The following is a 57,671-nucleotide window of genomic DNA, read 5'->3' as shown; positions in this document are numbered from 1 at the left end:
CATTCGAACCGCTTGCAGGATCGATTACGCGTCCACCGCGCAGAAGAATGGCGCTCATGCGTTTGTCTCCCCCAGCAGCGCGCGATGCAGCAGCGCCATGCGCACAGCAAGACCATGCGTCACCTGCTCTTCAATCGCCGACTGCGGCCCATCTGCCGCGGCAGAATCAATTTCCAATCCACGCACCATGGGGCCGGGATGCATCACCAAAACCTTCGGCGCATGCGCGCGCAGACGCTGTTCGTTCAACTGATATCCCGCGATGTACTCAGCGGAATCAATGTCCAATCCTGCAAGACGCTCGCGCTGAATGCGCAGCATCATTGCCACATCGGCTTGCTGCAATGCCTTTTCAAAATCGCGCTCAATCTCAACGCCATGCGATAGATCCAACGCTTCCTTTGGGCACAGTTCCGGCGGCCCGCAGAAGATCACGCGTGCGCCCAGCTTGGGCAGCAGAATCGCATTCGAACGCGCCACGCGCGAATGACGGATATCGCCTGTGATGACGACGGTCTTTCCTGTCATCGTCGTTGACGTAAGTTGCTGCGACAAGCCAAGCCGCACCAACATCGTGCGCAGATCCAGCAGTGCCTGAGAAGGATGCTCGTGCATGCCGTCGCCCGCATTCAACACAGGCAAACCTGTGGAACGTGCGAGGACTTCCGGTGCGCCGGAATAATTCGAACGCAGAATGATGCACTCCGCGCCCAACGCACGCAGCGTCACACCAGTGTCGTGCAGGCTTTCGCCCTTTTCGATGGACGATGATTTATCGCTCACAAGCGTGGTCATAGCACCCAGCGATTTCGCGGCCAACTCAAAGCTGGTGCGCGTACGCGTGGATGACTCGTAAAACAACAGGGCTACCTTGCGTCCATCCAGATGTTTCATACGCTCGCGATGCGGTTCCGCAACCAGCCGGTTCGTCAGCGCCAGCAGGCGAGTAATGCCATCGAGTGAAATGTCATGAATAGAGGTAAGTGAGCCAGGATGGGACGCTGTCGGGTTGGCAGCTGCAGTGCTCATGGGTTCTTTGCGATGTTAGCAGCCCAAAGCCCAGAGTGTCCTCTTCTGGCGCAGCTTTGCGACAAAGACGGGACAACTTATATCGCGCATGCGAATCTTTGCGAAATCCTCATCGGCACACAACATCCTGCAGTGGCAACACGGTGTCTAAACGGTCTGTGTCGGCGGTGCACAATGTTCGCCCGCAGGACGAGAACGAAGGAGTACAGAAAAAATGAAGACCAACATGACCAGGTTTGCAGGTGTGGTTCTGACATGCGCGATGGCCCTGCCCGCAGCATCGGCTTTTGCTCAGCACTACGATGATCACCGCGATGATCATGGGCATCCTCCTCCGCCGCCCCACGGATATGTTCGCCACGATAACTGGCACAAGGGATATCGCATGCCGCCCAATGACTGGAATCGCGGCCGCCGCGTCGACTACCGCAGCTACCACTTGTCTGCACCGCCGCGTGGCTACGAGTGGCGCGAAGTGGATGGCAACTACGTGATGGCAGCAGTGGCAACCGGCATCATCGCATCCGCGATCGTGGCTTCGACCGCTCATTAGTTCTGACAGCAAGACAAGTAAAGGGTGAGTGGCCTCTGTGCCACTCACCCTTTGTGCTGATGTCGGTTGTGTTTTCCTGAATGTATGCGTCTTCGCCAGATTTTCAGCCTGCTGCCCTTCGTATGCAGCGTCGCAGCACTCTCGCAACAGCCGGTTTTGCGCCCGAAAGTTGTCATCGTCAGTTACTTCGAAGTGGGCAACGATACCGGCGACCGTCCCGGTGAGTTGCAGCTGTGGGTAGAACGCGATCACCTGGATCGGGTGATTGAAGTCCCCGGGATGACGCGCGCCGTCCGTGCAAACGCTGACGGAACAGAGATTGCTGTCGCCGTCGGGCCCGGCAACATCAAGCCCGGTGTGAATCTGATGGCCCTGGGTAGCGATCCCCGCTTCGATCTGCGTCAGGCGCACTGGCTCTTGAATGGCATTGCAGGCATCTCACCCGCTGACGGCACCATTGGCGACGCCGTGTGGACAGACTTCATCATCAACGGCGATTTGGCGAAGGAAATTGATCCGCGTGAATCACCCAAGGATTGGCCGGATGGTTTCCTTTCGCTCGACGGTGTCACGCAGTCCGACCCCAAGGGTGGCGCGAATTGGGAAGATGATGTCCGCACATGGAAGGGCGCGGACGCGCACGTGAACCGGCGCGGCAACGTGATTCGCATGAACACGGCGCTCATGCAGTGGGCGTTTACGCTGACACGTGACGCAAAGCTTCCGGAAGACGACGCCATGCGTAAACTGCGGCTTCAATACAAGGGGTTCGCAGGCACAGCGCGCAGCCCCAAAGTGATTATCGGCGCGAACATGGCCACAGAAATCTTCTGGCACGGCGCAAAGATGGATGCGTGGGCGCATCGCTGGGTGGAGTTTGAGACAGACGGCGTGGCGCACCTGGGCACGACCGCGATGAACGACACCGGCTCGATGCTGGCGCTATGGTCGCTGACGCAGCAAGGCAAAGCGGACTGGAATCGCGCACTGTTACTGCGTACCGCCAGCAACTTTGACATGCCCGCTCCGGGTGTGACAGCAGCGGAAAATCTGGCCAGCGAAAAGCACGGCGCATACACCGGTTATCTGCCGGCACTCGAAGCCGCCTACACCATAGGTCATCGAGTCGTTGCCGAATGGATGAAGATGTAAGTGTCTGCAGACACAATTGAATGTGATTAACTCTGGCTTTGAACAAATTGCGATTGCTGCCAGATAGACTCCGCTAACCTGCGTGCTGCTTCTGAGCGATTTCCTGCACCTTCAAGTTAGCCTTTACCAGCGCAGCGTAGGCTTCGCGTATGAGCGGATTATTACCCGGAACATGCAGTAAGCCATGTGGCGTCAGCACCGAATAACCGCCATCGCTGCCCTTACTGCCGATTACCATAATTACTTCTTCAATTTCCTTGATGTTCGCCATAAGCTACCTCCCATTTCGCGGGGATAGTAGCACATCGCGAAATTGCGGAAATACTGGTAATTCGAGATATGTTCGACCATCCACGTCTTATGTCGGCTGATAGCTCCCGGTCGCGAAGGTATCCACGCCACTCACTTTCGCAGCGTCAATAACCTATAAAGAACCTGAACATTTACGTGGCGCCGTTCAACACCTGTTCGTAATAGCGCTCGTACATGGGAATGATCCGGCTGGTGCAGAACTTGTCCTGCGCCGTCTTGCGGGCGGCTGCCGCCATCGCCTGCTGGCGCGGTTCGTCTGCCAGGATCTCAATCGCCCCTGCGGCCATCGCTTTCACATCGCCAACGGCAAAGAGCAATCCATTTACGCCGTCTTCCACCAGTTCCGGCACTCCGCCTACGCGTGTGGCAATGCACGGCACGCGGCACGCCATACCCTCCAGCGCAGCCAGGCCGAAGCTTTCCATCTCTGACGGCATCAGCATCAGATCGCCCAGCAACAACAGGTCCTGCACGCTGTCCTGCTTGCCTAGAAAGTGAATGCGATCCTGGATGCCGTAACGCAGCGCCAGCGATTCCGCGATGCTGCGGTCTGGTCCGTCGCCAATCAGCATCAGCCTCGAAGGCACTTCGCGCGCCACGCGCGCAAAGACTTCCACGACATCGCCGACACGTTTTACGCGACGGAAGTTTGAAAGATGAATGAGTATCTTCTCGTCCGCTTTCGCATAACGAGGACGCAGAGCGCGCCGCTTTTCATCGTCCGGCTTGTAGACATCGCAATTTACAAAATTGCGAATGACCTCAATCTCCTTCTGCACGCCAAAAGACCGCACCGTGGTCTCTTTCAGGTCCGCAGAGATCGAGGTGACACCATCACTTTCTTCAATGCCGAATTTCGTAATGGGAAGATAGCCGGGGTCCTGCCCGACGAGCGTAATGTCTGTGCCGTGCAGCGTAGTGATAAACGGCAAGCGGATGCCGCGTGCCGCCAGCATCTGCCGCGCCAGCAGCGCGCTTACGCTGTGCGGAATGGCGTAGTGAACATGCAGCAGATCCAGCCCGTAAAACTCCGCCACTTCTGCCATGCGGCTCGCAAGCGCAAGGTCATACGGGGGATATTGAAACAAGGGATAGCTGGTGACTGCCACCTCGTGGAAGAAGATGCCTTCCTCACGACCCGTCAAACGAAACGGCTGTTGATACGTGATGAAGTGCACCTGGTGGCCGCGCGCCGCCAGTTCAATACCCAGCTCCGTGGCAACGACGCCACTGCCGCCATACGTGGGATAGCAGGTGATGCCGATCTTCATCGTGCACCGTCGCTGCCACATGCCGTTGCTAAAAACGTCGCTGTCATCTCTGTCATAAGAACAAACCCGCTTGTCCCCGGGCAAATTGTCCTCATCTGATTCATGCGACCGCGCTCCAGATGCAGAAGAGGGCATGACGATGTATGCCATGCCCTCTTTCCATGCTTCTTTTCCAAACGCGATTCTTAACGAACGTTAGCAACATCCTGTTCGGTGGCTTTGAATACCGGCGTTTCTTTGTATTCGCTGAAAAGCAATTCATAGATCAATCCACCGACCAAACCGCCGATCAGTGGAGCCACCCAGAAGAGCCACACCTGCTGTAACGCCCATCCGCCTACAAATACCGCCGGTCCAAGGCTGCGTGCCGGGTTGACCGAGGTGTTCGTTACCGGAATGGAGATGAGGTGAATCAGCGTTAGTCCCAAACCAATGGCAAGCGGCGCAAAGCCGTTGGGAACGCGCTTATCCGTGGAACCCATGATGATGAGCAGGAAGAACGCTGTCAGCACAATCTCAATCACCATGCAGGCCATCAGCGAATATCCGCCAGGAGAATGGAGACCATAACCATTGGAAGCGAAGCCACCTTCCAGGCTGAAGCCAGCCTTGCCGCTGGCAATGACATAAAGCACGCCCGCAGCTGCGACCGCGCCAATCACCTGTGCCACCCAGTACGGAATGACATCCTTCGCCGGAAAGCGCTTGCCCGCACACAGGCCCAGGGTGACAGCCGGATTGAAATGGCCGCCGGAAATATGGCCCAGCGTATAGGCCATGGTGAGAACGGTGAGGCCGAAAGCCAGCGCCACTCCTGCAAAACCGATGCCCAGCGACGGAAACGCAGCCGCCAGCACCGCGCTGCCACATCCACCAAACACCAGCCAGAAAGTACCGAAGAACTCTGCAATACAGCGTTTGCCAAGGGGCATGAAAAGTCTCCTCCTGAGAGAATCCCGATCCGCTAAAGAGCCAGAGCCGGGACGAAGACTTTCTACGCCCGCACGGTGAATTTTGCATCTGTATTTTTTGACAGAAAGGAAAAACCGGCCAAATGACCGGTCTCCGTCTTTCGTTTTGCTACGAGTTAGTCCAGACGCTCCACCAGCAACACCTGGTCGTTGCCGTCGACCTCGCGCAGCTTCACTTCGATGATTTCTTTCGAGGAAGTGGGCACAACACGACCGATAAACTGCGCTTCAATGGGCAATTCGCGGTGACCGCGATCAATCAGCACCAGCAGACGCACCGAGCGCGGGCGTCCGTGATCAAACAACGCATCCAGCGCGGCGCGGATGGTGCGGCCCGTGTACAGAACGTCGTCCAGCAGGACGATGTCGCGGCCTTCAATATCGAAACCGATGTCGCCCTTCTCCACGATGGGCTTGTTACCCGCCGTGGATAAGTCATCACGATAGAAGGAGATATCCAGCACGCCAGTCTGTACCGGTTGCTTCTCAATACCTTCAATGATCTTTGCGATGCGCTGGGCCAGCGGGATGCCGCGGCGCTTGATACCAACCAGCCCAAGGTTGCTGCTTCCCTCCTGCTTTTCCACGATCTGATGGGCCAGGCGCACCAGAGTACGGTCAATCTCAGAGGCCGACATTAGTCGCCCCTTCTCGCGGATGTTGGGCTTGGAGGTAGTGGTTTCGGGCGTGGTGATTGCGTCGCTCATCGTGCCGTGATGATAGAAGGAGGCGAAGCGCGGGGCAAGCGGCGCCCTGTATCAGACTGCCTGCCTCTACTGCGTGAGGCGCTGACGACGCGAGCGCAACAGCGCCCCTGCCAGCCAGCCGCAGACCGTTCCTGTAATCACCAGGAGCAGAATGCTGAAGACATGGCCCATCAGGAATGATCCCGCAAGAAACTCCGGCGAACGAATAAATCCGATCAGTTCCGGCGGCTGCGGACCAGCTTCCTGCATACGCACCATCATGGAATCGAAACCCTGCTGCAGGGCGCTATCGAGGGTGGTGGAATGGTAGTGATAGCGCAGGGTAAACCCGACCGCTCCCGTAAGAAATGCGATCCAGGCACCCACCATGAGGCCCAGCGTGGCGCCAAGCCGGCCGCCAATGATCGGCGAGATTTCGCGTCGCGGACGGCTGCGGTGATAGAGCGTCACAGCGGCCACGGTCAGCAGCGGCATGGCCAGCAACGACAAACCGCCAGCAGATCCGGTGGCAACAGTGCCAGGCAGCAGGCTGGGTGCGATGGCTCCCACGGCAGACACCAGAGCGACCATGCGAAGGCCTGTTCCCCAATCCAATCGAGGATGATCCAGCCGTTTTTCCGGCTCGCCTTCGGCGGGCGACGGCACGACAGCCACCATCGCCTCAGAAGATACGCGCAGTTGTGGCAGGCCGCAGACAGCGCAGAACGCCGCCGTATCACCATCGACTATCGGTAACGCAGCTCCGCAGCGCGCACAGTGTTCCGTCATATACCAAGGCTATCGCGTTTCAAGATGCCCTGACCGCTGGCCGCGAACTTAGTTCGCCTGCTTGGCGTCGTCACTATCCGTAGGCAGTTCCAGCGCGACCAGGCCAAACTTTGTGCCGCCGTCCTTTGCCTCAAAGCCAACGATGTGCTGCCGCGACTTCGACCCGGCTTTTAGCTCCGTCTCGTTGGCATCGAGCTTGATCTTGTTCTTCTGGTCGTTGCTCACCGAAATGTGATTGTCGTTGTCGCAAGTTAGCCCCTGGGCCGTATGCGAGGCTGAACCATTGACCGGATTCTTGCCCTGACATTCGATCACGTCACCGTACTGCCCCAGCGCCTTCTGATAAAAGGCGCGCACCTTATCCGGGCTGTCCGTGGAGGTGTATCCCTGGGCCAACACACGCAGGTGGAACGGACCGAAATTCATATTCACGTCCGCGGAGCTTTCATCGTTGTCCTTCTTCTTCTCGGGTACAGCACCGGGATAAACGGGAAGGCCCAGTTTCGCGGAGACAGCCGCATTGTCGGTCTTTACCGACATGCCACCGAGCGGCGTCTGGATATCGACATTGCTTTCCTTGCCGTTCGCATCCTTTTTGGTCTGAATAAAGCAGCCAGCCAGCGGAAGAAGAAGCGCAGTTGCGGCAATCAGGCGTACACGTGCATGCATGACAGATCCTCCTCGCCACCGGAAAACACACATGTAGCGATGTGGAGAGAATACGGCGGTTTTTCACTGCCGGTTCCCTGTGAATTTTGTCCACAGAAAAATTGCACCACTTTCTTGACAATCTTGATATCTTACCCCAATATTTAGTGTGGCTGGTGAAGTCCATCCCATCCGTAGCGTTGGCATAGTAGGTTCGGGGTCTTTTCGTCAGGGAGACGGCCCCAGGAGGCAAACCGACGCGGCGATTGGAATTTCGACTGCCCGCTGTTCCTGTCCATGAGCGAGGCCCCGCCCAATGCGGGGCCTTTTTTTTCCCCCTTTTCCCCCATGAAAAGGGGAACCACGGCCGTTCCCTGCCGTAAAAAAGCCACGCAAACCGCATCCGCGAGAGCTACACTGACCCCAAACGCGGCACTCGGAGCAGACATTTTTGGCATCTCTTCAGACAACGCGAACGGACACGAAGCGGAAGCCGAAATCCGTAGCGACCCTGCAGATTCCGGACAAACTCTACTTCCGCATTGGCGAAGTCTCCAAGCTGCTGGATCTGCCGCCGTATGTGCTGCGTTTCTGGGAGACGGAGTTTCCGCAATTGAAACCCGGCAAGGGCGGCACAGGACAGCGCCTTTATCGTCGCCGCGATGTGGAAACGCTCGCCGAAATCCGCCGCCTGCTTTACGACGAGGGCTACACCATCCCCGGCGCGCGGCAGGCGTTGAAGTCCGAGGCGAAGCGCCCCGAACCGGAGCCAGTGGTCGAAGCCCCGGTTATAAAGAAAGCTGATGCGGAAGACACCACCGCGTTACGGCTGCGCAAACTGCGTTCTGATCTGAATGAGATTGCCTCGTTGCTGGACCGGCCCACCGCAGGGCAGCGCAGGACACATGCTGCTCCGCATCGCGGACTCTCTGTTGCGCCGCGTCGTCGTCCTGTATTGGAGATGCCGCCTTCGCTCTTCGCCCAGCCAGGCGATTCCGGCGGCGAATAGCGGCTGAATCCGGCAAATACGGGTGCGAAAGCAACCTCGTGTGCGCTAACCTCAATAGCGACAGCCGGGCACAGAAACGCCACGGAACTCACACGAAAGAAGATCTCGCCCGATGGCCTTTGTTGCCGCCTCATCGTCCGGCTCAAATCATTTCCGCCGTACCCAGACCGATTACCGCGCGATGACCATCGCGACCACCCTGTTTTTCATGTGGGGCTTCCTCACCTGCATGAACGACATCCTGATTCCGCACCTGAAGAGCATCTTCTCGCTCTCCATTGCGCAGTCTGCGCTGATCCAGACGGCGTTCTTCGGTTCTTATTTCGTATTCGCCCTCCCAGCCGGCAAGCTGGTGGAATATCGCGGCTATAAGTACACGATGGTCACCGGCCTGGGCGTGGCGGCTGTGGGTGCGATTCTGTTCATCCCGGCAGCGCGGCTCGCGTCGTACCCCTTGTTCCTGGGTGCGCTGGTGATTCTTGCCGCGGGAATTACTGCACTGCAGGTTTCGGCGAATCCGTTTGTCGCCAGCATCGGCCCGGAAGAAACAGCTTCCAGCCGATTGAACCTGTCGCAGGCACTTAACTCCTTCGGCACCTTCATTGCGCCCATCATCGGTCGCTACACGATTCTTGCGGGTGTGGGTGCTGCCGCAGCCGTCACCATCGCCAAGTTCACACCCGACGAACTGGCGGCATACCGCGCGCAGCAGGCGTCCACCATTACGACGCCGTACCTGGTGATCACCGGCATCCTGGTTCTGCTGGCCGTCCTGCTGTACACCGTGCGGCTCGACAACAAGGAACACCTCACCGTTGACCTGCGCCCCATCGCGGGCTTTGGCCCCGGCATCTGGAACCAAACATGGCTGTGGCTGGGCGCGCTGGGCATCTTCCTGTACGTTGGCGCTGAGGTTTCCATCGGCAGCTTCCTGATCAACTACTTTGGCGAGCCCAACATCGGTGGCCTCACCGAAGTGGCAGCCGCCAAGTACGTTTCTTACTACTGGCTGGGAGCCATGATTGGCCGCTTCATCGGTTCCGCCATTCTGCAAAAGGTGCGCACCGGTACCCTGCTGGGTATCTTCGCGCTGGTGGCGTTTGTACTGGTGATCACCAGCGTGTTCTCCGGCGGCCACGTTGCCATGTACACCATTCTTTCGGTGGGCCTGTTCAACTCCATCATGTTCCCCAGCATCTTCACGCTGGGCCTGGCCGGGCTGGGCGAACTGACTAGCAAGGGCAGCAGCCTGATGGTGCAGGCGATTGTGGGCGGCGCGATTATCCCCTACGTTTACGGCCACTTCGCCGATCACGTGGGCTACCAGAAGGCCTTCCTGATTCCCGCAGCCTGCTACGTCTACATTGCGATCTACGGCTTTGCCACCACGCGCCGCCAGATCCACACCGACCCGCTGGCGAATCTGCGCATCGACCCGGTATAAAGAACCGCAATCAACAACAGAAAGGGAGCAGCCGAATCGCTGCTCCCTTTCTCTTTGCACTGATGAAATTATTGCTGCGGAGGCGGAGGAGGTGCATCGCCATTGCCGCCATTCCGACGACCTCCCGGAGGTCCGCCGGCACGCTGTTCCTGCACACGCAGATCGGTCGGCACAAAGACACCGCCCTTCACCGAACCAAGGCCAATCACGCTATCGCCCACCTTCACATCCGCCAGCGTGATGGACTCTCCCTCGGCATTCGGAGCAGGGCGATTGGCACCGTTACCACCGCCATTTCTGCCGCCCTGTCCCATACCGCCGCCACCAGGTCCCATACCGCCGCCACCAGGTCCCATGCCGCCGCCCATGCCCATCATGCCGGTATTCAATCCGGCAGCCTGCAGCGCGGCGGGATCCATGCGACCGCCCTTGCGTAGGCTGGTCGTCTCATCCAACGAAATCGTCTGCGACACCTTATCCGTGCGCATGATGGTCAGCTTCGTTTCGTCAATCGCGGTGATGCGGCCCACGATGTACGTTTTGCCCAGGTTCGCCTTCGCCTTTGCGACGTCTGCAGCGGGCACATCCATCACCATCATGGCGTGGAGTTCGTGCTTGTCAGCATCAGGCATGCCCATGCTCATCACTTCATCGCCGGGTTGAATGCCGGAGATAGCCAGTGTCTCGCGACCGCGCATCACGCGGGTGTTTTCCGTGGTGATGATGGTCCAGGTCGTTCCTGCGTCATCCTTTACGACAATGTTCGATCCGCTGACCGACGCCACCGTACCGCGCGTTGCACCGCCGCGACGGCCACCCTGCCCACCGAGACCGCCCGTTCCTCGGCGCATTCCCTGTCCCTGCGCATCCTGCTGCGGCTGTTGATCGCCGCCACTGGTGGCGTTCTGCCCAAAGGCGAGCGTGGACAACGTGAGGGCAGAACACAGTACCGCAGACTTCCAGAGCGTTTTCATGACGAACATCCTCTCGCATGTACAGACGCGATGACCACACGAAAGACGCGGTCAGGCGCGAAAATGCATCGTGGGCGCAGCGGCATAGAATGTGTGGCTGGAGTACTTCATGAAACTGTTCCTTTCGGCTGCCCTGGCGGCCCTGCTCACGACATCGGTCCCACTCGCTGCTCCCGCACAGCAGCGCGGCGTGAACGCCACCGCCATCGACAAGACGGCCAAACCCGGCGACGACTTTTACAAGTACGCCAACGGCACCTATCTCGCGAAGCTCAGCATCCCCGCCGATCGCAGTTCCGTCAGCACATTCTCCATGCTGGACGACCGCGCACAGAAACTCGTCGCCGCCATCGTCACCAATCCAGAGCTACAGCACGCTCCCGCGGGCTCTGATGGCCGAAAGATCGCTGACCTCTATCGCTCGTACATGGACGAAGCCGCCATTGAAGCGCACGGCCGCGCCGCGCTCGACGCGCAGTTGAAACCCATTCTGGCCATTAAGGATCGACACGAACTCGCCATTCAGCTTGGCCGTTCGCTGCGCAATGACGTGGACGCGTTGAACAACACGAACTATCACACGGCAAATCTGTTCGGCCTGTGGGTGGCGCCCGGTTTCAACGACCCCGACCATTACGCACCGTACCTGCTACAGGGCGGCCTGGGTCTGAGCAGCCGTGACTACTACCTGAGCGATGCACCGCGCATGAAACAAGTGCGTGAGGCGTACGGCAAACATCTCGCTTCGGTCTTCCATCTGTTGGGCTACGAAAATGCCGACGCGCGTGCCACCGCGGTGCTCGCTCTGGAAACTGCAATTGCGCAGAAGCAGGTGTCGCTCGCCGACAGCGAAAATATTGAACATGCCAACAATCCGTGGACACTGGAAGACTTTGAAAAGAAAGCGCCCGGACTGGATTGGAAAACCTACTTCGCCGCCGCGGGGCTGGGACATCAGAAGACGTTCATCGTTTGGCAGCCAACCGCGTTCACTGCGGAAAGTGATCTCGTGAAATCGCAGCCCGTCGCTGTGTGGAAAGACTTCCTCATCGCGCACATCGTCACGGCTTACGGTTCCACCATCTCGAAAGCATTTGCCGATGAGCGATTCGAATATGTGAAAACCATCACCGGCACACCATCGCAACGCCCGCGGCAGCAGCGCGCAGTCATGCTGGTGGACGACATTCTTGGCGATGCCATCGGCAAGATATACGCAGCAAAATACTTCACGCCGGAAGAAAAAGCGCGGGTGCAGGTGATGGTCACGAACCTGATGACGGCCTTCCGCACGCGACTGGAAACGCTGACATGGATGGCGCCCGCCACACGCAAAGAAGCCATCGTGAAACTCGATGCGTTGCAAGTGAGCATTGGCTACACAGAAAAGTGGCGCAGCTACGCCGCACTCGAAATCAAGCCGGATGATCTCTTTGGCAACGTGTGGCGCGCAGGCCGCTTCGAGTATGAGTACGCGCTCTCGCAGATCGACAAACCAACAGATCGCAAAGAATGGACGATGACGCCGCAAACGGTGAACGCGGTAAATCTTCCGCTGGACAACGCACTCAATTTCCCTGCGGCGATTCTGCAGCCACCATTCTTTGATCCTGCACGCACCGACGGCGCAAACTATGGCGCGATTGGCGCTGTGATTGGCCACGAAATTTCACACACCTTTGACAGTGAAGGCGCCGCCTTTGACAGCAAGGGTCGTGTGCGCAACTGGTGGACCGAGGCTGATCTGAAACACTTCAATGACTCCACTGAAGCACTGGCGAAACAGTATGACGCTTATGCTCCCTTCCCCGATCTGCACATCAACGGCAAGCAGACGCTGGGCGAAAACATTGCAGACGTCGCCGGATTGCAGGCCGCATACGACGCGTATCGTGCATCGCTGAAGGGTAAATCTGCACCAGTGGTCGATGGTCTTACGGGGGATCAGCAGTTCTTCATCGCCTTTGCACAGAACTACGCAGGGCTGGAACGCGAAAACGTATTGCGTGCGCAAGTGCTTGGCGATCCGCATTCGCCGGGCATGTATCGCGCAGCTACCGTACGCAATCTTGACGCGTGGTACGACGCATTTGGTGTGAAACCCGGCGATGCGCTCTATCTGAAACCAGAGGATCGTATCCACATCTGGTAATTATTTTTGACCGCACTGCAACAGAGGACGCTGCATGGCAGCGTCCTCTTTCTTCTGGTGCAGATAAACTAACAGGAACAATGAGATTAAAGCGCATCCTGCAATTGCTGGTGACGGCCTTCCTGGGTCAGGGATTAACCGTGCTGATGCAGCTGTTAGTTCCCCCCTTCTTCCTGAAGTTTTATGGACAAGGCGTGGAAGTCTACGGCGAATGGATCGCGCTGAGTGCCAGCGTGAACTACCTGGGCACGCTCAATTACGGCGTGCAGACCTACGCCAACAACCAGATGACCATCCTGTTCACGCGCGGCGACATTCCCGGCGCGAAGGCGATTCAGGCGAGCGCGTTTCGCCTTCTGTTGCTGGTGTTGCTGGTGTTCATGGTCGGTGGTTTGGTTGTCTTCGTCATTCCCGTGGCGCACATGCTGAAGCTGAGCCATGTTGGTCCGCAGGCCGCGGCACTCACCATGTATCTGCTGATCCTGCAGATCGGTCTGAACATGTTCTTCAGCCTGCTGACGAATAGCTACATGGCAGTGGGTCGTCTGCATCGTGGAAACTACATTTCCAGCGCGCAGCGTTTTCTTTGGATCATTAGCATGGCAGTGGGTGTGGCCATGCGTAGTTCGTTCCCGGTGCTGGCCGCACTGCAGCTTGCCACACTGCTGATCTTCACGGTCTATGCGCTGTTTGATTTGCGCCACACAGAACGCGTGCTAGTCCCCTCATTGAGCGATGGCTCGTGGCCAGAAGTAGGCCGCATGTTGAAGCCCAGTTGGCACTTTGGACTAATCGCCATGGCAGGGTTTCTCACCTGGCAGGGTCCGGTCATTGTGATTCAGCGCGTGCTTGGCCCTGCGATGGTCACGCTGTTTTCACTGGTGCGAGTGGTCTTCCAGATGTCGCGCCAGATTCTTTCCATGGCATCGAACGTCATCGGGCAGGACATCACCATGCTCGTCGGTAAATCCGACTGGGGCGAACTGCGGCGTCTTTACGATCTGTCAGAACGCGTGGTGCTGTTCCTGATTCCCGTGGTCAGCATCGGCAGTCTATTGATGTGTCCGCTCCTGTTTCATCTGTGGCTGCACGACCGCATCGACTATCACCCGTATCTCTGCATTGAGATGGCAATCGTTTCTGCCGTGTTGGGGTTGAAGGAACACAAGACACAGTTCCAGTCCTCAAGCAACGAGCACGAGAAGCTGTCGACACGCATCTTCATTGGCTACGCCATCATGCTCGCGATCTCGGTATTCACGATGCGTTCGTGGGGTGTGGCGGGATTCATTGTGACGTGGCTGGTGTGGGAGATTCTGCAGACCGCGTATGTGGTCTACCTGAATCACAAACTCTTCCCCGATGACGCGATGATCGACAACAGTCTGCTGCGCCGCTTCATCATCTTCATCATCGCGGCATTTGCGCTCACATCGTTCCCTGCAATCGCAGCCGCACACTGGACGCTACCTGTCTCCACCGGCGTCGCGCTTGCATCTACGCTGCTACTCGCTGTTGCGGCTTATGCAACCTTCCGCATGGATGAACTGCGCGTGATCCTGATGAGTCGCTTCCAGCGCAATCGCCCCACGGAGGCCGCGTAACGATGCGTCTCGGCATCGCACTCAGCAAGGCGTTGGCACGCATGCACCTGTGGTATCCCGCCGCTGTTGTGCTGGCGCAGACACCGCTGCGCGAACTGGATCGCCACTCCGTCGGACGGCTTTCGTATGCATTGATGCTGTCGCATCGCATGAAGCCCGGCAGCGTGCATGCGCTGTTTCGCCGCATCGTGGAGGATAACGGCGAGCGCACACCCGAACTCACTCTGGAACTGGCAGAGATGGCAACACGCATTGAAGAACCTGCTCTGTCCGACGACTTTCTCGAAGATGCAGAGAGGAGTGCGACGACCGCTGGAAATACCTTCATAGCCGACACCGCACACAAACTGCGCGCGCTTTCTGCTGCACTGCAAGACGGTTCACTGCAAGCGCACATTCGTGAGGAAGTGCAGACGCTTGCGACCAGCGACGACGGCTCACCCATCGTCCTTGTACCGCTCAGCGGCGGTTATCTATCGATGTTCGGTCTTTGGATACAGCAGGTGCGAAAGCACATTGGTTCGCGCATTGTGGTGCTGGCGATGGATGATGCCGCACTGCAAGTAACGGAGACGTACAACGACGTCCACGTTATAGATTGCCGCAGCTTCTTCGCATGGAACGAAGGCAAGCTCAATCCGAAGACGCGTGGCGTTCTGTGGCTGGTGCGGACGCTGTACCTGCGCGCACTCGTTGCAGCAGGTCACTCTGTCATGGTGCTGGATCTGGATGCCATCCCCGTAGGCGATGTGCTTCCACTGCTTGCATCGCTTCCGGATGTAGATGTCATCGCGCAACTGGATCACAGCATTCCCATGGACGTGGATCGCGCACTTGGGTTTGTCCTTTGCTGCGGCTTCATGCTGTGGCGTCCTACTGTCGCCGCACAAACATTGCTGGATCGCTTCGTCACCGCAGCACAAGTCGAGCGCGATGACCAACTCGCGCTGAATCATCTTCTAGTAGCAGACGGCATCGTGGAAAAAACAAACGGAGCCAACGCAATGCGTTTTGGGTCCGCCGGTGTTCAATTCGCCTGCCCCGATCCTTCGCTTGTGTCACGCACACTGCATACAGGCGGCGTGGTGAGGCACTTCCATCAGCAAGGCCAGACGATGGAAGAACTGCGAAAGGCCCTGGGCGTTTAGGCCTTTCGGGCCACAATCAACCGGTAAATGCCGAGCAGGATCATAGCGCCAATGATGGACATGATCCACCCTGCGGATTGCCCCGGTTGATACAGGTGCAAAAATTGCCCTAGATACGTTCCTACGAACGCACCTGCAATACCCAGAAGAATCGTGATGATGAAGCCGCTCGGATCTTTGCCGGGCATCAAAAACTTCGCCAACGCGCCCACAATCAAGCCGATGATCAGCGTTCCAATCAGGTGCATACGCATTTCTCCTTGCGAAGCCATCTACATCAGGTAGAAATCGTTTTACGCCAGAACAATGGACAAGGTACAGCGATTACTTCTTCGGACCAACCTTGATTTCGAAGATGGTGGGCCACTGCTTGCCGGTAATGAAGATACGATCCTTGGACTGGTCGTACGCAATGCCGTTCAGTACGCTCTCATCATCGCGCTTTTCTGATGCAGGCAGAATGCCGGTGACATCGACCCACGAAAGCACCTTGCCATCCTTCGGGGAAATGCGCGCGATGCGCTCCAGGTGCCACACATTAGCCCAGATTTCGCCGTTGATGTACTCCAACTCATTCAACTGATCAACAGGCTTGTCGCCGTCCTTCACATCAATGTGGCCAATCTCTGCAAACGTCTCCGGATTGCGAAAACGCAGCGTCGCCGAACCATCGCTGGTAATCAGCCGCTTGTTGTCATGCGTCATGCCCCAGCCTTCACCGGTATAGGTGAAGGTGTGTAGAGGCTTCAACGTAGCGCGATCCATCACCACGCCGATGTGTGTCTGCCACGTCCATTGCAGGATGTTCGGGCCCCAGTCCACAACGCCTTCGCCGAAGAAATTGTTCGTCATCTTGCGTTCCTGCAGCACCTTCGCCGTGGCAGGATCAAGCACCTGGATGCCGCTGCGGCCTTCCATGCCAGTGCCTTCGTAAAATTTGCCGTCCTTGTACAGGAAACCTTCCGTATAGCTATCCGTGGAGTGCGGATACTTCGCCACAACGCTGTAGCCATACACCGGCGCGACGGTCGCAGGAGCAGCAGGCGCCGCCGCAGCGGTGGCTGCGGCTTTCGGAGCATCCGACGGAGCTGCAGATGGTGCGGAAGCCTTGCATCCACAGGCGGACACGAGCAGGAAGGCGGCAGCGGGCAGAAGGGCGGAAAACGAACGCATGATCACCACAACAGATTAGACGCGGCCCCCGGGGTGGATGCAATCCCATTGATGCCGCACAATAGAAAGAAGAGAGGTCTTACCACAGTGATCCTGATCCTGATGGGTGTTAGTGGCACCGGCAAAACCACACTGGGCACCATGCTTTCAAAGGAGACGGGATGGCCGTTTCTGGACGGCGATGACTTTCATCCCGCAGCAAACAAGGCCAAGATGGCCGCCGGCCAGCCGCTGGACGACAACGACCGCGCACCGTGGCTGGCCATTCTGCACGCCAAGATTGAGGAATACGCCCAGCGTGGCGAAGGCATGATCATGGCCTGCTCTGCCCTGAAGGCCGCCTACCGCGATGTGCTGCGTGGCGAACTTTCACGTGACACAGTGCGTTTTGCCGTTCTGACAGCGCCGCAGGAAACCATTGCCGACCACCTGCACCGTCGCGCGCACGAGTTCATGAATCCGAATCTGCTCACCAGCCAGCTTGCCACGCTGGAAGATCCGTCCGAAGACGAGGCATGGCACATCTCCGTTGCCGGAACGGCACAGGAGTCGCTGGATGAACTGGACACAAAGCTGCGCGAAGTGGGAGCTATCGCGTAAATCCGCGTTTACCCGAACAGCGAAGGCTCTTCTGCTGGAACCGGCAGGCCCGGTTTACCGCCATCGCACACCGGGCATTTGCGTTGATGCACGCGGATGCCCGCCTCGCCATACTCGTGGCCGCAACCTTTGCAGCGCAGAACATAGACGCTTTGGCCGGGAAGATCGTTTACGGCACGCGACGCCTTGCGCACGACGGTCTGGCCGTGATGGTTCGTGGTGCCTGGCTCAACAGTGGTTGCACGCGGAGCAGAACGCGCTGCACGTGCCGGGGGAATATAACGGCGTAACTGCATTCCCAATAGGATAAAGATCAGATGTCCACAACGCCTACTTACGATTGCATTGTCCTTGGCGCAGGCGCCGCAGGAATGTTCTGCGCGGCACAGGCTGGCGCGCGCGGCCAGCGGGTGTTGCTACTGGAAGCAGGCGAACGAGTGGGACGGAAAATCCTGATCAGCGGTGGCGGCCGTTGCAATTTCACCAATATCCATACGGGCCCGGCGAACTACCTCAGCGAAAATCCGCACTTCGCCAAGAGCGCCCTCGCACGCTACACTCCACGCGACTTTATCGGTCTAGTGGAGAAATATCGCATTCCGTATCACGAGAAGACGCTGGGACAGCTTTTCTGCGACGGCAGCGCGCAGCAGATCATTTCACTGCTGGAATCGGAGTGCCGCGACGCTGGTGTGCAGACGCAATTGCGAACCGCAGTGGAACGCGTAGAGCAGACAGACGGCGGCTTCCGCGTGCATACCTCCGCAGGCGAATTCACGTCGCGCAATGTTGTGGTGGCAACTGGTGGACTATCGATCCCCAAACTCGGAGCTACCGGCGTTGGTTATGACATTGCACGCAGCTTCGGGCTGCGTATTGTGGAACCTCGTGCAGCGCTGGTTCCCTTCACGTTGAGCGACACAGAACGCGAACGCTGGTGCGATCTTTCTGGATTGTCCGCGGAAGCAATTGCAACCACCGCGCCGCGTAAAAAAGGTCCAGCACCCAAATTCCGCGAAAAGATCCTCATCACGCATCGTGGATGGAGCGGCCCTGCCGTATTGCAGATCTCGTCGTACTGGCAACCGGGAGAGGCTGTGCATTTTGATCTGGCGCCGAAAGCCAATGTCTTCACGCCGATGCTTGCAGCGAATCACCGCCGTGACGACGCCACGGCGTTTGCCCTGTTGCGGGCTCATCTTCCGCAACGCATGGCGGAACGATGGCTGTATGAAAACGCTCCGCCAGATTGGAAGAACACATCCATCACCAGGCTGGAAGAGCGGCTGCATGCATGGCCCGTAACACCCGCAGGAACTGAAGGCTTTGCGAAAGCCGAAGTGACCGCAGGCGGCGTTAGCACAGCAGAACTGGACAGCACGACGATGCAGTCAAAGAAAGTTCCACGGCTTGTCTTCATCGGCGAAGTCGTCGATGTGACAGGCTGGCTGGGCGGATATAACTTCCAGTGGGCGTGGGCCAGCGCGCATGCCGCTGCAGTGGCGTTGTAGTTACTGAACCTTCAATGTGAGCGGTACGGTATGTGTGACACCCGCAGCCGTCGCAGACACCGTAATGGTGTAGCTTCCTGACGGTGTAGTGCCGCTGCCACCAGAACCTCCTGACGCACCATCGCTAGCTGTCTTTTTGCCCGAACCGCATCCCTGCGCTCCAGCAAGAACGAAGAACGCTACCAACGCTAGAGCGACCCCGCGCGAAATCTTTTTCCGCATCATCCATAACGGAAGTGGCAGAAGAAAGAACAATAGCGGCTTGCCTGTGATGGCGCTTGCGGTGGTGCCCGTCAGTAATGTCACGGTGACAGTGCCAGTGGCGGAGAGATCGCGATACTGCGGTGTGATGGTGCACTTGCTTTGAGTGGGCGCTCCAGAGCATGCAAACGTAACCGCGTCAGACGAACTTGCGGAAGGTCGCAACAACAACGCATAGGCTGCGCTCTGGCCGTTGCTGACCGTCGCAGAGCTCGCACCGCTGGCTGTGAAACTGAAATCAATTCCAGTGCCGGAAAGCTGCGTGATTTGCGTCGCTGCGTTACTCGTGACGACGACACTGCCCATGCGGTCCCCTGCTCCATCCGGCAGAAACGCAATGCCCATCGAACAACTGCCGCCGACAGGAATCGCGCTGGTGGAGCATGTGTTGCTGCCAGCCACAATGCCGAAATTTCCACTGACTGTGACCGCGGAGATGGTCAGCGGCAGACCGCCGTTATTGGTCAACGTCAATGTTTGGGCAGCACCTACCGAACCCACGCCGGTGTTTGCAAACGTGAGACTTGCAGGTGACAGCGAAACGCCCGCACCAGCGATTGCGGTGCCGCTGAGCGCAACCGTCTGCGCACGCTGCACGTCGCTTATCTGAAGAACTCCCGTCAATGCTCCTACATGTTTGGGAGCAAACGCGACGGTCACCGCACACGAAACATGCGCTGGCAGAGTGGCACCGCAAGCATTGACTGCCGTGAAATCGCCCGAGAGTACCTGGGCATTCACCAGCGTCAGCGGAACGTCACCGTTGTTCGTGATTGTGATCGTCTGGGGTGCGCTTGTGGTGTTCACCTCTTGTGTTCCAAAGCTGAGTACCGATGCAGAAATTGCATCTGTGGCTTGAACAGTTCCCACGCCGGTAAGAGGAACAGTCTGTGTTCCTGCATCGCTGACAATCGTGAACGTCCCGGTACGAGTGCCGCTCGTCGTGGGCCTGAACACGAGAGAAACAGTACAGCCTACCTGGGATACCAGCGAGAGTCCGCAGGTGTTCGCCTGGATGCTGAAGTCGCCACCAGATACAGAGATGTTGCTCAACGCACCGCTGTCAGTGCCTGTGTTGGACACAGTCACGTTTGTGACTGTGCTGGTGCTTCCAACAAGTTGCGTCCCGAAATTGACAGCAGTCGGCGTCAGCGTGATGTTGAACGAGCCTTTGCCATTGCCGCTAAGAACCGCGGTAGAAACGCTACCGGCAATTCCATTGTTATCACTTGGAATGGAAACTATCCCTGCATGCGCTCCCACCGACTTCGGTGTGAAAGTGGCAGCGAGTGTGCAGGTCCCGCCACTTGCAAGCGAAACCCCGTTGCAATTGGTGCTGACGGCAAAATCATCCGTCACTGTAATGCTGCCCAGCTTAAGCGCACCACCTCCAGTGTTTGTCAGCACAATATCGCGCGCGGCTGTAGCGGTATTCAGCGTGGCGTCGTAAAACGCGATCGACGTGGGCGCTATCGCAAGCGTGCCCGCGACACCCGTGCCCTGCAAGGAAACAGAGCGCAGTGCATCCGCATCGGCAAGGGAAAGGATGCCGGAATGGATGCCCGCCGTTGATGGCGCAAAGGCCACTCCGATGCTGCAGGATGCGGCAATGCCCAGGCTGCTGCCGCAGGTGTTTGACGTGATGCGGAAGTCACCGTTGATGGTTGCCGCAGCCAGCGTAGCCGCGGCCGTTCCATTGTTCGTAAAGCTCACTGTCTGCGCCGAAGAGATTTTTGTTAGTGCGGTATCGGCAAAACTAAGCAGGGCAGGAGCGAACGCGACCGATGCACTTCCCTTACCGCTGCCGTTCAATGTGACCGCATGAGATGTAGCATCATCTGCCAAAGTCAACGTGCCGCTACGTGCACCATCCACCGAAGGCACGAAGGTAACGGTAATGCCGCAGGTCCCTCCTGCCGCAATGCTGGTGCCGCAGGTGGTGGAAGTGACGCGGAAGTCGCCAGTCGCTGATGGCATACCGAGGCCGGTAGGTGCATCGCCTGTATTCGAGACAGTGACCGTCTGGCTACCACTCTGACCAAGAGATACGATCCCAAAATCGGCGACAGTTGGCGACAACGCCACGACGGCCTGCCCCTGTCCATTCCCGCTCAAAGACACGGAGCGAGAACCCAGCGCATCTGTCCACGTGAGCGCTCCGGAGTGCGCACCAGCGGTCGTAGGCACAAAGGTGACAGAGATCGAGCATGACATGCCCGCCGCCAGCGATGATCCGCAGGCGTCCGATGCCACATGAAAATTGGCATCGCCGCTGATGGTTCTTCCATTCAACGCGAGCGCGGCCGTTCCGGTATTGGATATCTGCACAGTCTGTGCGGCGCCGACGCTGCCAATCCCGACATTGCCAAACGCCAACACAGAAGGCGTAACGCTGATCTGTGCCGCACCCGTACCTGTCCCTGACAAGGTAGTAGTGGCCGTAGATCCGTAGTAGGTGTCATGCAGCGTGATAAACCCGCTTCTCAGTCCTGTTGCCGTGGGCGAAAACACCACCGTTAATTGGCAGGAAGCTCCTGCAAGCAACTGCCCATTGATGCAGGTATTCGCTGTGACGCCGAAATCGCCAAAGGCCTGCAGAACTCCAAGCAACATAGCGATTCCCGAAGAATTCGTTACGGTAATCACCTGGCTTGCGGACGTGCTGTTGACTGCGGTACTCGCGAACGTGAGTTGCGCGGGCATCACCAGCGAACCTGCAGGGAGCGCACGTCCAGAGAACGGAATCGTATGGCTACCCGCGTTATCCACGAAGGTCATGCTTCCGGTTCGCGTTCCGACTTGCGTAGGGAGGAACACCGCGATGACTGTGCAGCTTTTTCCTGGCAAGATCACGCTGTCGCATGTCTTGCTTAACAGGCTGAAGTCCCCAACGAATGACGGGCCAGTCAACACGCTGGAGGCAGTCCCGGTATTCGAGATCGTGAACGTGGAAGCGAAGGGGAAATTAACCGTTGTGTCGTGAAACACCAGTGATGTGGGTGAATACACCACATTCGCTGTACCAACCCCATTCCCGTTGAGAAATGCGATGCTGGTGCCGGTGTTATTGGTCAGTGTAAGGGTGCCGTTATTCATGCCACTGATTGTGGGTGCGTACGCGACCGACAAAGTGCAGGTCGCGCCTGCGTTGAGCGTGGTGCCGCAAGTACTCGCGGTCAATTTGTAATCAGCGCTCACCACTGGCATGTTCAGCGTTGCTGTAGCCGTGCCAGCGTTGCTCACCGTGATCGTCTGCGATGCGGAAACGGCATTCACCGCAACATCTCCAAACGCAATGGACGTCGGCGAAATTAAAACCTTCGCGACACCAGTGGCGGTTCCGGCAAGCGCCACCGTTGCATAACCACCAGGAAGATTGGCAACCACCTGCACTGTTCCCGTGATGCTTCCCTCGGTCACCGGCGCAAAACTTACCGTGAGCGTGCAAGTGCTGTTTATTGTCAGCGAAGTCCCGGAGCACGTATCCGTCTCCACGAAGCCCGCACTGGCCGATGCGCCGGTAATCTGCATGGCAGCCGTGCCGGTGTTCCTGAGAGTGATTGTCTGCGATGCGCTCGTTGTCCCCACAACCTGTGTGCCAAACGTCAGCGATGCGGGTGAGAACGTGGCTGCTGCAGCCGCTGTTTGTCCTGCGGTGAGCAGCGGGATCTGCCAGATGCCACGACCATACGTGCCCGCGCGCAACACGCCTGCCGCAGAGCTGCCAGCAACACTGATGCCCGGCGACGCGAACAACGATGTCACCGGCGCATTCGGAAGCGATGCTCCATAGACGCTCCAACACGCACCGGTGGTTCCGCTCACCGTTGCAACGCAAGCGGTCACATCCTGCGCCACGTACACACCCGTGTCCATCGCCACGTAGACCACAGCCGGATTGTTCGGATCAACCACAACAGCGTTCGCAGGTGCATTCGGCAGATTTGCGGAAATGTTCAACCACGCAGCGCCGCCATTGGTGGAACGATAGACATGCGGATAGCCGAAACCCTGAATCGTCGCATAGACCGTCATCCCCGTGGGATCGTTAGGGTCCACAGCGATGCTGGAGACATCAAGTCCACCTGAATTGAAGCGGCGAGACGTGTCGTTCGTGACGGAGTTCGTCGTCAGATCAGTCCACGCGGTCGATGATCCCGCAGTCGACGCTGAAGTCGTGGCATAGATATGTCCCGCAGAAATGGAACCACCATCCAGCGTTCCGCCCAGGCCTGCATACAGCACAGACGACCCGCTATTCTGCGGACCGCCACTGAAGATCGCCCGTCCACCCGCAGCCAGAGACCGGATCGTCGTATCACTGCCGTTACAGGGACTGTGTGTCGTGCTGCCCATCGGTGCACTGATTGTGTTCGACGTGCTCCACAGGCCGCCTCCATCCTCAGGCCCGCGCCACACGCGGCAAGTACCCACCAACACGTTCGTATTCAGCGCAGGGTCAAGCAGCGCAGGTGGATCCGTCAGTGATGCGTCGCGACTCACCTGCGAAGCCCCAATCGACGTAGGACCGCTGAAGTCAGTTGCGGTACAAAGCTTTCCATTCGCGCAGGCATGCAGAGCCACACCAGCACCAGCCTGCAACAACCAGTTGCGACCATTGCCCTGATCGATAGCGACTGCGCCACTCTCAGCCGCATTCAGTTGCGTCCACGGCGCAATGGCAGAGGCCTGCGCTGAAGTCGTACTCGCAGCACTGCCGTTTGCGCCAAGCGCCGCAAGAAGCACATTCACATCGGTAGGGTCCGATGCAAAGCCTGAAACCTCTGCAAGCGATCCCAGCGAACCATTCAGATTGTCAAAGTGCGTGGCATCATCGGCACTGCATACACCCGCCTGCTGCTGCACACCATCCAGCGATCGCCATAAACCACCATCATTGCCAAAGAACATGGTGGGCGTCGCAGAATTCCCCGCAGTCAGGCCCCATGCAATTGCATGCTGCGCCGGTGCGACTCCCGCAGGAGCAGCGCAACCAGTCGTGGCGTTGGTCGTATTGCGCAGCGAACATCCACTCGACAGGCTGCAACGATACAGATCGGACGTTCCAAGGAAAAGCAGTGTGTCACTGGCAGAAAGCGATGTCGCCGCGGGAATCGCTGCCAATGTCAGGTTGTAATCGCCCTGGGGAATACTTCCCGCGCTCTCCACGGCAGAAGTGTCAATCTTGTTTGCCCATGCGATCGTTGTGGACGCACAAGCCGATCCGGAGATTGCGCAGGCATCCTGCCACAAACCCTGGCTGCCATTGTTCGGATCAACCGTCACGGCAAACATGTCACCAGACACAGGCTGCACAGCCAATGTGCCGCGGAAGATGGGGCACGCCTGCAAACCATAATCACCCGGTCGCGGCTGGCAATTCGCTGCCGTCAATCCAGTGCCGGGCTGGTTCGTCAGACGCGTCCATGTAATGCCGTCGGTGGATTCGTAATATCCATGTGAACGAACCGCCGCATAAAACTTCTTGCGAATCGGATTCCACACCACCGACGTAGCTGCATTGCCGCGAAAGGTGGCGTAATTGGTGGTGCGATTTTGAACGACCGAACTGCCATCCTGAATCGTGGCAAGCGTCCACGTCTGCCCCGCATTCGTGGAATAGTAAAGACCGCGCACGCCGGGATAGTTTGTTGCGCGAACGTTCGCAGCCTCCGCCGCCGAAGATACCGCCATCACCACCAGTTGCGGCGACGCGGTACTCCATGCAAACCCGGCGATGCCTTCTCCAACAAAAGAAGCGCTGCCCGCCGTCTGTACCAACGACCACGTCTGGCCGTTATCCGCGGACCGCAGAACACCTTCACCGTAGTAGCTATCCAGCGCATCGTTCGGGTCACCCGTTCCCGCAAGGATGACGCCAGTGCGCCCCGGCTGCACAGAGACAGCACCAATGGACAACGAAGGAATCACTGACGTTCCGCCATTGGGCGAGAACACAGGAAGCGTGTCGGTCAGCGGTGTGAACGTGGCTGGGCTTGCAGTCGCATTGCTGCTCTTCCAGACGCCACCACCGGAAGTTCCCACATACAGTGTGTTGTTGCTGGCATCACTTGGGTCGAGCGCCAATGAGGTGACGCGTCCCGTCACCAATCCATAACTCAATGACTGCACCTGCACCGGGCCAACCGCAGTCCACGGCGTCGCCAGCGAAGTCGCCTGTGCCCGGACCAGACCAGCCTGTTGCGTCTTTGCCGACACCAGCGCCGCAGCAGGCGAATCCTGTTGCGGTGCCTGATGCGACCGCACAAACGCTCTTGCCCTGCGAACAGCTGCAGCAGGTTCCTCCACCGCCGTTCGAGCGCGCATTGCCTGCGATTCCAGTTGCTGGGATCGCATCACGCTTCCAGAAGAGGCAAAGAGAAATACCACCACCGTGAGGCAGCCCGCGACAGACCCTCGCTGCAAACATCTCAAGTGGACTGTTGCGTCGTTCCAAAACGGCAAAATACGAAATCCCCTCAAACAGGAACCTGGTGGCGCGCAAAACGCGCATAGGTGCGCGTTGCACGGCTTATGCCGCAACCCTGTAATACCTGTGAGAGAACTCTCAGTTTCAACAGCCACTGAAAGCAGAAACGGGGCAGCAATCCGCCCCGTCTACAGCTCTATGGCCGTTGGTCTACCGGACTGATCCGCTGAATTATTAGCAGCGAACAATCTTTGGTGACTGAATATGACGTGTGGCGTTTCTCGAATCTACCACCAGCTTTGCTTCCGCAACAATCGTTTCCATCTCGTATGCGGAGTGGTCTGTGGCGATCAAAACGCAGTCAAATTCGCTAACCCGCTCCAGTGGCGTGGATTCCATGTTCAGAGCGTATTTACGGCCGTGTCCCACTTTGGGAAAGAAGGGATCGTTGTAGCTGACATCGCATCCCAGCCCCTGCAATTGTTCGATGATGGCCAGCGAAGGCGACTCGCGCAGATCATCCACATCTGCCTTGTACGCCACGCCCAACACCAGCACCTTCGCGCCCTTGGTTGCGACGCCCTGCGCATTCAACGCACGAGCAACCTGCCGCATCACGAAGACCGGCATGTCCTCATTGACCTCACCCGCAAGCTGAATGAAGCGCGTGGTGAACCCGTACTCCTTGGCCTTCCACGTCAGGTAAAACGGATCCACCGGAATGCAGTGGCCGCCAATTCCCGGGCCGGGATAAAACGCCTGGAAGCCGAAGGGCTTGGTTGCCGCCGCGTCGACCACTTCCCAGATGTCAACGCCCATCTTCATGCAGAGCTGCTTCAGCTCATTCACCAAAGCAATGTTCACGCTGCGATAGATGTTCTCCAGCAGCTTCGTCATCTCCGCCGTAGCGGGCGAAGAGACCGGCACCGTCTTCGTAAAGATCGAACCATACAGCGCACAAGCAGCTTCGGTCGCGGTCTTGTCCATACCGCCGACGACCTTAGGAATCTCGCGACGCGGCGTGATCATGTTGCCGGGATCTTCGCGTTCCGGCGAAAACGCCACCAGGATGCCGTCGACCTTCTCTGTCTCTTCCGGCGGAGCAATCTGTACGTGGACACCACGCTCTGCGCCCGCTTCGGTAAGGATGCGCACAACGATCTCTTCCGTCGTACCGGGATACGTGGTGCTCTCCAAGACAATCAACTGTCCGGGCCGCACATACGGCGCAATCGCATGGACCGTTGTCTCCACGTAGCTCAGGTCAGGTGCATGATGTTCCGTCAGCGGCGTCGGCACGCAGATGAGCACGGCATCCATCTCTGCAATGTCCTGGAAGTTGGTCGTCGCGCGAAAGCCTTTTGCCTGTGCCGCGGCAATGTGTTCCGGTTCAATCCGCCAGATATAGCTGGAACCGCTGTTCAGCGTGTCGACCTTCTTCACATCGACATCGAACCCGGTGACGCGAAAACCTTCGCTTGAGAACAGCAGCGTGAGCGGCAAGCCCACATAACCCAACCCGATGATGCCAACGCGAGCCTCGCGGCTTTGAACCCGTGCTCGCCACTCAGTGAGTGTGGTCACTGTTGGAGCAGTCCCGCTGTTTGCAAGTGCCTGTTCGCTATCTTCGATATTGCCTGTCGCCATACTGCCCCCGGAACAAGCGGTTTCCGCGGGCGAACCTCGCGTTGGGTGAAACCGTCATGATACTTTCCCCAATTGGACGCCCGGGCAGGCTTCAGGTTCCGCGTGGCAGACGCCAAATACCGCCAACGCATTCAACAAATTGAAACAAAGGGCTATGAGCTTTTGGGAAGCTGCTCGCAATACCATGCGACGGTGCGCTTCAGGCCTTCTTCAAAGCTCACCTGTGGATTGAATCCAAAGGCTTGCCGAGCCGCTTCGATGCTTGCCAATGAATCTTTCACGTCGCCGCGACGCTCAGGCCCGTGGACAGGTTCCACCTTGGATTGCAGAAGCTCAGCAATTACGCGGTACGTTTCGTTCAACGTATGACGCTCGCCACAGGCAACATTGAAAATCTTCCCGGCAACCTTCTCCGCAGGGGCGTCGCTTGCTAACAGGTTCGCCTGAACTGCATTCGCTACATAAGTAAAGTCGCGGCCCTGCTCGCCGTCGCCAAAAATCGTTGGCTGTTCTCCTTGCAGCAGCTGCAGGATGAACTTCGCCATCACGCCGGAATACTCTGAGTTCGGTACCTGCCGCGGCCCAAAGATATTGAAGTAGCGCAGGCAGACCGTCTCCAGTCCATACACCTGCCAATAGCTCTTCATGTAGAACTCGCCCGCCACCTTCTGCACCGGGTAGGGCGCAATGGGCATGGGAATCATCGTCTCCACACGAGGGAATCCCGGCTGATTGCCATACGCAGAACTGGACGCCGCATACACGACGCGCTTCACGCCTGCCGCACGCGCAGCTTCAAGCACCTCAAACGTTCCTTCAATATTCGCCACGTGCGAACTGCGCGGATCTTTCACGCTACGAGGCACGCTGGGAAGCGCGGCAAGATGAAAGATCACATCGACACCGTCAGCCGCTTTTGCCAACGCATCGCGATCCGTCAGCGATGCTTCCGTGAACTCAATGCGATCGCGTACGCCCGCAAGATTTTCCGCAAGCCCAGTCGCAAAGTTGTCCAACCCACGCACGCGCTCACCGCGTGCCAATAGCGCATCCACCAGGTGCGAACCAATAAATCCGGCGGCGCCCGTCACCAGAACCGTTCTCATAGCAATCCAGTATGCCAGCAGGATGTGACAAATCGCGACACGCAACTTTCTGGTTGCGTGTCGCGATTGACGATGCAATAGTTATTTGCAACCGGGAGGTTGCGTATATGCAGGACTGCATCGATAAGGAAATTTTCATTGAAGCACCCGTTTCGCGGGTATGGCAGGCTGTGACCAGCGCCGACGAATTCAGCGCGTGGTTTGGTGTGAAGCTCGAGTCGCAGTTCGCCGAGGGCGCAGTGATGGAGGGCATGATCACCAACCCGAAGTACAGCCACATCCGCCTGAAGCTGACTGTCGAAACCATCGAGCCGGAAACGCGCTTCGCCTATCGCTGGCTTCCCTACGCTCTCGATCCGGATGTGGACTATTCCAGCGAAACACCAACCACCGTCACTTTCCACTTCACACCTTCAAACGGCGGAACACATCTGCGCGTCACGGAGTGCGGCTTTGGCAAAGTACCGGAGTGGCGCCGCGAGTTGGCCTTCAAGATGAACAGCAACGGATGGGAGCAGCAGGTAGCACGTATCCAGCGCTACGTCATGACCGGATCGCCCGATGCGTAAGCCAGCGGCAGCCGAACATCTGCGCCAGCAATGCGTCCCCATCTTCGCAGCACTGGGCGACGCTACGCGGCTGTCATTAATGTCAAAGCTGGGCGAAGAGGGCGAGCAGTCGATCCAATCGCTGACCCAATCCACCAGCGTCACGCGGCAGGCCGTAACCAAACATCTGCACGTACTGGAACGCGCCGGTCTGGTGCGCTGCCGGGAGCAAGGCCGTGAAAGGCACTACGGCCTCGCCCCCAACTCGCTGGACAGCGTCCGCGATTACCTGGAGGTCATCGCCCAACACTGGGACGAAACCCTGCTGCGCCTCAAAGCGCACGCAGAACGCAAATAAGTGAGACAAAAACGTGCAAAAAGTGCCTTTTTCGCAACCGAAAACTGCTCTCTTTCGCCACAAAACACAGCAAAAAAGCAAAAATTCAGATTCTGACAAAGGCACGCTATAATCAAACCTGTCTCGCCGTTCCGCGCTGTTTACGCGCGTTTTGAGCGCGCAAGGCTCCGCGGAGAGTTGGCCGAGTGGCTGAAGGCGGCGGTTTGCTAAACCGTTATAGGGTCAAAAGCTCTATCGGGGGTTCGAATCCCCCACTCTCCGCCACTCAGTCTCAGTTTGTTTTCTCTTTCCCCAGGAAACGTAGTTTCTGCCCAACACTTGCGCTGGCAGGGACGAAGTTCTACTCGAGAGAGTAGATCGTTGGGATTTGCGGTGAGGGTTCGAATCCCTGTCTCTCCGCCACGCAGGCTCTGCTTTGTTTCTCTCTCTCGCGAAAAACCATAAGTTATGCCACAAAAGTGGCACTAGGCAGCACGAAGCTCTTTGTAACTCGCGACTCTGACATTAGAGTCGTGTTGACGGCGAACCTATCGAGAGATACAGCCTCCCGGGTCGCAGCGTACAGAGGCGTATGTGCCACTTGTCTGTGGCGAGCGCCTCCTGGTTCACACGCGTGCCCGATATGCTGTCCTTAGCCATCGCCACGCCTCATTTTGTCTAGGTAGTCTTAAAGACGTTAACCGAATTATGTCTATAAAATCATGCTTCGGTGCAACAACTGAACTTGTCCCGAACTTTCACGCGGGTTGCAGCCCTTCGCCGCGATTCGAGTCTTTGCCAATCAATAGACGGTGTGCGGTATACGCAGCCGAGGCTAACGGATGAATAAGAAAGAGCTCACTGAAGCCGACATTCGCACGAAGTTCATCACGCCCGCTCTTATAGAGCATGCCAAGTGGAACCTAATGACCCAGCTTCGTGAAGAAGTCTATTTCACTAAGGGGCGGGTAATTGTTCATGGCAAGACTGTCAGCCGTGGCGAAGCCAAGAAAGTGGACTACCTTCTTTACTACAAGCCCAATGTTCCGATTGCCGTCATTGAAGCCAAGGACAACAACCATGCTTTAGGCGATGGGATGCAGCAGGCTCTTGAGTATGCCGAGACGCTAGACGTCCCCTTCGCTTTTAGTTCAAATGGCGATGGCTTTCTCGAGCACGATCGCACGGCTACCGGTGGAGTGATAGAAAGAGAACTCTCAATAAATTCTTTCCCAACTCCGGATGAACTTTGGGCTCGGTATGCGGCTGCACGCGGTTACACTCCGGCCCAAGCTGCCATAGCATCCCAAGACTATTATGACGATGGCTCGGGGAAGAGCCCACGCTACTACCAACTCACCGCGATCAACCGGACGATAGACGCAATCGCATTGGGTCAGCATCGCATTCTCCTGGTCATGGCGACAGGCACGGGGAAAACCTATACCGCCTTTCAGATCATTTGGAGACTCTGGAAATCTGGAGCAAAAAAGCGAATCCTCTTCCTAGTAGATCGCAATATTCTTGCGGATCAGACCAAGACGAATGACTTCAAGCCATTCGGTCAGGCGATGACGAAGATCACAAATCGCACAGTCGACAAAGCGTTCGAGATTTATTTGTCGCTGTATCAAGCCGTTACGGGAACAGAAGATGAACAGAACATCTATAAGCAGTTCTCACCGGATTTTTTTGATCTCATCGTGGTTGATGAGTGCCATCGTGGGAGTGCAGCAGACGATGCAGCCTGGCGAAAGGTATTGGAATACTTTTCCACGGCAACTCAGATCGGCCTAACGGCTACTCCTAAAGAGACAGAGACGGTCTCAAACATCGAATACTTTGGGGATCCGATCTACACCTATTCCCTTCGCCAAGGCATTAGCGATGGCTTCCTCGCGCCCTACAAGGTCGTGCGAATCGGAACCGATAAGGATCTAGACGGTTGGCGGCCTGAGCGGGGCCAAACTGACAAGTACGGCTTGGAGATTGAAGATCGAGAATACAACGATCTCGATTTTGACCGAAACCTCATTCTCGAAAAGCGTACGGAGCTTGTCGCGGCCAAGATTACACAGTTTTTGAAGGCGACGGATCGTTTTTCGAAGACCATTGTCTTTTGCGAGAACGTTAACCACGCAGAGCGGATGCGACAAGCACTCGTGAACGCCAACGCGGATTGGGCAGCAGCAAATAGCAAATATGTTATGCGCATCACCGGAGACAACGATGAAGGCAAAGCTCAACTAGACAACTTCATCGATCCTGAATCCACGTTTCCAGTCATCGCAACCACCTCACGCCTCATGACCACGGGTGTGGACGCTCAGACCTGCAAACTGATCGTGCTCGACCGCCGTATCGCCTCAATGACCGAGTTTAAGCAGATCATTGGACGTGGTACGCGAATCAATGAGGACTACAACAAGCTCTACTTCACCATCATGGATTTCAAACGTGCGACCGCGCTCTTTGCCGATCCAGATTTCGATGGCGACCCCGTGCAAGTCTACGAGCCTGGCCCGAACGATCCTCCCATTCTTCCCGAGGAACCTCCAGCACCGGCCGATCCTGCGCAGCCCGAAGGTGTGCTGATCAATCCAATCGACGCTGGCTTGGCTGTAAATGGTCATCGGCCTACTAAGTACTACGTCGATGATGTTGAGGTCATCGTAGTCACCGAACGAGTACAGTACCTCGGTGCGGACGGCAAGCTGATTACCGAATCGCTCAGGGACTACACGCGCAAGGCAGTTCAAAAGGAATACCAGTCTCTGAGTGCTTTCCTCACGAAATGGAACGCGGCGGATCGCAAGCACGCCATTGTGGAGGAACTTGCAAAGCGCGGCGTGTTTTTAGATGAGCTCGCGGATCAGATCGGCAGTAATTTGGATGCCTTCGACCTCATCTGTCATGTTGCCTTCGATCAGCCGCCGCTCACCCGTCGAGAGCGCGTTGACCGAGTACGTAAACGAAACGTGTTCGCGAAATATGGTGAGAGCGTGCGCGCTGTACTAGATTCGCTCTTGGAAAAATTCGCAGACGGCGGACTGAACAGCTTGGAGTCAATGGACATTCTCAAGGTCGACCCGCTCTCAAAATACGGAACACCAATTGAGATTCTCCAGATCTTCGGCGGCAAGGAGTTCTATCTTGCTGCAATCCAGGAACTCGAAGCACAGATCTATCAGGAAGCAGCCTAATCAATGCAGAACGTTTCAAACATCGTAAAGACCATCCAGGACATCATGCGCAAGGACGCGGGTACCTACGGCGACGCGCAACGTCTTGAACAGCTTGGATGGATGTTTTTCCTTAAAATCTTTGATGACCGCGAAAAGGAATTAGAAGTCCTCCGTGACAACTACAAATCGCCTCTGCCGAAGCATCTGCGCTGGTGTAACTGGGCCGCCGACGAAGAAGGCATGACAGGGGATGGGCTTCTTGACTTTGTCAACAACGCGCTGCTTCCCAAACTCAAGTTGCTTACGGGAGGGACGGACAAGATCACGGGCCTCATCCGCATGACATTTGAGGATGCCAATAATTACATGAAGAATGGCACCCTCATGCGGCAGGTGATCAACAAGATCAATGGTCTTGACTTCAATGCCTCCGACGATCGCCACATGTTCGGTGACATCTATGAGAAGCTGCTCAAGGATCTTCAGTCTGCCGGTAACGCCGGTGAGTTCTATACGCCGCGTGCTGTCACCCAGTTCATCGTGGAACAGGTTAATCCACGCCTCAGCAAGCGGGAGACAGTTCTAGATCCAGCCTGCGGAACCGGTGGCTTCCTGACCTGCGTCATCGAGCATCTCCGCAAGCAGGCCAAGACCGCTGAAGATGAAGCCTTCCTTCAAGACTGTTTCTCGGGTATTGAAAAGAAGCACCTGCCTCATGTGTTATGTACGACGAATTTGCTGTTGCACGGCATCGATGTGCCGTCGAATGTCCGTCATGACAACACACTGGCGCGGCCGCTCCGTGATTGGTCGCCCAAGGAGCGCGTGGACGTCATCGTCACCAATCCTCCTTTCGGCGGCATGGAAGAGGATGGCATCGAAGCGAATTTTCCGTCGGAGTTCCGCACTCGCGAAACGGCGGACCTGTTTCTGGTGTTGTTGATGAAGGTTCTCAAGCCGGGCGGCCGCGCTGGCCTTGTGCTACCCGATGGCACACTCTTCGGCGAAGGCGTGAAAACACGCATCAAGGAAGCGCTGCTCACTGAATGCAACCTGCACACCATCGTTCGCTTGCCGAACGGCGTATTCAATCCCTACACAGGCATTCGTACCAATCTTCTCTTCTTCACTAAGGGCCAGCCGACCACAGAGACCTGGTATTACGAGCATCCTTACCCGGCCGGGGCCAAGAGCTACAACAAGGGCAAGCCGATCCGCATTGAAGAGTTCGAGCCGGAGCGAAAGTGGTGGAAGAAGCGAGTCGAAGGTGAACAGGCGTGGCGTGTCTCAATCAACCAGATCAAGCAGGGAAACTACAACCTCGACCTCAAGAATCCGAACACGCTGGATGTGGGCCCCGGCGATGTCGATCACCTGCTGCCCGCATACGAAAAGCTCCTCTCGCATATCGCGGAAACCCGTGCCGCTTTAAAGCAGGAACTGCACCATGCGCTCAATGCCACTGTTGGGAAGGACGCATGAAACTGGAAATATTCTTCGAGAAATTCGACCAGTTCGCGGACGCCCCTGATGCAGTGGCAAAGATGCGGGACCTCGTTTTGCGCTTGGCAATGAGCGCTAAGCTCGTTGAGCAAGATTCAAATGAATTGAATGGTTCTAAAGTATTCAACGCAATTCAGGAGGCAAGAGCTAAGCAACTGAATTCCCCAAAAACCTCCTTGGTCGCGGCTAAGGACTGGGAAACCGCTGGAGATGATTGTGAATTACCAAACTCCTGGCATCGTTGCGCTATCAGCGATGTATGCGATCTAAAAACCGGAGCAACCCCAAGCACGACGGAGCCACGTAATTTTGGGGGTAATACGCGTTGGCTGCTTTCCGGAGACATCAATCGAGGAGAAATATTTGAGTGCGAGGGGCGCATTACCGAACGAGGGATAGCAAATAGCAATTGCAAGCTGATCCCAGAAGATTCTGTGTTGATTGCTCTGAACGGTCAAGGAAAGACCAGAGCAACTGTAGCACTCTTGAGAATCGAAGCTGCTTTGAATCAGTCTCTGGTTGCGATGATTCCTTATTCACGTAATCACCTACTCCCTGAATTTCTGTTCTGGAATCTGCGAAGCCGCTATCGTGCTATTCGTGAGATTACCGGGCATGAGCAACGTCGTGGCTTGAACATGAAACTCGTCGGAATGCTTAGTCTGCCACTTCCGCCAGTAGAAGAGCAGAAACGAATTGTGGCCAGGGTTGAAGGGTTGATGGCGCTGTGTGAACGGCTAGAGGCGCAACAGAAGGAACGGGAGAGGCAGCATTCCGCGCTGAGCCACGCAGCCATCGCTCGTTTTTACCATTCCCCTTCCCAAGCCAATCTCAATTTCCTCTTCCATCCCTCGTATTCCGTTTCCTCTACGGATCTCCGCAAAGCTGTCCTCAGTGCAGGCATTCAAGGACATCTTTCGAAACTTCTCGCAGGAATCGCAACCTGGCCTAGAGTCACTCTGAACAGCATCTGCCTTCAAATCACTGATGGTGAGCACGCCACTCCCCAGCGTGTCAGTGAAGGGATCCCTTTGGCGACAGCGAAGAACATTCGCGACGGATTTCTCGATTTGACCAAGACGGATTGGGTTGCTTCGGATACAGCCGAGAGATGCTGGAGGAGATGTAAACCCCGACATAATGACATATTGATGGTTTGTGTTGGAGCAACAACCGGACGGATCTGCCTGGTTCAGGACCCTCCAGATATGGTCTTGGTTCGTAGTGTTGCGCTAATCCGTCCGAATGAAAAACTCGTTTTGCCTTCTTATCTAGAGCTCTTCCTGCGGAGCCCCGAGGGACAGTCTCTAGTGTGGGGTAATGTCAAGCAAAGTGCGCAACCGTGCCTCTACCTTGGGAAGATCAACTCGTTTGAAATGCCTTTGCCCACACTCGAAGAACAACGTCACATAGTTGCCAAGGTCGACCGGTTGATGATCTTGGTCAATCAACTGGATACCCAGCTCCGCTCATCGCAGATGGAGGCGACGCAACTGCTCGATGCTGTGATTCATGAACTTCTGCATCCCACCGCTGACATTATCGACCGCGCGTCGCAGCGCGCAGCGATTGGCTGTTACGCCATTGAACACCTTTCACGAAATCCGAGTTTCGGTAGGGTGATGCTGATGAAAGCTTGCTACCTCGCGGAGACGCACCTGGGGCTACCACTGGGCTGGCGGCCCATGCGCCAAGCTGCCGGTCCTTGGGACCCCTGGATGCAGGACTTCGAGGGCTTGGGAACACGCACCGACTGGTTCGCGGTAACCGAGAAGATTTTCAACAATGGCCGCAGCAAGATTGAATACTCCCCAAAGAAAGCTCTGAAGGCCAAAGCTGAAGAAGCCATCACAGTCCTCGGCAGTCAGAAAGCCGAATTTGATCGCCTGCTGAACCTGTTCGCGGACAAGAAAACCGAAGAGGCAGAGATCATCACCACGCTCTTCGCTGCCTGGAACGACTTCCTCATCGATGGCCAGATACCAACCGATGACGAAGTCATCCATGAAGTTCGCGAAAACTGGCACCGCTCAAAGGAGCGATTCAGTCCAGCCCTGCTTCGGCGATGGCTTGCTTGGATGCGTAGCCATAGCCTGACGCCGAAAGGCCATCCCCCTCGTACCAGACAGCAATTAGCTTTTCAACTCAAGTAAGTTTCCTGCCCATATGGCAGCGCAGGTTGCCCGGCATGGCCGGGAAAGTCGCGACTGAACGCCAGCTACCGAACATCAGTTCTCATTCGGAACGTTCAACGACCTTGCGGTCAAACTGGACTCCCGCAGCGACCGAATAGAAAAGTGGATTCAGGACAGGTCGGGACGGAGATCGCACCGCATTACAGTGCGATCTCCGTCCCTTAATCTGGGGAGTCAGTTAAGGAGACCCTTGCGGCGTCTCGGCTCTAGGATTGATCGATTCTACAAACCGAACTAGGCCTATCTTCTCAGTGTTCTTCTTGAATTTCGCTGGGCTGGTCTCCGTCGGAGTGCGGCGGGGGAGCAGTTTGGACTTCAGGTTGTTCCGCATCCGTAGGTCGTGGAGTTTGAGGTTGTGGTGTCTTAGGTTGCGGGGGCGCAGGCAGGGTGCCGTACCCCTGGAAGCTAACAGTTGCGATGTTACGTTCTACACCGAGGCCATTCACAACGCGCATCGGACGTTGAATCACTACCCGCCAAGGTCGGCCCAACTCGGGCTTCGGAGAATCCGTTGCTAGGTGAACCGCAATCTGGCCACCGAAATCGGAGATCGTGTCCTCTCCAATGAGTACATCGTAGATCGCAGTATTTTCGTCGATCATATTGGAATATCGAAGCGAGTTGAATGGGAACTCTACCTGAAAGCGTCCGAGTCGATCGACCATTGGTATACCTCTGGTAGTGAGAACCGCTTGTTGGCCGTTGAGCATGTATGGATTGCGAGCGAGGTCATACGGCTTAACCACCTGATTCGCATTTTGGGAGTGACTGGTCACAACGTCTGCGGGATGTCCGCTGACTCTTGCATTGTGAGTGTTTGAGTCGTTGTCCTCGCCGTACCAAATCAAGAAGGCATAAACCGCTATGACAGTAAGGATGATGACCAGAAGGGTTCTCAAGACAGTTTTCATAGGTTCGAGTCGCTAATGTCTGGCATACCAGACACGAACAGCTCGATCCTAGCTCCACTCTGGGAGAGTGTCCACTGGAAAGAACCGCCTTCTCGTCGATCTGGGAATGCGAATCCGCGAGCGGCGTGTCGCCAAGAATTGGACGCAAACAGACATGGCTGTCTATCTCGGTTTGAACCGCGGCCACATCTCCGACATCGAGACCGGTAAGCGCGAGGCCGGTATCATCACGTTGCAGATCATCGCCCGCGGACTCGATACGACGATGTCGAAATTACTCGAAGATCTCTAGGTTGCCTCAGCCTACGATCGACGAAGCATCCACCCAATGCCGAGTCCTAGACGATGAGCCAGTTGGCTTCTGCAAATGACTTAGCTTCGCCCCAGCATCGCCCAGGTATTGAGCTCATGGAATCTCTTTGCATAGTCCAGTGCTTGCATGGTCGAGTCGACCTGATCGTCATACTTACCGCCCGGAAAACTGAGCAGCTCCTTCACGTACGTGTCGAGCCATGGAGCCGACTTCGGCAAAAGCACATTCCCCGCCTCGAACTCGGGAGTCTGCATATGAACGCGCATGATTTTGTCTGAGCCAGCAGGCGGGTCATAGGGTTTGACCTGAAAGATGCCATCTGCCCTGAGATCCTGACAGAGCTGAATCCCTGAAGCGCGATTTTCGATGATGACCTGGGTTGCGTTCCACTGCTTCATGTGGCTGACAATCAGTTTCTTGAGGTCTGGATAATTAAGCTGCTTTCTCAGTACATTCAGAAGGTAACGCTTCTTCCCTACAATTGCCCATGTCGTGCAGACACTGAAGTCGCATAGCTCGCTGCTCTTGTTCGCGGTGTCCCAGCTCTGGAGTATTAGAGGTCGCATCGGGAGTGTGTTCTCTTCATAGATACGCAACCACTCTTCCAGGATGATGTTGCCACCCTCTGGTATCGGATCCTGCTGATATTGTGCGTTGAAATTGAAGGGGCCGATCTGATCCCGTATTGCGGCGAGCGCCTCAGGGGTGTCGCGGCGCGGTTCGAGTATTTCGCCAGCAGAACGAGAAAAGTGAACGGGCCAAAGAGGCCCTTCAATGGTGATGCTCTCGTCCATTTCAGCGACGGCTGGGAGTGAGAGCACCTCCCATTCTGAAAGAGACTGTACGTGGCCAACGAGATCGTCCTGATGGAGACGCTGCATCACGATGATGATCACACCATCCTTCTTGCTGTTAAGGCGACTCAACAGAGTATTCGAAAACCAATCGTTGGCTGCCTTACGGCTGGTTTCTGAGAGAGCGTCGATGGGTTTGAGAGGATCGTCAAGAATCAAGAAGTCCGCTCCTCGTCCTGTCAGCGTGCCCCCAACGGAGGTGGCCATTCTCCCTCCGCTGGCAGTGGTGTTGAAGTCATTCACGGCGTTTCTTTTCCCGGAGATCTGAGCCCTTGGAAACAATCTCTTGTACCAAGGGGACAACATCACCGTGCGGCAGTCACGCGCAAGCTTGTCGGCCAAGTCTTGGCCGTAGCTCGCACAGATCACCTGCTTCGAAGGATTCCTGCCGAGTAGCCAAGCTACGAATGCCACGCTGACAGTGAATGACTTCAATGAGCGCGGAGGAAGGTTGATGATGAGACGCTTGCACTTCCCTTCTACGCACTCCTGAAGCTTCGCGGCAATCAGAGGAATGTGCTGACTCTCGAGAAATTCAGTGCCGGGATGTATTTCACTGAAAGCGCGCTCAATGAACGTGTAGAGATCGACTCGGAGCATCGCCCGAAGTTCCTCAGCTGAAAGTTCCAGGTCTCCGGTAGCCATCACTTTGAGGTCTCCTTTTCGGTGTTCGAGTTGGTTGCACGTTGTAAGCGACGTTTGAGACTTGCCATAATAGCCGCGTCACTCTCGGTTTCGGTAGGCACCGCATCGACCTCTTCAAGCGCATCGACGTACCGCTTGAGTGCAATCGTTTCCCTTATGGCACGCTGATCCCCCTTCAATGCTCCATTGACCATCTGGGCAATGACTATCTCGACCTTCGTCGCCTTTCTGCTCTTGCCGTTCTCCGTCACAATGATCTCCTCGTGGAGCACGGCCCGGACTATGGTTGCGAGATTCTTCCGTCCCGGTGGGCGCCCGGCAGGGTTCCCCGATTGTCCGCGACGAAATTGCGAATGCCGCGGTGGCTTGCCGTAACCAACTTCATAATCGCTGTCATCTTGGTTAGCCATGAATCACCTCTTCGTTCGCTTCTTCCGTCATGATGTTGTCCTCGAACGCACGCCCGCTCACAGCGTTGATCGCCTGCTCACCAGTGATTGCTTGCCAACGGCGAATGGCAACATCCACATAGAGAGGATCAAGCTCGAGCGCATAGCAGATGCGCCCCACACGTTCCGCGGCAAGGAGTGTTGTCCCGGAGCCGAGAAACGAATCTAGGACGATGTCGCCACGCTTTGAGCAATCAAGAATGGCATCAGCAACCATGGCGATTGGTTTCACCGTCGGATGCAAGCTAAGAAGATTCTCTTCACCCTGTCGGGACATCGTGCTTGCAGACGGGTATTGCCAGACGTTCGTACGGTTGCGTCCGTACTTCCCGAGCATGATGTTGTTGCGGTGAGGGCCTCCGTTGGTTTTGAACACGAAGATCAATTCATGTTGAGAGCGGTAAAGGGATCCCATGCCGCCGACATCCTTCGCCCACACACAAAGGCCCAGCTGTTTGTCATAGACAGGTTTAGCGGCCTCAATCAGCTCCCTCATGTGACGCCAGTCCATGCAGAGGAAATGCACCGCACCACAATCGCTATGTTCGGCAAGAAGCTCGAAACTGCGATTGAGGAACTGTGTGAACTCGTGCTCGTCCATTTCTCCGGACGCCATCGCGAACTCGCGGTGCTCGATCTGCCCATTGCCGGATGCGTGCCCATCGATAGGAACGTTGTATGGCGGATCAACAAAGACCATACCTGCACGTCGGCTGTCCATCAGGGTTTGAAATGACTTCTGCTCAAGCGCACTGCCGCAGAATATGCGATGGTGTCCGAGCATCCAAAGGTCTCCAGGTCGAGATATGGCGACCGGATGTGTAGGCGGAATGGTTTCTTCCTCGTCCGCCGTGCTGGAAGCTTCTTCAAGTAGAAGGTCAATTTCAGGGACCTCGAAACCGGTCAACGTCACATCGAGGCTGAGATCGAGAGTCAGAAGATAACCGAGCTCGATCTTGAGAAGGTCGTTGTCCCAACCGGCAAGTTCCGCGAGCCTGTTATCTGCGATGACATAGGCGCGAATCTGATCGGGAGTTAAGTGCTCGAGACAGATCGTCGGCACGGTTGTCATGTTGAGTAACTTGGCTGCCTCAACGCGACCGTGGCCAGCAATGATCGTACCGTCCGTCTGGATCAAGATCGGATTGGAAAAGCCAAATTCCTCGATGCTGTTTTTGATCTTGCGGATCTGACTGCGCGAGTGGGTGCGTGCGTTGTTGACGTGAAAATTGAGCGATGCGAGTGGTCTATATTCCAGAGCAAGCTTTCTGGATGTTGACTTCGTGTCTGTGTCATTCATGAAATTCTTTACCTCTCAGAAGAAGCCTATGATGGCTGTCAAGCCCCTCTGAGCGGCGAAATTTCAACCCGTCTTCGTTGCCATTGATGAAGGCAAAGCCGCGGAAAACAAATGATAGTAACGATGATAGTAGTTAAGGATTAGTCATCATCCGTAAGTGGGCTTACGCGAATGCCTTACGTTGCGCCTGCCAATCAAGAGGAACGTTTCCGAGAAAGGTATCGAGACACCAATGCGGAGGTTGTGTACCTTCCAGAATCTCTTCTGTTATCTCTGGGGAGAGGAAAGCAAGCGGTAATAGACGACTCACGTAACGCTCGTCCAAGCCCTCTTTCGCGGCCAGGTCACGTTGACTCGAGACATCGCCGCTCATCAATCGATCAAGCCATTCCCGCGCCCGCACAACCGCGGCAACCAACGCCGGAACTTCTCGTCTCGATCTTTCGCTGTCGCCTTCGATCTTGAACCGAAGCTCTCCACCAATCCGCATAGGCACAGCCGGTAGTTGAATCTCTATCTCCGCGTCGATGTGTGAGTCACAGGAAAGCCCAAGTATTTTCCTCACGTTTTTTTTGCAGATGAACATGCGCACATGGCGCTCATCTATAACGACCCGCCTCACACAATCGGCAATGTTGGGTGTTCCTAGAGGTTGTCTCTTGTACCTTTCGGAGGATCTTAAGATCGCATTCATCTCAGCGGGATCTGATGGGCGATCCGCAATGATAGCGATCAATCTCTGCGGATTGCCGATGAGATTTGTCACACCATCGCAGACAATCGATTCGATTCGTCCAGCAGGGAGACGGTACATCGATCCGCCTTTTCCCTTATTCCCATGGATGATCGCTTGTGAGACGTAGTAACGATAGCGACGTCCACGCTTGGTCGTGTGAGAAGGGGTGAAGCGATTCCCTGCTGCATCGAATAGACGCCCAGTGAGCAAGCTGACCTCACCGTCACTCTCGTGGGTATTGTCTGAGGGACGATTCGTGACGAGCAACGTCTGCACGTCATCCCAGACGGCCTGATCTACGATCGCTTCATGTTGTCCCGGATAGCACTTGTCCTTGTGCCGAATCTCGCCCAAGTAGATACGGTTCTTTAAGAGTTCGTACAGAGCGCCACGGGAGAATGCCGCATCACCTGAGCTGCGTCCCTTCCTGCTGAGTCTCTTCTTACTCCGGATGCCCAGTTCATCGAGCCTGCCCTGTAGCTTCGTGACGCAACCTAATTCGAGATAAAGGTTGAAGATTTGGCGAACGCGAGCCGCTTCTTCCTCCTGAACAATCAGACGTCGATCGTGCAGGTCATAACCCAAGGGCACGACTCCGCCCATCCACATGCCCTTCTTTTTCGACGCCGCAATCTTGTCACGGATACGCTCGCCAGTAACTTCTCGTTCAAACTGAGCAAACGAAAGAAGGACGTTCAACGTGAGACGCCCCATCGAATTCGTCGTATTGAATTGCTGAGTGACCGATACGAAGCTCACACCCTCGCGATCAAACTGCTCCACGATCTTCGCGAAATCGGCCAAGGATCGAGTGAGCCTGTCTACTTTGTAAACAACGACCGTATCGATTCGCTTTGCGGCTATGTCACTAAGGAGCTTCGCCAAGCCGGGTCGTTCCATGTTGCCGCCCGAGAAACCACCATCGTCATACTCGGTACGCGTGACTTCCCATCCCTCATGCTTCTGGCTGAGGATGTACGCTTCGCAAGCCTCACGCTGTGCGTGGAGGGAGTTAAACGTCTGATCAAGCCCCTCTTCGGAAGACTTCCGCGTGTAAACCGCACATCGCACGGTCTTCGTATCAGGCATCACGTCGATCCTTAGAGCGAGTGCCAAAGAATGCTGGCCCGGACCATTGTGTTCCCGTGATCCGCTTCGCAATTGGGCTCAGCTTTTTGAACGTCTCTCCTCGATAGACGAAGCCCGACGCGGTCACGATGACCTCGTGAGTTTCTCCACCCCACGTCCTCACCAGCTTCGTGCTGCCTGCGGAATCACTGCTAACACCGGTTACATTCGTCTTTTGAGGCTTGCGGGGTGCCTCACGTAGAAGCAACAGTTTCCGTCTTGCAGAGTTCGACAAACCTCCATGAACCACTTCTTGAAGGCGGTACGCAAGGATGGGAACAATGAGCTCTTTTCGCAATGTATGGTGGGGCGGAGTTTGATACACCTCGTCCCAAACCTTAAGAAGCTTTCGCTTATCCATCGCCGGAAGCGCTGCTAATTCGTCCGCTATTGCAGCATCCGACTTTTGCGTGGATATCATCTGTCACCTCGAACATGGACATTTCCGCTCTGCTCGGGCGAACAGTCAAGACGAAAGTTGTGTTTTGGAATGAGGAGTAGGAGCAAGAGGATTGGACAGTATGGCCCGTGGGCACTTCCGATATGCCGGCTTATCGTTACCCCAGATCGCACAACAACGGCTTAATTTCGCCCCAACTGAAATCCGAAATGCCTCTATACTTAAGCGCAATGCAGGCCCTACAAGCAAGAAGGTGTTTCCGAACGATCATCCTCTTAACAGTGACGGTCACCTTATTGCTGGCGCTGCTGATTCCGCACCCTCAAAATCATCATGGGACAGCGCTCGCAACAATCCCGTTGTTGCTTCTATTCTTGTTCGGAACTGTCCAGACACAAACGGCCTCCTTGCTGGCTTGCTCACTAGAGCCAAGTGCTCGACCGTTGCCCTGTCGCCCCACACTCTTCCAAAGACCCCCTCCGTCTTTGTTCGCCTAGCAGCCCACGACAGCCCGCGAAGGGATCGCCACGCTCTTGCGTGCGGCGTTTAGTCATGCCTTTAGACAACTTGCGAGGACACTAGTGAAATTCGTCTTTGACGTTCTGCCCTTCGGCGGGCTTTTTCTCCTCTCTCTCCCGTTCACGATTGCGTTCTTCTTACAGCGATATCGTTGGAGGCGACGAAAACGGCAGGGCAAGAGCAAATGGGGGTTTTATCCGAGTTCCGCATCGTTAGGAAGTGCACTGCAAGAGCTGAGTGTCATGGCGCAACCTCAGGTAGAACACGTTCTTGAGGAGAGAGTGAGCGTGCACGCTGAGGACGATGGTGAGGGCGGCCCTGAGGATCCGGTCGCCCATTTACATAAGCAAGCGGTCAAGAGAAGAAGGGGTGAAAAGCTTGATCGGTTTACAGCAATCCGTAGACCCTAGCTTCGAGGCAACTCCGAGAGACTAGCACTCCGTCGCTACCGATAAACGCGGTTGTCGATCATTGATGCCTTCTGACGATAAGCCGACTTATGAGGACTAATCTGGGTTGGATGAGTGCATTGGCGATTTGGCTCCATTCCTCGCGTGCAAGGCGTACAGCAGCGATTATGACCGCAGCGATCTCTAGCGTGGATACAGATCGACTTGTGATCCTGACTCACTGACCCGCCTTCACTTAGGAGACGGTGTGCGCTTAACCATTTCTTAGAAGGCAAGAAACTTAGGCGACGGCGTCGTTGGGCCTGTGACGTCCGCTGACGTCCCTCATCCTGGTCCTTCAGAACGCATCCGTCTGATCCGTTCCTGGTGATGAAGCTGAGGCCGTCGCAGACTACAGAGCGGTGCTCTCACATGATGCCTGCGTCAAGTCCGTACCGGTCGTGGATATGCTTCGAAATTCTGATCGCCTCAGGACGGAGAAATAGTCGTTCTCGAAGGCCGATACCTGCTCACCAGAGCCGGACGTTTGCCCTGTGAGGGCGATAGCGTGTGAGACCTGCGCGGAGCCATCGAAGACCCGTTTTCGGTGTGAGAGCATCGTAGAATCGGCATGAACTTGCTTAACGTCTGAGGAGAGTCATGCAAACGCAAACAGTCACCTTGATCGTCGCGGGCCTTGGAATCACGGGCACGCTCCTCGGAAGTGTCCTTTCTCAATGGATGACGCGCAGGTCCCAACATTCTCTTTGGCTCCGCGATCAGCGCAAGCTGGAATGGCGAGAGCTTTTGAGTCGCCTTACCGAAACGTTCGCAACGATCGTTCGACTCGAGAACTCGGTGCTTAGTCCCGAAGAGAAACAGGAACTTGATGCCGGAAAGATGGCCGCAAACAACACGCTAGAGGATCGTCTCTTCATCGCCCCTGATGTGGCAACCATGGGTATCACAGAGGCATGGACAAAAGTCTTGAACTCCGTTCGAAGAGGAGCACTAAACGAGGCTGACAGTCGCTTCCGCGACCTAAAAGCGGATATCGTCGTGGCGGCACTCAAAAGTATCGAATGAACACCATGGCCTCGGCTTTTTGACGCATGCGTGTCTAGGGGAAGGAGTAGAGTGCCGATCTTCTATGCCGTTGGAAGATGTTGTGCAGCGCAGCTATTTCTGAGTTGAAATGGCCGCCGCCAAGCGTGTAGAGAAGTGGGAGCACACTGCCACCGGTTAATCATCGAGTCTGCGTTCGCGAAGTTTCTATTGCCGAATCTACGCCTGTGACTCTTTGCAGAAGGTGGACCGGATCGACGTACGTGAGCCTGAATAGGCAGGATGGCCTACGGAAGATTATCTTGGCGATAGCCCGAGTCGATCAGTGCATCGGCGATTCAGCACTCGTCGTGAGATCGGCAAGGAGTGATCGGCTGTTTTATCTCTAATCCCAGTCCGCTCACACCGATCACGTATCGAGCATGTCCCATTCCTCGCCTAGTACCCGCCGAAGCGCTGAAAGCTTACCGTTGATCATGCCCCACTCGAAGTCATCCCAAGGGCCAGAGTTGTCATTGCCAAGCCTGCGTTCGGCTTTCTTTGCGGCCTTGAGCGCACTCTCCAGATCGTGTCGACCGTGTGGTTTTGACCATAACCTCTGTGCTGCTTGAACTTCGCTTCCCACTCTTCCCGCGTGACGATCTTGTGCTGCCCTCTCTCAATTCTCCACGCCAGATTCTTGTGCCGGTTGTACCAAACTTGCGTGGTCAACGTGTCAATCGAGCCGAGGACTTCGGCGAGCGGCCTGGGCTCTTCCACCCATTTCTGTTCGATCATGAGATCTGCAAACTGCCCTGGCCGAATACTCCGCAAAGCCTCGCCAAGGGTGATGAAATACAGTGATATCGCCCTTGAAAAATACGCGGCCATGTCAGGATGCGGGAGTTTATTGCTTGCTGCCGGGTGGCTGAAGTCCTTTGTGTTGTGGGTGACAAAGGCGAAGCGCGTCCCTGCCGGAGCCCTGCTGGCAACGCGGTCAGCATAAGTTTCGATCAGAATCGCATCGTAAATCCCGTGGCGTTGTCGATGAAACGGAGCCCGCTTGTCGATGGCGCACTGGGCCGCTCGCAGCTTCACTGCGTCGGTGGTTTCAATAACAGGTGTCACGGCGAAAAGCTTTTCAATTCGCCCGACCGTTTCCACGGCGGCTTCACCCAAAGACGATAGCCGGTGCTCAACCTCATTGAGTTGACGCAGAACGTTGCGCTTCTGGCGAGGGTCGCCGATTTTTTCGACCACATCTTTCACCCGTTTCAATGTGCTCGAGAGACTGCGTGTGCTGTCTTCAACAATTCGGGACTTATCCCGGGCAAACTCGTCTACTACGAATCTCGGCAAGATGATCGCTATATCCTTTTCGCGCACAAGTTCTTCGAGCGCGGCCAAGATTGCCTGCTGCTGCTGGTCTTTGGCTGCATCTATCCGGACGCATGTATCAATCAGGACATGGAAGGTCGATCGGCTGGTATATCTGGGCACGCGCGCCTCGAAAACTCAGAATTTCGTTTCTCGCAGATAACAAGAATGCGGTAGCGTTGACTCACTTTACGCCGAGGTAGCACCGCACAGCCGACAGCAATTCAATGATGGCATTCATATCCTCATAAATCGCATGTTGCTTGACGAATCGGAGCAGCCGAGCTTTACCGTCACGAGTAAAGTCGCGATGAGTCTTGTCGCTGGCGGAAGAAAACCTACTAACAGCATTGGGTTGTTCTTCTAGGAATACATCAATCAATGATGAGGGGAGGTAGTCCTCTATTTCCCAATCCAATCCCTTGTATGAGAGATTCGCTTCAGCGACAAATCGCTGAAGCGCAACGGGGTCAAGATTGTTTGTTGTGGGCATCACAGGGCGTAACAAAAATAGGTCTTTGCATTCGATCAAGCTTAGGTCAAACCCCCTAGCGGCTTGAATGCCTTGGCGACCAGCCGTATCGTTATCGAATAAGGCGGCGATCCTATATCGTGGCCGGCCTTCTGGAGTCAAGCACGCTCGGCTAAGCCCTCTCAGACAGATTAGTTCTCTGACCACGCCTTTCGTACCGCCAAGATCTCCTATGCCAGCGGGAATGATGCACAAATTAGGGTGAAGAAGTTGACCCTTACCCTCGTCTTCAAAAAGCGTTGCGGCTAACGTCAGTAGCTCATAGTCGCTAATACCTTCGACCAACAGGATTTTGGGGCAGACTCTGTGACCCAAGCTGGCCATGTAAGTAGCAATCGGGTCGCTGTTGTTAGTCACGTCTCACCTGATTAACTTCAGCGGGGCCGGCAGTAGTTGGACGCAGGAATGGACCTTTGAAGCCGAATGAGACATGACATGCGACACGTAGCCCTGGGGTTACGGATCGGATACTGAACTCCTCTGGCCTCAGAGGTGCGGACGCAGCCGCAAACTCTTGCACACGTCCGATTACATTAAATCCGTCATCGGAAGAAATGACTGCGTTCACGATCTTCAGATTATGAGAGTGCGTATCAACAAGCCATCTCAAGCGATCGGGAACGTGCACAAAAGACTCGCTCTCACGCCAAAGCCGACGTAAATCCTTGTAGATTTTATTCCCCTCAAGTGCTCTGCCGCACTGGAAGAGTAATATGGCGTATTCGAGCGCTAACTGAGGGAGTGACCGGAGAGACGTCCCGACCAGTTGCTCTACCAACTCTAGTTGCGCGCCAAAATCAAAGGGCCTACTAGCGCAAACCAGGTGATATGTGAGGCGGAGAACCTGTGTGTTACCCCGTCCCGCCGGGTTTGACAGATAGCTCAAGGCGAGTTCTCGCTTTTCCTTCGGTATCGTGTCAAACGCGATACTCGGAGCATCCATCTCACCGCTGAATGACAATGCGCGCCAAGCAAGAACTAGAACGTCTACTGCAGTTCTTATCTGCCGTTCGCCATTATCTTTGGACGTATGGTCAAGTAGCATCTTCAGAGCCTGATCAGCCAGCGATCCCAGTTGCAAGGAACGATAGTCCGGTTCGTACGTGCTCATCGCGGAGAAGAGCACCCCGAGTGCCTCAATCGAATTCTCGACCGCTCGGTCAGGGTCAGTTCTTCCGCTCTGAAGTAAATTTTTGACGTAGGTCTCGACTACGAAGGAGTTCGTGGGGCTTTCAGCGAACGCCCGCCTCGTAGCGTCATTTGCAAGATCTCTGAGTTCGCGAAGCCTTTCTTTGCTTGCTCCGTCCCTCGCTTCGAGATCAGCGAGATCGAAATATGCGTTCGCTAACGAGTTAAGTAAGTTTAGGCTGGGTTCGGATTCTGGAGTGTACTCGATGAAGTCGAGTGCGTACCTGATATCGTCGATCGCCTGATGCAGTAGCTGCTTCTTCTCAAAATCCTTAGGTCCGTAAAAGAGGTTTTCAAGCTTAGTGATGCGACGTCGTGATATTGCACTATGATGGCGAAATAGTCTGCTCGTATCGCGTAGTGTTCGTGGCATCGAATCAAGTGTCTGAAGAACATCAGGCCATATTGCCACGAAGTTACTATGTCCATGGTCCGGATCAATTTTGAAGATACTGGTGGCAAAATCTTCCCCGATCGCTCGGTACGCTCGCTCCCCCAAAGCTGGTTCGCGAGCTGTTTTCTGTAAAAGCAGAAAGCGTAGATGTTCAGGATCCTGGGCATGTGCGAAACCGAGATCGTTTCGCTCCGCGAAATCATAGAAAAGAGCGTTGATTAGGAATCGTCCTAAGATGTCATGGACTAGCCCCCAGTACCTCTCACCGTCAGCCGAAGTTCTAACGAGACCAATTGGAGTTAAGGAAGGCTGGGCATCTCGTAGTAGATGGGAAATCGGCCAGGGACCAGTTGATGTCGGAAGTAGGGTTTCTGGTAGAGAGATTCGCTCTGAACTGAGGGCGGCGATCCGAAGTACGGCCTCTTTGAGGGTCCTCTCAAGAGAAGCAGCTTTGAAAGAGCGATAGACCCAAGACTGAATTGACTCGCTGAGATCATAGTGCCCCTGGATCCAGAACGATAAACTGACCCAGAATGCTGCTATTCCGTCCATGTAGCGGACATTATGTTCTCTGTAAAACAACTCCCATTGCTGGGCTTTACGCTCTTTACCAAATGGCTTCAAGAACTTATTTAAATGCTCGCCGAGACGTATCGCATCATCAAAGCCTATCGCATGATTCAGCTCGCCAATTTTATGTAGGTCGGGCGCGGTATAAAACGAGAGCGGAAGCGAGCTTCCTGAAACCACCAAAATGCAGGTAGGGCGACCGGATTTCTCCATTTCTCTTCTGAACTTGATAAGCTCAGCGTCTCGATTCTGCCAATGGATGGTGTCGAAGACGAGTAGCCAAGGCGTTTCATATCTTCGGCTGGAACCATCTCTACCTCTCGGACTTCCGCCGCTGAAAGATTTGGTCGGTGCACTCTTGTTGGCAGCGGCGTTTACCTTGGTCAGGAAATTCCTAACAGGCAGAGTCTCTGGAACGAACGGAATCTGCTTCGCTAAGAGCGTGGGATATCCCAACCTCGCGCACTGCCACGCAAGTGCTCGGGCAAGGGTGGTTCCGCCAGCACCGGGTTCAGCAGCGATGTATGCTATCGATGTTTCTTCCGCTCCCTGATGATCAAGCCTGTTCAGAAGGGACAACAGTTTGGTGCTGACATCTGAATCCTTGACCCAGGGCAGCTCCGCAGCATACGGACGCCAAGACTGACTCGAGTCGGCGAAGAAATTCGTGAACTCTGCTTCGGATAATTCTGACGGCAGAAGCGGGGATAGGTCTTTTTCTTCTATGAGCTCGTAGGAGGCAAGAAGTGGTCTCTCAGGCTCATCGAGATCAACCACATCCAATTGGTGAAGCGATCCATCCGCTTCTCGGAAACGGAGCACATGGCTTGCTTCAGGGAAAATTCGGTAGTAACGATTACTTGTCTCAAGAATTGTAGGTGTTGGGTCGGACAGTAGCAGACTAGCTATTACATTTCCGGCTCTAGACTGTACAAAACTCTTGACCTCTTCTTCAGCGTCTTTTGCATTAGAGACGATCGTCAGGAATGAACGGAAGCCGGACGACCATAGATCCGAAAGTGCCTCCGGTATCGGGGGAGTGCTCCAAGAAAGAACGACAAGGTTTTCTGGTGCAGAACGCCGCAAAGACTCAATCATCGTCAGCCGGCGAAGCTGGCTCTCAAAGGCCGAATCGTTTGCTTGCCTCGACCTTCCATTTAATAAATAGACAGGTAAGCATTGTTGAGGAAGTGTCAATCGCGAAGGATCGTTGTCGATTACCTGGATGAACCCCCTCTTGCGAATCATCGGATCACTGAACGTCTCAGCGGATTGCAGCGCTGCCAAGAGCCCCTCGTCATGGGTTTCGAGTGTGATCGATTTCCACGGCATTCGAAGGAACCGGACTAATACATCAAGAGATTCAGGCGTATAACTAACATCTCGAAGCCACAAGGCCGCATCTCTGTTTTCGAGTCCTGAGAGAAGGCTGTCTGGTACACGCTGAATATTGATAAGGTTCGGAGTTAACAATTTCCCTCTCACGATGTTCAGGCCGATTATAGTCGGGTCGTAGAAAAACCAAACCTCTTGGACGCGGGTCTCGGACTAGTCCTCTTCATGTCAGCAATTTGCTGTCGATCTGATATTCGTCCTTTTGAGAGCCTTCAGAGCGTTCGGGAGGTAACCTTAAATCACGGGGATCGACTGACGAGAACAGGCCAATGCACTCATCGAATCTGGATTAGTCCTCAGAACGCCCTTCCGCTCATGGACTCTGACGAGAACCCAGCATGTTATGGATTTCCCATCCGCAACCCTTAGCTTCTGAGAAGCTTTGTCAGACCTGACAATGTGTCGAGGCCGCGGGACCTTACAAAAACAAGAGCTTCTTCAAGGATGTAGGGTGTGTGTTCGACAGCTCGGGTAAAGGATTGGACGGTAGACACAAGGCGCGACTTTCCAAAGCTGGAGCCATGCAGACCTGCTGCCCCAGCGAGTAGCGTCGTCATCCAAGAGTAGCGAACGACTAGCAGGATGGCCTCATCAGACATCGTGTGGCTAAAAAATCTGTTGCTCCCAGCTCTTCCGAAAGGGAAGAGGTGCTGGTAAATGTAGTTCAGCAGGAAGTTTTCCAGCATGAATGGTGCCTCACTGAGCAGCGGTTCCAAATGGTTCTGGTTCGCGTTTCGGAAGCGATACACGTCTTCATGTGCTCCTGAGGAAGTCGTTGAGCCGATCGCTTCAATGAAATCCCAAAAGACATCCTTGAATCTAGTGCCACAATCTGGATCTTGGCAACGCTGAGTGCTGAGAAATATGGCAAGTTCAAGACGACATGCGATGTCGGGCGTATGGTCGAACTCGGAGTCAGATCTCTGTCCCAACGAATTCCTGAAGAGCGTGACAAGGTCTGAGGCGGCGATCAAGTCTCGGTCAGTAACACTGTCCAAGCGAACACAAAGATCGACTATTAAGAGCAGGCGTTGCCACACAGGCCGTGTCCGGTCACGGATGAGTTCGACGATCAAACCTCGAACTTGTAGATAAACCGCTCCTAGACCTTTGTTATCGCGGACGCCGAACACATTATCTGTTCGGAACTGACCGGAAAACAGATCGCCCATTTGCTCAGTGGAATCCTCATCCAACAGCACTTGGCGCGCGGCTTCAGGACATGAAAGGCTAAGAGAACCTTCAAGGACTCCATCTACGACCGCAAGCGAACGAGGATATATCGAACAGGTTGAAGATAAGAGCTCGGGACCGTATTGCTTTTGAATCGCGCACAGAAGGTCTGCACCAAAGAAGGGACACGCCCCATCCTGCTTGCGACGGATCGAACCATACCAATTGTCGTGCGGCATTCCTTCGCGCGGTATTACAAAGTGCGACACAAGAGTGCGAAGTTCCTCGTCTGGAAACTTCCGGTACTTTAAATAGGTAATCTTATCGAGCGGAATGTCCCAATCACCGCAGCATGTGTCCTCACACTCTGAACCGACGCAGCGGAACCTTGCCGCAAACGTCGGCCGCTGCCCCGCATCTGTTTCAAGCGGTCCATTTTGAGACGCTGTGGTATCGGATCGCTCAAACAGCATAGGATTTCGGAGCGGTTTCTTCATGGTTCGCGTAGTCCTCGCGAAGGTTGTGGATCAGGGAGGGATGCCCTTACTCTGCAAGACGTGTGAAGGCCAAAAGCGCTCATCTTTTTGCGAAGTAACGGGAGCGAATCTCGGCCTTGGCTTGCTACTGATAAACGTTCTTCCCGTCGGTAATGCAAAAGCTTCCCAAACTGCGCTTGTTCTCCGCCGAGTTCCCAGAGACCTTCCGGCTCTACGCCTAACGTCTTTGCCGTTATCTTTTAGGAGCTATTTTGAGTGGCTCTTCAGTCCATCAATGAAAGCGGAAACACTTGGATCATTCCAATCAGCTCCGCCGGCATGCTGGGCGGCAATTCTGCCGTCTTTGGAATAGAGGAATGTTGCCGGGTATTGGTGAAAGTACATTGAGGGCGGAATATCTTCATCTCGTGTCACGAAGAACGGCAAGGAATAGTGGCCGAGTCGCGCATAGTGTTCCACGCGTTGTGGCGTATCCAACCGGGAGACGATCAGAAAGATTACCTCTGGATCGTTCTTGTATCGGTCGTAGAGTGCCTGCACCGTGGGCATTTCTGCTACACACTGTATGCACCATGTTCCCCAGAGATCGAGAAAGACGACCTTTCCTTTGTAGTCGCTCAGGTGCCGCTCGTGCCCATCGAGTGTTTGGAACGCGAGGTCCGGTGCTGGCAGTGATACAGCGATGAGCCCAGGGGACCGCGATTCAACGTTTCTTCGGACAGCGTGAAAGAGCAGAAATCCCGCAAGAGCCACGAGAACGCACAAAACGATAAAAGTTCCGCCGATCCACTTCCACGCTCGTTTCATGCGCTCCTCGTTGAGGCCCAAATCGAATGCAGTGCAAGCATACAGGCCTGTAAAGTCGGCTTCGCATCACGAGTGTAAGGTCGGCGTAACTCGCTACTTGTCGTGCGCTCCCGGAAGGAGGGCCAGTCCAGCGTCGGCTCAGGGAGATGATCGATAATTATTATCCTGATTGGTCCGGTCCCACTTTCCACTCGCATTCTTAATCGCGCGAAGCGTATCTCTCTGGCATTCGCGGCTCCCTTACGGGGATGCCACTGAGCGACCGTACTGATATCGCACTCTCCTTTGCTTCGGAGACGGAAGCACCTCTACAAAGTGGATCACCTCAGGACGTACGCGATCCAGCTCTGTCATTGCAGAGGACTGAGCAGATATCATGTTTGCCGATAGTCTGCCCCTGCGAGCAAACTGCAGAGGAAGTGATCACCGTAGTCGTTTCTGGAGAGTGACATTGTCAGTGCCTAAGAAGAGCCTGCGGAGAGAAGTCTTTGTGAATGGACTTTCTATTCTGACCGTGTTGATGATGGCCGTTCCGTCCTCCCGAGCGCAAGCATCGACCACAACCGCAGAGAAATCCCAGCCGGGTGCAGAGTCCCCCTACGTTGCCACGATGGAATTCGATGTCGCGTCGGTTCGTGAGAACAAGAACCTTGATCTCAATACTGGCGTGATGGTAAGCGGTGGTTTCGTTGTGAATACGACGGTTTTCCATGGGCTAAATTTGAGCATCGAGAACCTGATTAGTACCGCGTATGGTTTGGATATCTCTCAGATCGTGAACCTGCCGAAATGGCAGTGGCCGACGGTGTTCGTAGTCGAAGCAAAAGGTGGCAGTGATTCAGACATGAGAATGGCGGCACTCACCAAGGAGCGACAGCTTGCTGAGCAACGTCACATGCTGCAGGTACTGCTGCAGGATCGTTTCAACCTTAAGGCACATTGGGAGACAAAGGAAAAAGACGTTTATAACCTGGTGCAGGCCAAGGGAGGTACGAAGCTGGGATCTGCGGGCTCTATTCCCATCTCTCCTGACGAGGTTAAATACTTCAATGGAAATCCTGTTCCGGCTCTCTATCAGAGGAATGATGGACAAGGTTATGACTTCTTCGCACACGGCTGCACAATGAGTCAATTAGCTCGAACCCTCACGGGGCAGTTTGGGAGACCAGTGAACGATAGAACGGGCCTGTCAGGGAAATACGATTTCGTGTTGAAGTACAAGGGACGATGGGACCGGGACCGGGACGCGGAGGACTTTGATCCGTTGCCCCCGATGGATAGGGCCTTAGTAGAGGAGTTGGGTCTGAAAGTCGAGTCAGCCAAAGGAGACGTGGACGTGCTTGTTATTGATGAAGTGGCGAAGCCTTCAGCGAACTAGTGCTTGCTTGTCTAGTCACGCGAATTCACTCCCGATGCTCTGAAACGGCGGTTTCTAACTCCGTCGCCTTTTGTTGCTGCGCCTTTAACTCGTTCAACCTGTACACAAACTCCTGTTCAGGGTTCGGGACTTTACTTATGCCCACTCGAACCGAGATACCTCCGCTAACGCAGCTGCGTTGTCGACCCGTGATTGAGCGAGTTGTGCTTTCAAACTCTCTCGTCCTTGGTTGGCACGCTCCAAGGATGCCTGCGCGATTTGTAGCTCAGCTAATAGCAACTGGAGAGTAGAGCCCGCTTTCGTATCACGATGAATAGCTCGCAGTTCTTCTAATATCTGCTGTTGTGCTTGCGTGTCAGGATTCGCGGATTGACCGAATCCTGAATTGGCAAGCACTACTATAATGAACGAAAAGACCAAAGCTTTCATGCATCGATCCCCTTGCATGCGGAAACAGAGTACATCGCGTATTGGTTCACCACGGTGAGGAACGATAGGAGTACCGAGACATTCGATCTCCGTTGGGAATGTCTCCGCCAGAAGCAGACTTGGCGGCACCGATTTCGGCCTTCATCAATTCGCTGTTGGGCGGGAGATCTCATCCACTACCATTACGGTCATAGGAGCTCTGGCAGCTGTTAACTTTAAGCCAAGCTGCTCTTCAAACGCTCGGTAGAATCCTGGCAAAGCGCTGTTGCCGTCAGGCTGGCTATCTTCAGGAATCCATCTCAAGTCAAAATCGTATTTGCCCGTCAAGCCAGTCTGATCGACCACCGGACGAGGTACCATTCCGCGCGAGAGACCGGACGCCACCGCTGTCAGGGTGGCATTCTTCACTATCAGCTCCCCCCTAGGTCCATAAAAGTCTGTATTGTCCTGAGGTGAGCGGGTCGTTTTGGCAATCTTTATTCCGCCTTTTGCGACGGTCAACGCATACACGTCCATCTCCTTAATCTCATCATGGAAACGGAGATGGAATCGTTGGACGAGGATTTCTCGTGTCATTTCCCGCATCTGTTCGTCACCGATCGCGCCTTCTCTCGCGGTCAATGCGTCGAGGTCGAATCTTTCGCGCGATGTCCAGTCCGGCGCCCCCTCAACCTGCTTTTGACTCAAACCGAACGCATAGCGGAGCAGGTCACTCACTGATGTATTAGTCGTCATGTAGTGACGTCCACGAACAGTGAACCATTCGTCTTTCGCTTCCGGGTCACTCGGCTTTATGGTGGCAACCTCGACAGACGGCGACTGCGCTTTCACGCATGAAAAGGCACAGAGCAGGAGAACGGACTTAGCGAGAAATCGGTTTTTCATGAGCACGTACCCACCAGAGCTGAATTGCAAGACGGAGCGCCCCTAACTGCGGCTAGTTTGGTGATGGTTTCGCGACCCTATCGACGACCAGGACATCCGCCGGGGCTTTCATTGGTTCAAGCTTTAATCCCAACTGATCTCGGAGGGCCAGAAACAGGTTTGGAGGAGGATCATCGGTTGGCTCAGGAGTAAGAACAGTACCTCCAAACTCCGTGCCTAAAACAGCCCATGTCAGCGTGAAATCATATCTCCCTTCGATGTTGGTTCGGTCTATCACCGGCCGATCCAAGACGTAACTCTGAAGCACGAAGTTCGTGAACTCAGAAATCAAGCCGTTACGCATTGGGAGCGTGAAACCGCCGGGAACCTCCCTCGTCAGTGCGGAGAAATCATCGCCAGCTCTTGCACTCTCAATCAGGTTCTTCGGACCGCCTTTCGCTATCGACAGCACGTAAACAGATAGCTCCTTCTTGTCGTGGTGAGATACGAATTGGAAACGCTCGGCCAGTAAACTTTGCACCATCATTTTCCATTGCGTCAGACGTGGCTGGCCGTCCATGTCGGGCACTGCGTTGATATCGTACTTCTCCTCATCAATCCAATCCGGTCCCCCGATGATTTGTTTCCTGTGGACGTCATAGGCAAACACAATCAGATCTGCGAGCGAGGTATTCGTCATGATGAATGTTCGTCCTCGAACGCTAATACCCTTGGCAGGTGCGCCGGACACATCTGGTTTGAGTGTTGCCACCGCGAATGACAGCCCCTTCTTATCTGTGGGAGCTGTGGTCGCGCCCGATTGGCTAAAGGCCGACGGGGCGAATATCGATAGGAGGACTACGCTCGTTAGCAAAGTGGCAAAGGACGATCGAGCCTTCGTTGCACGATATATCAACTTCTCACCCATCCAAGGTCGCTCGGTTTCAGTGCATTTATCGGTGAACTTGCGAGACGCCAAAAATTTTAACGCACTTGTCGAGCCCACATTTCGCGGCACGCATCGATTAGGACGTTAGCTTTTGAAATGAATATGGGCGTGTTCGATCGACTTGTCAGCTCCAGACATGGGAACCAACGCGATCGTTTTGCGGCGACAAAGGAGAGTGGCGTCCACCGTCCGGAATACCCTTGACATCCGACAGGAGTGAGAAGTAAACCTACTGTCGAATGTCGAGAGAAGACAATGCCGAAGCCGATTGAACTTTTGCAAGGCACGCTTGATCTATTGATCCTCCAGACGCTCGCACTTGAATCGACGCATGGATGGGGCATAGCGCAACGCATTCAACAACTATCGAATGATGCACTACGGATCGGACAAGGTTCACTCTATCCAGCGCTTCAACGGCTTGAGCTTAAAGGATGGATACGCTCGGAATGGCAAATCACTGAGAACAATCGGCGAGCGAAATATTACCTGCTGACTCGGGCAGGCAAGAAACAATTCGCGATGGAGCTAGCCGACTGGGATCGCTTTTCGTTAGCGATAGCGTCAGTCCTTGGTCGAGCCACGGATGCATCCTCATGATCACTGAATTCCTGCGGCGGCTGCGGTCGCTAATTTTCATGAAAAGGCGTTCGGACTTGGATGACGAGATCGGGTTTCATCTCGAACAGGCGACACTGGTCAAGATTGCGGATGGAATGGACCCATTCGAGGCTCGCCGTCGGGCACTGATTGAATTCGGTGGTGTCGAATCGACGCGGGAAAAATGCGAACGGCAGCGTCCCGGGTGGTGGATGGGGACGGTGACACAAGACATGCAATACGCGTTTCGAGGTTTCTGTCGCAATCCACTGTTTACAATCAGTGTCCTGCTCACTCTCGCACTTGGCATTGGTGCAACGACTGCCGTCTTCAGCGTCGTAGACCTCATCCTTTTCAGGCCTTTGCCGTATACGGAGCCGAGTCGAATTGTGTCCCTGGGATTCACGCATCCACTGGAGCCACAGGAATTTGTGATGGGCCGTTTCTATCTGGAATGGCAGAGAAATCAGACAGCCTTTTCAGATCTCGCTGCGCAGAGCACAGGCATCCATCATTGCGATCTCGTTGAGAACGATCCAGTCCAACTGAGCTGCATTGGATTCCAAGACAGCTTCCTTCCTTTGTTCGGAAT

At 55.4% G+C, this 57,671-nt stretch carries 48 protein-coding genes and 1 tRNA gene (2 of these 49 running past the window's edge); 20 read left to right on the top strand and 29 right to left on the bottom strand.

The features are described 5' to 3' along the window. Together M504_RS13870 and M504_RS13865 are read right to left on the bottom strand one after the other, a co-directional pair. Positions 1-58, bottom strand: the beginning of a protein-coding gene (locus tag M504_RS13870) for a dihydroorotase (RefSeq protein WP_047492380.1). The gene continues 1,301 nt to the left of window position 1, outside the view; the window shows 58 of its 1,359 coding nt (coding positions 1-58); it begins with the start codon at positions 56-58; its stop codon lies beyond the left edge, outside the window. Beyond that, entirely contained in the window at positions 55-1,029 is a 975-nt protein-coding gene (locus M504_RS13865; RefSeq protein WP_047492376.1) for an aspartate carbamoyltransferase catalytic subunit, read from the bottom strand. Before M504_RS13865 ends, M504_RS13870 begins: the two co-directional genes overlap by 4 nt. Before the next feature lie 226 nt (positions 1,030-1,255). On the opposite strand from M504_RS13865, the gene M504_RS21415 reads away from it, so the two are divergent. Together M504_RS21415 and M504_RS13855 are read left to right on the top strand one after the other, a co-directional pair. Beyond that, entirely contained in the window at positions 1,256-1,582 is a 327-nt protein-coding gene (locus M504_RS21415; RefSeq protein WP_198137608.1) for an RcnB family protein, read from the top strand. An 84-nt stretch (positions 1,583-1,666) separates the two neighbouring features. Next, complete coding sequence (locus tag M504_RS13855; protein ID WP_047492372.1) at positions 1,667-2,734, top strand: purine nucleoside permease; 1,068 nt, start codon at positions 1,667-1,669, stop codon at positions 2,732-2,734. A gap of 73 nt (positions 2,735-2,807) precedes the next feature. Here the strand turns inward: M504_RS13855 and M504_RS13850 are convergent, their stop codons facing one another. The 6 genes from M504_RS13850 to M504_RS13825 all read right to left on the bottom strand — a co-directional run bounded on the left by M504_RS13850 (position 2,808) and on the right by M504_RS13825 (position 7,432). Continuing rightward, the gene (locus M504_RS13850; RefSeq protein WP_047492370.1) at positions 2,808-3,005 is read right to left on the bottom strand and encodes a hypothetical protein; all 198 of its coding nucleotides are present in this window, start codon (positions 3,003-3,005) and stop codon (positions 2,808-2,810) included. 172 nt (positions 3,006-3,177) lie between these two features. Continuing rightward, positions 3,178-4,317 (bottom strand): N-acetyl-alpha-D-glucosaminyl L-malate synthase BshA, encoded by a 1,140-nt coding sequence (bshA, locus tag M504_RS13845; protein WP_047494999.1) that lies wholly within the window; start codon positions 4,315-4,317, stop codon positions 3,178-3,180. 185 nt (positions 4,318-4,502) lie between these two features. Beyond that, complete coding sequence (gene aqpZ, locus M504_RS13840; protein WP_047492367.1) at positions 4,503-5,249, bottom strand: aquaporin Z; 747 nt, start codon at positions 5,247-5,249, stop codon at positions 4,503-4,505. 155 nt (positions 5,250-5,404) lie between these two features. Beyond that, a complete protein-coding gene (gene pyrR / locus M504_RS13835) occupies positions 5,405-5,995 on the bottom strand; it encodes a bifunctional pyr operon transcriptional regulator/uracil phosphoribosyltransferase PyrR (protein WP_047492365.1) in 591 nt (196 codons plus the stop codon). Positions 5,996-6,061: 66 nt separating this feature from the next. Then, positions 6,062-6,763 carry a hypothetical protein gene (locus M504_RS13830; protein WP_047492362.1) on the bottom strand — a complete coding sequence of 234 codons (702 nt, stop codon included), beginning with the start codon at positions 6,761-6,763 and terminating at the stop codon, positions 6,062-6,064. A 48-nt stretch (positions 6,764-6,811) separates the two neighbouring features. Beyond that, positions 6,812-7,432, bottom strand: coding sequence for a hypothetical protein (locus M504_RS13825; RefSeq protein WP_047492359.1), 621 nt, complete (start codon positions 7,430-7,432; stop codon positions 6,812-6,814). Between the two features lie 430 nt (positions 7,433-7,862). Here M504_RS13825 and M504_RS13815 point away from each other — a divergent pair, with 430 nt between their 5' ends. After that, a complete protein-coding gene (locus M504_RS13815) occupies positions 7,863-8,420 on the top strand; it encodes a MerR family transcriptional regulator (RefSeq protein ID WP_084214339.1) in 558 nt (185 codons plus the stop codon). A 112-nt stretch (positions 8,421-8,532) separates the two neighbouring features. Further along, positions 8,533-9,864 (top strand): sugar MFS transporter, encoded by a 1,332-nt coding sequence (locus tag M504_RS13810; RefSeq protein WP_047492354.1) that lies wholly within the window; start codon positions 8,533-8,535, stop codon positions 9,862-9,864. Positions 9,865-9,932: 68 nt separating this feature from the next. Here M504_RS13810 and M504_RS13805 read toward each other — a convergent pair whose 3' ends face one another. After that, positions 9,933-10,838 (bottom strand): DUF5666 domain-containing protein, encoded by a 906-nt coding sequence (locus tag M504_RS13805; protein ID WP_156993771.1) that lies wholly within the window; start codon positions 10,836-10,838, stop codon positions 9,933-9,935. Between the two features lie 109 nt (positions 10,839-10,947). On the opposite strand from M504_RS13805, the gene M504_RS13800 reads away from it, so the two are divergent. From M504_RS13800 to M504_RS13790, 3 genes are all read left to right on the top strand, one after another. Next, positions 10,948-12,990, top strand: coding sequence for a M13 family metallopeptidase (locus M504_RS13800; protein ID WP_047494993.1), 2,043 nt, complete (start codon positions 10,948-10,950; stop codon positions 12,988-12,990). A gap of 80 nt (positions 12,991-13,070) precedes the next feature. Then, positions 13,071-14,594: a lipopolysaccharide biosynthesis protein gene (locus M504_RS13795; protein WP_047492348.1), complete on the top strand. Its 1,524-nt coding sequence runs from the start codon at positions 13,071-13,073 to the stop codon at positions 14,592-14,594. Between the two features lie 2 nt (positions 14,595-14,596). Continuing rightward, entirely contained in the window at positions 14,597-15,742 is a 1,146-nt protein-coding gene (locus M504_RS13790) for a putative nucleotide-diphospho-sugar transferase (protein ID WP_047492346.1), read from the top strand. On the opposite strand, the gene M504_RS13785 is transcribed toward M504_RS13790, so the two are convergent. After that, a complete protein-coding gene (locus M504_RS13785) occupies positions 15,739-15,990 on the bottom strand; it encodes a GlsB/YeaQ/YmgE family stress response membrane protein (protein WP_047492344.1) in 252 nt (83 codons plus the stop codon). The genes M504_RS13790 and M504_RS13785 overlap by 4 nt on opposite strands. A gap of 76 nt (positions 15,991-16,066) precedes the next feature. Further along, positions 16,067-16,915 (bottom strand): glutaminyl-peptide cyclotransferase, encoded by an 849-nt coding sequence (locus M504_RS13780; RefSeq protein WP_084214430.1) that lies wholly within the window; start codon positions 16,913-16,915, stop codon positions 16,067-16,069. Between the two features lie 51 nt (positions 16,916-16,966). Between M504_RS13780 and M504_RS13775 the strand changes: the two genes are divergently transcribed. Continuing rightward, on the top strand, positions 16,967-17,515 hold the full coding sequence (locus M504_RS13775; protein ID WP_232296284.1) for a gluconokinase: 549 nt from the start codon (positions 16,967-16,969) through the stop codon (positions 17,513-17,515). Positions 17,516-17,523: 8 nt separating this feature from the next. On the opposite strand, the gene M504_RS13770 is transcribed toward M504_RS13775, so the two are convergent. Beyond that, positions 17,524-17,811 (bottom strand): zinc-ribbon domain-containing protein, encoded by a 288-nt coding sequence (locus M504_RS13770; protein ID WP_052200733.1) that lies wholly within the window; start codon positions 17,809-17,811, stop codon positions 17,524-17,526. A 21-nt stretch (positions 17,812-17,832) separates the two neighbouring features. Here M504_RS13770 and M504_RS13765 point away from each other — a divergent pair, with 21 nt between their 5' ends. Next, the gene (locus M504_RS13765; RefSeq protein ID WP_047492341.1) at positions 17,833-19,026 is read left to right on the top strand and encodes an NAD(P)/FAD-dependent oxidoreductase; all 1,194 of its coding nucleotides are present in this window, start codon (positions 17,833-17,835) and stop codon (positions 19,024-19,026) included. On the opposite strand, the gene M504_RS21410 is transcribed toward M504_RS13765, so the two are convergent. The 3 genes from M504_RS21410 to M504_RS13750 all read right to left on the bottom strand — a co-directional run bounded on the left by M504_RS21410 (position 19,027) and on the right by M504_RS13750 (position 28,470). Continuing rightward, a complete protein-coding gene (locus M504_RS21410) occupies positions 19,027-25,644 on the bottom strand; it encodes a choice-of-anchor D domain-containing protein (RefSeq protein ID WP_052200732.1) in 6,618 nt (2,205 codons plus the stop codon). Positions 25,645-25,951: 307 nt separating this feature from the next. Continuing rightward, positions 25,952-27,364, bottom strand: a complete 1,413-nt coding sequence (locus tag M504_RS13755) for a nucleotide sugar dehydrogenase (protein ID WP_084214338.1) — start codon at positions 27,362-27,364, stop codon at positions 25,952-25,954. Positions 27,365-27,516: 152 nt separating this feature from the next. Beyond that, positions 27,517-28,470 carry an SDR family oxidoreductase gene (locus M504_RS13750; protein ID WP_047494974.1) on the bottom strand — a complete coding sequence of 318 codons (954 nt, stop codon included), beginning with the start codon at positions 28,468-28,470 and terminating at the stop codon, positions 27,517-27,519. Positions 28,471-28,577: 107 nt separating this feature from the next. On the opposite strand from M504_RS13750, the gene M504_RS13745 reads away from it, so the two are divergent. The 6 genes from M504_RS13745 to M504_RS13720 all read left to right on the top strand — a co-directional run bounded on the left by M504_RS13745 (position 28,578) and on the right by M504_RS13720 (position 36,196). Continuing rightward, entirely contained in the window at positions 28,578-29,039 is a 462-nt protein-coding gene (locus M504_RS13745) for an SRPBCC family protein (protein WP_047492337.1), read from the top strand. Continuing rightward, a complete protein-coding gene (locus M504_RS13740) occupies positions 29,032-29,376 on the top strand; it encodes a helix-turn-helix transcriptional regulator (RefSeq protein WP_198137606.1) in 345 nt (114 codons plus the stop codon). Before M504_RS13745 ends, M504_RS13740 begins: the two co-directional genes overlap by 8 nt. Positions 29,377-29,547: 171 nt before the next feature. After that, positions 29,548-29,640 (top strand) — tRNA-Ser (locus M504_RS13735). Between the two features lie 557 nt (positions 29,641-30,197). Then, positions 30,198-32,558, top strand: a complete 2,361-nt coding sequence (hsdR, locus tag M504_RS13730; RefSeq protein WP_047492334.1) for an EcoAI/FtnUII family type I restriction enzme subunit R — start codon at positions 30,198-30,200, stop codon at positions 32,556-32,558. A 3-nt stretch (positions 32,559-32,561) separates the two neighbouring features. Beyond that, positions 32,562-34,022: a class I SAM-dependent DNA methyltransferase gene (locus tag M504_RS13725; protein WP_047492331.1), complete on the top strand. Its 1,461-nt coding sequence runs from the start codon at positions 32,562-32,564 to the stop codon at positions 34,020-34,022. After that, complete coding sequence (locus M504_RS13720; RefSeq protein WP_047492326.1) at positions 34,019-36,196, top strand: restriction endonuclease subunit S; 2,178 nt, start codon at positions 34,019-34,021, stop codon at positions 36,194-36,196. Before M504_RS13725 ends, M504_RS13720 begins: the two co-directional genes overlap by 4 nt. A 290-nt stretch (positions 36,197-36,486) precedes the next feature. Here the strand turns inward: M504_RS13720 and M504_RS13715 are convergent, their stop codons facing one another. After that, positions 36,487-37,137, bottom strand: a complete 651-nt coding sequence (locus tag M504_RS13715) for a hypothetical protein (RefSeq protein WP_047492323.1) — start codon at positions 37,135-37,137, stop codon at positions 36,487-36,489. Between the two features lie 79 nt (positions 37,138-37,216). Here M504_RS13715 and M504_RS13710 point away from each other — a divergent pair, with 79 nt between their 5' ends. After that, positions 37,217-37,441 carry a helix-turn-helix domain-containing protein gene (locus M504_RS13710; RefSeq protein WP_156993769.1) on the top strand — a complete coding sequence of 75 codons (225 nt, stop codon included), beginning with the start codon at positions 37,217-37,219 and terminating at the stop codon, positions 37,439-37,441. Positions 37,442-37,521: 80 nt separating this feature from the next. On the opposite strand, the gene terL is transcribed toward M504_RS13710, so the two are convergent. The 5 genes from terL to M504_RS22740 all read right to left on the bottom strand — a co-directional run bounded on the left by terL (position 37,522) and on the right by M504_RS22740 (position 42,995). Next, positions 37,522-38,961, bottom strand: a complete 1,440-nt coding sequence (gene terL / locus M504_RS13705; RefSeq protein ID WP_052200731.1) for a phage terminase large subunit — start codon at positions 38,959-38,961, stop codon at positions 37,522-37,524. Beyond that, the gene (locus M504_RS13700; RefSeq protein WP_052200730.1) at positions 38,961-39,371 is read right to left on the bottom strand and encodes a DUF5681 domain-containing protein; all 411 of its coding nucleotides are present in this window, start codon (positions 39,369-39,371) and stop codon (positions 38,961-38,963) included. Before M504_RS13700 ends, terL begins: the two co-directional genes overlap by 1 nt. Next, positions 39,364-40,710, bottom strand: coding sequence for a DNA methyltransferase (locus tag M504_RS13695; protein WP_052200729.1), 1,347 nt, complete (start codon positions 40,708-40,710; stop codon positions 39,364-39,366). The genes M504_RS13700 and M504_RS13695 overlap by 8 nt, the downstream gene beginning before the upstream one ends. A gap of 163 nt (positions 40,711-40,873) precedes the next feature. Further along, the gene (locus tag M504_RS13690; protein ID WP_047492319.1) at positions 40,874-42,535 is read right to left on the bottom strand and encodes a recombinase family protein; all 1,662 of its coding nucleotides are present in this window, start codon (positions 42,533-42,535) and stop codon (positions 40,874-40,876) included. Then, on the bottom strand, positions 42,528-42,995 hold the full coding sequence (locus M504_RS22740; RefSeq protein ID WP_052200728.1) for a DUF2924 domain-containing protein: 468 nt from the start codon (positions 42,993-42,995) through the stop codon (positions 42,528-42,530). Before M504_RS22740 ends, M504_RS13690 begins: the two co-directional genes overlap by 8 nt. A gap of 1,547 nt (positions 42,996-44,542) precedes the next feature. On the opposite strand from M504_RS22740, the gene M504_RS13675 reads away from it, so the two are divergent. Beyond that, the gene (locus M504_RS13675) at positions 44,543-44,968 is read left to right on the top strand and encodes a hypothetical protein (protein ID WP_047492314.1); all 426 of its coding nucleotides are present in this window, start codon (positions 44,543-44,545) and stop codon (positions 44,966-44,968) included. 453 nt (positions 44,969-45,421) lie between these two features. On the opposite strand, the gene M504_RS13670 is transcribed toward M504_RS13675, so the two are convergent. The 5 genes from M504_RS13670 to M504_RS21395 all read right to left on the bottom strand — a co-directional run bounded on the left by M504_RS13670 (position 45,422) and on the right by M504_RS21395 (position 52,859). Next, the gene (locus tag M504_RS13670) at positions 45,422-46,426 is read right to left on the bottom strand and encodes a PIN domain-containing protein (protein ID WP_052200727.1); all 1,005 of its coding nucleotides are present in this window, start codon (positions 46,424-46,426) and stop codon (positions 45,422-45,424) included. A 61-nt stretch (positions 46,427-46,487) separates the two neighbouring features. After that, a complete protein-coding gene (locus M504_RS13665) occupies positions 46,488-47,192 on the bottom strand; it encodes a hypothetical protein (RefSeq protein ID WP_047492311.1) in 705 nt (234 codons plus the stop codon). Then, positions 47,185-50,274 (bottom strand): hypothetical protein, encoded by a 3,090-nt coding sequence (locus M504_RS21405; protein WP_156993765.1) that lies wholly within the window; start codon positions 50,272-50,274, stop codon positions 47,185-47,187. Before M504_RS21405 ends, M504_RS13665 begins: the two co-directional genes overlap by 8 nt. A gap of 473 nt (positions 50,275-50,747) precedes the next feature. After that, entirely contained in the window at positions 50,748-52,052 is a 1,305-nt protein-coding gene (gene fliB, locus M504_RS21400; RefSeq protein ID WP_156993763.1) for a flagellin lysine-N-methylase, read from the bottom strand. 246 nt (positions 52,053-52,298) lie between these two features. Continuing rightward, positions 52,299-52,859 carry a TlpA disulfide reductase family protein gene (locus tag M504_RS21395; protein ID WP_052200724.1) on the bottom strand — a complete coding sequence of 187 codons (561 nt, stop codon included), beginning with the start codon at positions 52,857-52,859 and terminating at the stop codon, positions 52,299-52,301. Between the two features lie 457 nt (positions 52,860-53,316). Between M504_RS21395 and M504_RS13645 the strand changes: the two genes are divergently transcribed. Continuing rightward, on the top strand, positions 53,317-54,237 hold the full coding sequence (locus M504_RS13645) for a TIGR03435 family protein (protein WP_047492308.1): 921 nt from the start codon (positions 53,317-53,319) through the stop codon (positions 54,235-54,237). 135 nt (positions 54,238-54,372) lie between these two features. On the opposite strand, the gene M504_RS13640 is transcribed toward M504_RS13645, so the two are convergent. The 3 genes from M504_RS13640 to M504_RS13630 all read right to left on the bottom strand — a co-directional run bounded on the left by M504_RS13640 (position 54,373) and on the right by M504_RS13630 (position 56,302). Beyond that, on the bottom strand, positions 54,373-54,666 hold the full coding sequence (locus M504_RS13640) for a hypothetical protein (protein ID WP_047492307.1): 294 nt from the start codon (positions 54,664-54,666) through the stop codon (positions 54,373-54,375). A 144-nt stretch (positions 54,667-54,810) separates the two neighbouring features. Next, complete coding sequence (locus M504_RS13635; protein WP_052200723.1) at positions 54,811-55,551, bottom strand: TIGR03435 family protein; 741 nt, start codon at positions 55,549-55,551, stop codon at positions 54,811-54,813. A gap of 52 nt (positions 55,552-55,603) precedes the next feature. Then, positions 55,604-56,302 (bottom strand): TIGR03435 family protein, encoded by a 699-nt coding sequence (locus M504_RS13630; protein ID WP_198137605.1) that lies wholly within the window; start codon positions 56,300-56,302, stop codon positions 55,604-55,606. Positions 56,303-56,734: 432 nt separating this feature from the next. Between M504_RS13630 and M504_RS13625 the strand changes: the two genes are divergently transcribed. Together M504_RS13625 and M504_RS13620 are read left to right on the top strand one after the other, a co-directional pair. Then, positions 56,735-57,079: a PadR family transcriptional regulator gene (locus tag M504_RS13625; RefSeq protein ID WP_047492303.1), complete on the top strand. Its 345-nt coding sequence runs from the start codon at positions 56,735-56,737 to the stop codon at positions 57,077-57,079. After that, positions 57,076-57,671 carry the 5' portion of an ABC transporter permease gene (locus M504_RS13620; RefSeq protein WP_047492301.1) on the top strand. The gene runs 2,047 nt beyond the window's last position, so only the first 596 of its 2,643 coding nucleotides appear in the window; it begins with the start codon at positions 57,076-57,078; its stop codon lies beyond the right edge, outside the window. Before M504_RS13625 ends, M504_RS13620 begins: the two co-directional genes overlap by 4 nt.

The sequence above is a fragment of the Terriglobus sp. TAA 43 genome (genome assembly GCF_000800015.1).
Taxonomy (GTDB): domain Bacteria; phylum Acidobacteriota; class Terriglobia; order Terriglobales; family Acidobacteriaceae; genus Terriglobus.
The sequence above is the reverse complement of the archived record's forward strand: the minus strand, read 5'-3'. Positions and strand labels throughout refer to the sequence as shown.

Excerpts from the sequence above, each read along its gene's own strand:
- M504_RS13865 (WP_047492376.1), bottom strand. The coding sequence starts at position 1,029 with ATGAGCACTGCAGCTGCCAACCCGACAGCGTCCCATCCTGGCTCACTT.
- M504_RS21415 (WP_198137608.1), top strand. The coding sequence starts at position 1,256 with ATGACCAGGTTTGCAGGTGTGGTTCTGACATGCGCGATGGCCCTGCCC.
- M504_RS13855 (WP_047492372.1), top strand. The coding sequence starts at position 1,667 with ATGCGTCTTCGCCAGATTTTCAGCCTGCTGCCCTTCGTATGCAGCGTC.
- M504_RS13850 (WP_047492370.1), bottom strand. The coding sequence starts at position 3,005 with ATGGCGAACATCAAGGAAATTGAAGAAGTAATTATGGTAATCGGCAGT.
- bshA (WP_047494999.1), bottom strand. The coding sequence starts at position 4,317 with ATGAAGATCGGCATCACCTGCTATCCCACGTATGGCGGCAGTGGCGTC.
- aqpZ (WP_047492367.1), bottom strand. The coding sequence starts at position 5,249 with ATGCCCCTTGGCAAACGCTGTATTGCAGAGTTCTTCGGTACTTTCTGG.
- pyrR (WP_047492365.1), bottom strand. The coding sequence starts at position 5,995 with ATGAGCGACGCAATCACCACGCCCGAAACCACTACCTCCAAGCCCAAC.
- M504_RS13830 (WP_047492362.1), bottom strand. The coding sequence starts at position 6,763 with ATGACGGAACACTGTGCGCGCTGCGGAGCTGCGTTACCGATAGTCGAT.
- M504_RS13825 (WP_047492359.1), bottom strand. The coding sequence starts at position 7,432 with ATGCATGCACGTGTACGCCTGATTGCCGCAACTGCGCTTCTTCTTCCG.
- M504_RS13810 (WP_047492354.1), top strand. The coding sequence starts at position 8,533 with ATGGCCTTTGTTGCCGCCTCATCGTCCGGCTCAAATCATTTCCGCCGT.
- M504_RS13805 (WP_156993771.1), bottom strand. The coding sequence starts at position 10,838 with ATGAAAACGCTCTGGAAGTCTGCGGTACTGTGTTCTGCCCTCACGTTG.
- M504_RS13800 (WP_047494993.1), top strand. The coding sequence starts at position 10,948 with ATGAAACTGTTCCTTTCGGCTGCCCTGGCGGCCCTGCTCACGACATCG.
- M504_RS13795 (WP_047492348.1), top strand. The coding sequence starts at position 13,071 with ATGAGATTAAAGCGCATCCTGCAATTGCTGGTGACGGCCTTCCTGGGT.
- M504_RS13790 (WP_047492346.1), top strand. The coding sequence starts at position 14,597 with ATGCGTCTCGGCATCGCACTCAGCAAGGCGTTGGCACGCATGCACCTG.
- M504_RS13785 (WP_047492344.1), bottom strand. The coding sequence starts at position 15,990 with ATGCACCTGATTGGAACGCTGATCATCGGCTTGATTGTGGGCGCGTTG.
- M504_RS13780 (WP_084214430.1), bottom strand. The coding sequence starts at position 16,915 with ATGCGTTCGTTTTCCGCCCTTCTGCCCGCTGCCGCCTTCCTGCTCGTG.
- M504_RS13775 (WP_232296284.1), top strand. The coding sequence starts at position 16,967 with ATGCCGCACAATAGAAAGAAGAGAGGTCTTACCACAGTGATCCTGATC.
- M504_RS13770 (WP_052200733.1), bottom strand. The coding sequence starts at position 17,811 with ATGCAGTTACGCCGTTATATTCCCCCGGCACGTGCAGCGCGTTCTGCT.
- M504_RS13765 (WP_047492341.1), top strand. The coding sequence starts at position 17,833 with ATGTCCACAACGCCTACTTACGATTGCATTGTCCTTGGCGCAGGCGCC.
- M504_RS21410 (WP_052200732.1), bottom strand. The coding sequence starts at position 25,644 with ATGCGATCCCAGCAACTGGAATCGCAGGCAATGCGCGCTCGAACGGCG.
- M504_RS13755 (WP_084214338.1), bottom strand. The coding sequence starts at position 27,364 with ATGGCGACAGGCAATATCGAAGATAGCGAACAGGCACTTGCAAACAGC.
- M504_RS13750 (WP_047494974.1), bottom strand. The coding sequence starts at position 28,470 with ATGAGAACGGTTCTGGTGACGGGCGCCGCCGGATTTATTGGTTCGCAC.
- M504_RS13745 (WP_047492337.1), top strand. The coding sequence starts at position 28,578 with ATGCAGGACTGCATCGATAAGGAAATTTTCATTGAAGCACCCGTTTCG.
- M504_RS13740 (WP_198137606.1), top strand. The coding sequence starts at position 29,032 with ATGCGTAAGCCAGCGGCAGCCGAACATCTGCGCCAGCAATGCGTCCCC.
- hsdR (WP_047492334.1), top strand. The coding sequence starts at position 30,198 with ATGAATAAGAAAGAGCTCACTGAAGCCGACATTCGCACGAAGTTCATC.
- M504_RS13725 (WP_047492331.1), top strand. The coding sequence starts at position 32,562 with ATGCAGAACGTTTCAAACATCGTAAAGACCATCCAGGACATCATGCGC.
- M504_RS13720 (WP_047492326.1), top strand. The coding sequence starts at position 34,019 with ATGAAACTGGAAATATTCTTCGAGAAATTCGACCAGTTCGCGGACGCC.
- terL (WP_052200731.1), bottom strand. The coding sequence starts at position 38,961 with ATGGCTACCGGAGACCTGGAACTTTCAGCTGAGGAACTTCGGGCGATG.
- M504_RS13700 (WP_052200730.1), bottom strand. The coding sequence starts at position 39,371 with ATGGCTAACCAAGATGACAGCGATTATGAAGTTGGTTACGGCAAGCCA.
- M504_RS13695 (WP_052200729.1), bottom strand. The coding sequence starts at position 40,710 with ATGAATGACACAGACACGAAGTCAACATCCAGAAAGCTTGCTCTGGAA.
- M504_RS13690 (WP_047492319.1), bottom strand. The coding sequence starts at position 42,535 with ATGCCTGATACGAAGACCGTGCGATGTGCGGTTTACACGCGGAAGTCT.
- M504_RS22740 (WP_052200728.1), bottom strand. The coding sequence starts at position 42,995 with ATGATATCCACGCAAAAGTCGGATGCTGCAATAGCGGACGAATTAGCA.
- M504_RS13675 (WP_047492314.1), top strand. The coding sequence starts at position 44,543 with ATGCAAACGCAAACAGTCACCTTGATCGTCGCGGGCCTTGGAATCACG.
- fliB (WP_156993763.1), bottom strand. The coding sequence starts at position 52,052 with ATGAAGAAACCGCTCCGAAATCCTATGCTGTTTGAGCGATCCGATACC.
- M504_RS21395 (WP_052200724.1), bottom strand. The coding sequence starts at position 52,859 with ATGAAACGAGCGTGGAAGTGGATCGGCGGAACTTTTATCGTTTTGTGC.
- M504_RS13640 (WP_047492307.1), bottom strand. The coding sequence starts at position 54,666 with ATGAAAGCTTTGGTCTTTTCGTTCATTATAGTAGTGCTTGCCAATTCA.
- M504_RS13635 (WP_052200723.1), bottom strand. The coding sequence starts at position 55,551 with ATGAAAAACCGATTTCTCGCTAAGTCCGTTCTCCTGCTCTGTGCCTTT.
- M504_RS13625 (WP_047492303.1), top strand. The coding sequence starts at position 56,735 with ATGCCGAAGCCGATTGAACTTTTGCAAGGCACGCTTGATCTATTGATC.